Here is a 57,671-nt window from a genome sequence, read left to right as displayed (position 1 = left end):
CGGCCATAAGGTGTGTAAGCCAGAACAACGTGAACAATTACGGCCACGACAGCAAAGATCAGGATTGGTACTGGCAAGCCAAACACCTGCCCGCGCCCAAAGACCGCAAACCAGGTTGTATCCTGATGTGAAATATCAACATTCTGACCACCGGTATAAATAAGCGTCAGCCCCTGAATCGCCGATAACATCCCCAGGGTGACAATCAGCGAATTTAACCGCAAATAGCCGATGAGAAAGCCGTTCAGAGCCCCCAGAACCAGCGTTGCGACCAGCATTACGGCTATTGCCTCACCCGGCCCGATCTTGTCATGGAGATCGACAACAAGGACAGTTGAAAATGACAGCATGGACCCGACGGAAAGATCAAGATTCCCGCCAATAACAACGACAGTCACCCCGATTGCCATAACCCCGACAATTGCCGCCTGACGAATGACAGTCATGACGTTGCCGCTGGTCAGAAATTTTTCAGAAAACAGGGCAAAGCCAATCATAAAAACAATGAACGCAATCAGGATACCCTGTTTTGCCAGGGTTCCGCCCAATCCTTTCAGGCGGTTAGATGTTAATGTGGCCTCGGCCATTTACGAAGTCCTCCCGGTGGGGTCGGCTGGGATGTTTTCTTTTCCGATGCCGGTTTGTGGCACGCCGGATGTCCAGCTCGATCAGGAAAATATATGCAAGATGCGTGACATAAATGCCTGCGCGTCATTCTGATAGGTTACGACACAATAGCCAAGGCGGTTGTGCCACCTGTCAATCCCTTCGCTGTCTTGCCGCAGATCCAGGCAACAGGAAGAGGACGCGCCCCGGCATAAAAGCCAAGGCGCGCAAGGGAGAAAATCAGAATACGGGCTTGCTGAACTGGTCCATGTTCTTTTGCGTGATTTTCGGGGTATCGAAATAGTTCATTTTGGGAACATCCTTACCCTTGATCACGTCAATCGCCGTTTGCAGAGCATTTTTGGCGTCGTCTACAGGTGATTGATAGATCGACCCGTAATATTCGCCGCGCGCCATGGCTTCATACCCGACAGAGAAGTTGGTTGCCCCGATGAAGATAATATCCTTGCGGCCTGCTGCCTTGGCCGCATTGAGCGCGCCAACGCCCATATTGTCATCGCCGGCATAAACGCCATCGATGTCATCATATTTGGTTAAAAACGCTTCCATCACACGTTGCGATTTTTCGCGGTTCCAGTCGCCCGGCTGGCTTTCGATGATTTTTACATCCGGGCATACTTCTGCGAGGCGATCCTCAAAGCCTTTTTGACGTTCAATTGCCGTGGTGTAACCAGGCTGGCCGGTGATCTGAACGATCTGCCCTTTATTATCAAGGGCATCGCACATCATTTCGGCGGAATATGCGCCCTGGGTGATGTTGTTGGGACCGGAAAACGATGCGATAAATTCCTGCCCTTCCTTTGCGATATTCGAATTGGTAACAATAACGGGAATATGCGCCTGATTGGCCTTGCGCACGGCGGGCACAACGGCCTTGCCGTTGGTTGGCCAGATAATGATGGCGTCAACCTGCTGCTGGATCAGATCCTGCATCTGGGCAATCTGGCGGGCAACGTCGCCGCCCGCATCAAGGACAATCGTTTTGACATCAGGATTTTTTGATGCCGCCTCGATGAAGGCTTTTTCATAAGTGGTCTGATAGCTGTCAACGCCGACGTTATTTTGCGTGATGCCAATTGTCATGGTTTCGGCCTGTGCGCCACCTGCAAGGGCAAGTCCCGAGGCAACAACACCTGCGGCAACAGATTTCTGGATCATCTTGGTCATTTGAATTCCTCCCGACTGAATTGAAGCAGTTTTTGATTGTGATTTTGTTCCGGCCCACCTTGCGTCTGCAAAATGCGATCCGGGCAACGCCCCGCTTCACGTAACGTCAGCCGCATAATTACATTATTCAAAATCAGAAACCGGTCAAATTTATCCGTAATGGATATTTTAATATCCATTACGGACATTTTTTCCCTGTAGTCTGCTTGCCATTCTGGACATTTTCAATGGAGGCGCGGCATGCGCAAGTCGGAACGCACTATCAACTGGGCGGCAATCACACAGGGCAATATTGCATTAACCATGACCAGCGCCAACCAGAGCCACCCAACCACAGCTCGGCAGGATTTACCAACGGAACCCGTGATCCGTTCCGAGATGCTGGGCTATATCGAATTTTTTGAAGACTACGCTACCGAAATTGAAGCTGCCTTTGAACTTTCAACACCGGACCCGCATTTGAAAATGGCCATGCACCTTATTCGTCAACATCTGGAAGCCAAGCCGGTTACGGCAACGTCGCTTGTTGCTGCGGCGGGTGTTCCCTATGCGACCGCCAAACGGCGGCTGGACGAGATGATGGCATCAGGCCTGGTTGAAAGACGCCCCCGGACCGCGACCGGGAAAAGTTTTTCCCTGCATCCCGCCGCCCGGCTGATTGAAAACTGGGCCAGCTATTGCAGCCGGTTACGCAGGCTTGTTGAGCGAACATTCGGTGCGGGGGTCCAGACAACAGAAGATCGGGACTATTATTTTGGTGGATCGTACATCAATAGCCACATCATTCAGCCGCCACAGGTTCTCGCAGAACCCCTTAAACTTGCGGGCGGATTGCGTATTCTGGTTCATGCGGATCCGACATTTATGGTTATGGGGTCGTTAAAACGGCAGTTTGAGCAGGTCATTGGGGGTGATATTCACCAACGTGCCTTTTCCATTGACCGCCTGCATGCCGAAACATTGCGCAATGCCGAACGCCGTGTCAGCCGCTATGACATGATCGCGGTTGACCTGCCGTGGATTGGCGAATTTGCCCAGAAAAACGTTTTGCTGCCGCTTGACGAGGTTGTTGACATCAACAGCTTTGACCCCAGTGATTTTCATACCGCAGGCTGGCGCGCGGCCCATTATGGTGGCCGACCCTATGGCATTCCCAGTCAAACGACACCGGAACTGTTTTTTTATCGCCGCGACCTGTTTGCCGAAGCCGGACTGGAAGCCCCGCAGACAACCGACGAGGTTTTACACGCCGCCAAACAGATGCACGACCCGCAACACGGCCGGTATGGTATTGCGTGGAATGCAGCACGGGGAACCGCCCTTGGTCATACCTTTATTATGACCTGCGGAGATTTTGGACAGCCGATATTCAATCTGAACAAAATTGCCGGTGGTTTTGATGCCGACAACCTTGACGGTGAAGCCCTGCGCCCCACCATTGATACCGATGCCGGGCGCGATGTCGCAGAATATTTGCTGGCCTTAATGCAGTTTTCCCCGCCCGACATTTTATCCATGTCGTGGTACGAGCGCATTCGCCCCTATGCCAGCGGCAGCGTTGCCATGGCCTATGGTTATACATTGCTGGCACCTTATTTTGAGCTGGACCCGGCATCGCCTGCCAATGGCAATACCGGTTATCTCCCTCACCCGGCAGGCCCGGGCGCGGCACCAATTGCGCCGGTTGGCGGATATGTTCTGGGCATTCCGGCCAACCTGCCCCCAGAAAGGCGCGCGGCAGCCGCCAAGGCCCTTGCCGTATTTACATCGGCAGAGGCGCAGAAACTTTACGTCCAGAACGGCAGCCGGACCGTGCCGCGCTATTCCGTCGGGGCGGACCCGGAAGTCCGGCGTTTGTCACCCCTGTTTGAAGCCGTGGACAAAATGTCGTGGCGCGACGAACTGCAATTCTGGCCACGCCCGCCGGTTCCACAAATCTCAACCGTTATTCAAATCTGCGGCGAGGAGTTCCACGATATGTTGCGTGGCCTCATCCCGCCAAAACAAGCCCTGGCCCAGGCACAAAATCGTGTCGACAAAATTATGAAACAGGCCGGGACACTCACCTAGGAGGAAACATCATGGATAAAACCCGTCTTAAAGGAAAAACCGTTTTAATCACCGGCGGCGCCCAAGGCATGGGAGCCGCAATCGGCGAATATTATGCCGCCCAGGGTGCGAGGGTATGCCTTGGCGATATCAACCTGGCGGGGTGTCAGGACGTTGCCAAACGCATCAATGATGCTGGCGGCGAAGCCATTGCCGTGACCCTTGATGTGACAAAACGCGACCAGATGGCAGCCGCCGTTGCCGCAACGGTCGCGGCATTCGGGTCCATCAATGTCATGCTGAACAATGCCGGTATCAACAAACCGATGATGTTTTTAGACATTACCGAAGAAAATTTTCAGCAGATCATCAATGTCAATGCACTGGGTGTGTTGATTGGCATGCAGGAAGCCGCCAAGCAGATGATCAAACAGGGCAAGGAAAACGGCCCCTATAAAATCATCAATGTCGGATCAATCCTGTCGCGGCAGGCATTTGACGATGTGGTGCCTTATGCCTGTTCCAAGCATGCCGTCCTTGCCATGATCAATGGCGGCGCAAAGGCCCTGAGCGCACACAACATCACCGTTAACGGATATGGCCCGGGCGTTGTGCGTACCGAACTGTGGGAGCAGTTGGACAAGGATCTGGTCGCGATTGGCAAGTTTGAAAAAGAAGGCCAGTCGATGGATGAACTGGCTCAAAACATGATCCTGATGAAGCGGTATTCCTACCCCGAAGATGTCATTGGGTCGGCGGCATTCCTTGCCAGCCATGAATCCGATTACATGACCGGCCAGCTGTTTATGGTTGATGGCGGCATGGTCATGCAATGACCGGCTGACCGGCCCTTCCAAACCCTTTCTCCTTTTGTGAACCAAACTGCCACGACGCCCGTTCCCCGGGCGGCGAACAGGAGACTATTATGAACACCTCAGCATTAAACCCGCGCATTTTGCAACCCGGCGACATTGATCCGAACTGGCGGTGGGATCGGCATATTCCGGCGATGGGGCACACCGCCGTTGATTTTGAACGCCGCGTTGACCACGACCGTTTGCGCCGCTACCGCCTGAGCCGCACCAAGGGCGCCTTGAAACAGTCGGGCTGCGGCGCACTTTTGACCTTTGATGTCAATAACATCCGTTACATTACCGGCACCAAAATCGGCGAATGGGAACGCGATAAAATGTGTCGGTTTGCCCTGTTGGCGGGCGATGAAGAACCCTATGTCTGGGATTTCGGCTCGGCTGCCGTGCATCACCGTGAATATTGTGACTGGCTGGACCCGGACCGCTGCCGGGCCGGTGTGGTTGGCATGCGCGGCACCATCCCGCCATCCTTCGGGCTGATGAAACGGTATGCCGAGGAAATATATGGCCTGCTGAAAAAGGCTGGCGTTGCCAATATGCCGGTTGGCGTCGATTACGCCGAAACAGCCATGTTTTTTGCCTTGCAGGAAGCGGGGCTCAAGGTTGTTGACGGCCAGCAGATCATGCTGAGCGCCCGTGAAATCAAGAATGTTGACGAAATCCAGCTTCTGAACCAGGCAGCAGCGATGGTGGATGGCGTTTACCATATGATCTGGGAAGAATTGAAACCCGGTGTGCGCGAAGCCGACATCGTCGCGATGTCAAACAAGATGCTTTACGAAATGGGGTCGGATGACGTTGAAGCGATCAATGCCATTTCGGGTGAACGTTGCAACCCGCACCCGCATAATTTCACCGACCGGCTGTTTCGCCCCGGCGATCAGGCTTTCTTTGATATTTTGCAAAGTTATCAGGGGTATCGCACCTGTTACTACCGCACCTTCAATATTGGCCGCTCAACGCCCTGTCAGGTCGATGCATATGTCAAATGTCGCGACTGGCTGGACCATGCCATTTCCCTGATCAAGCCCGGCGTTACCACCGATATAGTGGCCAGCGCCTTTCCCAAATGTGAGGAATTTGGCTTCCCCGACGAATTGTCGGCCTTTGGTTTGCAGTTCGGGCATGGCCTGGGACTTGCCCTGCATGAACGCCCGATCATTTCGCGCGCCGTTAGCCTGGATAACCCGATGGTGATCGAAACGGGAATGGTTTTCGCACTTGAGACCTATTGCCCGGCAACCGACGGATATTCAGCGGCACGTATCGAGGAAGAGGTCGTCGTAACCGACAAGGGTTGCGAAGTGATCAGCCTGTTCCCGGCAGAAGAACTGCCGATTGCCAACCGTTACTAAGGCCAGCTTAGCGGGGCATCGGCGCGTAATTTCGCCGATGCCCGTTATCTGCGACATCATCAGGGAGGTCACGGCCATGAGCCCGGCCAAAAAGAAAAATAGCGACGCCTATTTGCGAATGTATCGCCAGATGGCCCGCATTCGCGCCTTCGAGGACAATGCCAATCAGCTTTATCTGTCGGCAAAAATGCCGGGACTGACCCACATGTATTCGGGGCAGGAAGCCGTGGCCGTTGGCATTTGTGAAGCATTGCAAACCACTGATCATATTACATCCACCCATCGCGGGCACGGGCACTGTGTCGCAAAAGGTGCTGAATTTAAACCGATGTTCTGCGAATTGCTGGGCAAGGAAGAAGGATATTGCCGTGGCAAAGGTGGTTCGATGCATATTGCCGACCAGACAAACGGCAACCTTGGCGCCAACGCCATTGTTGGCGGCAGCGCCGGTATTGCCACGGGTGCCGCCCTGTCGGCACGACAACTGGGCACAGACGCCGTTACGGTGTGCTTTTTTGGCGATGGTGCATTGGGACAGGGCGTACTTTACGAAGTCATGAATATGGCGGCCCTTTGGAAACTGCCTATCATTTATGCCTGTGAAAACAATTTATACGGGGAATACACCAAGGTCGAGGAAATGGCTGCCGGGGCACTTTGCGCACGCGCGCAAGCCTTTGGCATCGATGCCTTTGAAGTCGACGGGCAGGACGTATTGGCCGTGAACAAGCTGACACAGGACCTGGTGGCGAAATGTCGCGCCGGACAGGGGCCGTTTTTTGTGCAGCTAAATACCTATCGGTATCACGGGCATCATGTGGGCGATATTAACCGTACCTATTACCGCAGCAAGGAAGAAGAAGCAGACTGGCGCGATAACCGTGATCCCATCACGAATTTTGGCGCGTGGCTCACGCAGGAAAAACTGGTCAGCCCCGACGAGCTTGACGCGATCCGTGATGAAATCGCCAAAGATGCCAAAGCCGCCGTCGATTATGCGCTGGCAGCACCCTATCCCGCAATATCCGAAGTGGACATGCATGTCTACGCCCACAGTGCGTGAGGAGGAACTGATGCGAAAAATTACACTATCGCAGGCAGTGAACGAAGCCATCGCCGAAGAAATGCGGCGCGATGAAACCGTTTTTCTGATGGGCGAGGACGTCGCCGAAGCCGGAACACCTTTCAAAGTATTATCCGGCCTTGTTGAGGAATTTGGTACAGGCCGCATCATTGATACGCCAATTTCAGAACCCGGGTTTGTCGGCATGGCCGTTGGGGCTGCCATGACAGGATCGCGCCCGATTGTTGATCTGATGTTTGGTGATTTTCTGTTCCTGGTGATGGACCAGTTATGTAATCAGGCTGCCAAAACCCATTACATGTCGGGGGGGAAACTGAATGTGCCGATGGTATTACGTACCAATCTGGGGGCAACACGCCGGTCAGCGGCACAGCATTCACAATCGCTTCATGCGCTGGTTGCCCATATTCCCGGTTTAAAAGTGGCGTTACCGTCATCGGCATATGAAGCCAAGGGCCTGATGAAAACGGCTATTCGTGACAATAACCCGGTCGTCATTTTTGAAGACAAACTGATGTACCAGGACAAAGCCGAAGTGCCGGAAGATGAATATCTGATTGAATTTGGCAAAGCGAACATCCTGCGCCAGGGCAGTGATGTGACCCTTGTCGCAACATCGTCAATGGTCCAGGTGGCCGTTAAGGCTGCTGAAATTCTGGCTGATGAGGGCATATCTGCCGAAGTGATTGATCCGCGCACCATTGTTCCCCTGGACGAAGAAACCATTCTGGCATCCGTTCGCAAGACCAGCCGCGCCATCGTGATTGATGAGGGACACCAAAGTTATGGTATCACCGCAGAGATTGCCAGTCGCATTGCCGAAAAGGCGTTTTATTACCTGGATGCGCCGGTGCTGCGTATGGGCGCAATGGATGTGCCCGTCCCGTTTTCACCTGCGCTGGAAGATCTGACCGTACCAACGGCTAAAGGGGTAGCAGACCGGGCGCGCGCCATTGTCAGAGGGGATAAGGCCAATGCCGCATGACATCATCATGCCCGCATTGGGTATGGCGCAAGATACCGGCCTGATTGTTGCGTGGCACAAAAAAACCGGTGATGCGGTTAAGGCGACCGACATCCTGATGGAAGTCGAAACAGACAAGGCAACGATGGAGGTCGAAGCCGGGCATGACGGCTTTGTCGCCGCCATCCATGCCAGCCAAGGAGATGACGTGCCGGTGGGAACCGTTATTGCCATCATCACCGAAACGAATGACGGGGTCCAAGCCACAACACCCGCCCCGGCCCCGACCGCGATACCAGAACTGAAAAAAGACGCCAGTGGGCGGTCATCCGCGGTTACGGGTCAAACCGACAATGAAGTGGAAAAGTCGGCAATGACAGCGACGCCAAACACTTCTTCACGCTCGCAACCAGCCTGTATGGACCAGCAGGAACAACCGGACCGTATTCTGGCATCGCCAAAGGCGAAACGTTTGGCCCGTGAACGCGGCATTGATCTGCGGTCCGCGATCAAACAAGGTTTAAAGCAACCTTTCCATGTTGCCGACCTTGACCGGATTTTACCGCAAGTCGCAGAATCGGTACATGCCCAACAGGTAACCATCGCGGCAGAGGTTCCCATTGGAGCATTTGACGAGTTTGTTGATTGGGCCTCGGGTGAAATCGAAAATTTTATCGCAACATCCCTTTGGTTGGCCTTTGCCGCCGGGAGCTTGCGCCAGGTACAGGGGCTGGGCCACACGGCACCTGTAACGATCGCCCAAAATGGCAATTGTTATGTCAATCCTGATCAAATGGCGCTATCGGCCATCCAGGCGGAAAACAATACGGCGACGCCCGATCTGACCTTGCAGAATTTGATGGGCACACGCCTGCGCGGCGTGCGCATCAGCAATGGCGCACCCCCGGACGAAAACGCCTGCTTGACAATCAGCAAGTCGCTAAACGGCAACGCCTTGCAGCTTAGTCTTGATTTTGACCCCTCGGTTTTTGCCCCCGAAACAGCCATTGACTTTCTTGATGAGCTGGCCGCACGGGCCGAAAATCCATTGCGGCACCTGTTGTGATCGCGAAAGGACCAAGACCATGAAATATACTGACCTTTACATCAACGGCCACTGGCAAGCCGGATCAAACGATGAGCGGTTTGACGTTATCAACCCGGCAGATGAAAGTGTTCTGGCCAGTGTGGCATCGGGAACTGTTGAAGATGCCATTGCCTGCATCGACGCCGCTGATGCGGCCTTTGCCGACTGGGCCGGACGCACACCGCGCGAACGCAGCGAAATTTTGCGTCGTGCGTTTGAATTGATGACAGCGCGCCGTGACGAATTTGCCCGATTGATTACAAAGGAAAATGGCAAGGCCCGCGCGGACGCCGTAGGCGAGGCCACTTATGCCGCCGAATTTTTCCGCTGGTTTGCAGAGGAAGCCGTTCGTGCCGATGGCATGATAACGCGTGCTCCATCATCGGGCGCGCGTATTTTGGTGCATCATAAACCGGCAGGCATCGCCGTTCTGGTAACACCGTGGAACTACCCGGCAGCAATGGGAACCCGCAAAATCGCGCCGGCCCTTGCCGCCGGGTGCCCGGTGATTGTCAAACCTGCATCGGAAACCCCGTTGACGATGCTGGCTTTGATGCCGCTTTTGGAAGAAGCCGGTGTTCCACCCGGCGTAGTCAATGTTTTGCCATCGCGGTCATCGGGCGCGGTTGTCGATGCGATGTTACATGATCGACGGGTACGGGTTGTATCCTTTACCGGCTCAACCGGTGTGGGGCGCAAGCTGTTACACAGTGCCGCCGATCAGGTCTTAAAACCAGCGATGGAGCTTGGCGGGAATGCGCCATTTATCGTGTTTGACGATGCCGATATCGACCTTGCCGTTGAAGGTGCGATGCTGGCAAAAATGCGCAATCTTGGCGAAGCCTGCACAGCGGCAAACCGCATTTACGTGCATGAAAAAATCGCCGGTATCTTTACCGAAAAATTCAGCTCCGCCATGAAACAGCTAAAAGTCGGTAACGGCCTGGATGACGGAATTGACGTTGGCCCGCTGGTTAATGCCGATACCCGCAACAAGGTTGTTAACCTGGTGAATGATGCCATCGCACGAGGGGCGAAACTGCACCTCGGCGGAAAAGTACCCAGTGGAAAAGGTTATTTTTACCCGCCAACCGTGCTGACTGACGTCTCTGATGATGCCCTGTGCCTGCACGATGAAATATTTGGCCCGGTTGCTGCCCTTCAAACATTTTCTGATGGTGACGACATTGTGGCGCGCGCCAATGACACCGAATACGGGCTGGTGGCCTATGTTTTTACGGAAAATATGAAACGCGGGCTTCAGGTTTGTGAAAAACTGGAATTTGGCATGGTCGGTTTAAACCGTGGCCTTGTTTCGGACCCGGCAGCCCCGTTTGGTGGTGTTAAACAGTCAGGTCTGGGCCGTGAGGGCGGGCATGAAGGCATGCTGGAATTCATGGAAACCCAGTATATTTCGGCAACCTGGTAAGCAAGGGATTTGTTATGACCTATCAGATTTCCAGTCCTGCGGTACGCCAGTTTGCCCGCGAAAACAATGTCGATATTGATCATCTTGCCCGCGAACTTGGGCGCAGCCAGTTAGTGCGCGCCGACATCGAAAATCACCTGATGCATGAAAGCGGTCCCCGGACAAACCCGCCCCCAAAAGCCAGCCGAACGGCATGGGACATTGATCACAGCATGTTTGGGCCGGTGCAAGGGAACGCAACATCGCGGTTTGCCCAGGTTACGGCAGAAAACCTTGGCGCGGCGCAAACCGTTATTCCGGCGGTCACCCACCATGACTGCGCCGATATCGGTGCGATCGAGAATTTCAGGAAATCGTTGCGGGGCGATGCGATAAAACGGGGTGTCAAACTGACGTCCCTTGCCTTTCATGTTGTCACCCTGGCCCGGTTATTAGCGGCGTTTCCACGGTTTAATGCGTCCCTGTCAACCGATGGTAAAACGCTGTGGTTCAAGAACTATGTCCATATCGGCATTGCCGTTGATACACCGTATGGCCTGATGGTGCCGGTTATTCGCGATGCCGACAAAAAGGGACTTTGGCATCTTGCCCGTGAAATTTCCGATCTGGCAACCCGTGCGCAGGCCCGCAAGATACGGCCCGACGAAATGGGTGGGGCATCGATTTCGATCAGCAACCTTGGTGGTATTGGCGGGCGTGCCTTTACACCAATGGTCAACCCGCCAGAAGTTGCCATTGTCGGACTGACACGGGCACGAATGGAACCCATCTGGAATGGCACGGAATTTATCCCGACAATGATGTGCCCGATCGACCTTAGCTATGATCACAGGGTTATAAATGGTGCTGATGCTGCCCGGTTTGTCACGCGTTACGCCGCCTTGCTGGCTGACCCACGCCGCCTGATTTTATAAAAGGGACGCGAAATAATGGCAAAAACACAACAGGCTGATTTCGTTGTTCTGGGGGCGGGCCCGGGCGGCTATGCCTGCGCATTTCGTGCGGCCGATTTGGGGCGCGACGTCTTGCTGATTGACCCGCGACCGCAATTGGGGGGCGTGTGCCTGAATGAAGGTTGTATCCCGTCAAAAGCATTATTGCATGTGGCACAAATCATTCGTGAAAGCAGAGCGATGGCAGATTGGGGCGTTGCGTTTACACCGCCCCGGCTGGACCTTGCAAAGTTGCGGGACCGAAAAGACAGTGTGGTCAGGCAGTTGACCGGGGGCCTTGGCCAGCTTGCCCGCAAACGCCACGTAAAAACAGTACAAGGCACCGCACAGTTTACCGGCCCCAATCAGGTGCGTGTGACCAGTAGAGACGGCGACAGGGAAATCGACATTCATTTCAAGGATGCCGTGATCGCCGTCGGGTCCCGCCCGGTAAAATTACCCGGTTGGCCCGAGGACAACCGTATCATGGATTCAACCAAAGCACTGGCATTACCCACCATTCCGAACCGATTGGCGATTGTCGGTGGCGGGATCATCGGTCTGGAAATGGCGACGGTATATTCGGCACTGGGCAGTGATGTCACCATCATTGAACTGGGAGAACAGATTATTCCCGGGGCTGACCGGGATGCTGTCAGGATATTGCATAAAGCCTTGCAAGAGCACGGATGCACCGTCCAAACCACTACCCGTGTTTGCGAGGTTAATGTCGAAAAATCACATATTTCGCTGGTTTGTACCGGCGGGTTTGACGGCACGATAACAGCCGATGCCGTTATTCAGGCCGTTGGCCGGATTGCCAATGGCGACAAAATTGCATGCGAAGCGGTCGGGATTAGGGTTAGTGACCGGGGTGAAATTGATGTTGATGCACAGTGTCGCACGGGACAGGCTGGTATTTATGCCATTGGCGATGTCACCGGCGCACCGATGCTGGCACATCGTGCAACGCATCAGGGCAAGGTTGCTGCGGAAACCGCCTGCCAACACGCGGCAGCGATGGCGGAAAATCTGGTCCCTTCTGTGGTCTATACCGACCCGGAACTTGCATGGGTCGGTATAGGCCAGCAACAGGCAAAAGATCAGGATATTGCGCATAAAACAACGAGTTTTCCGTGGGCAGCAAGTGGACGCAATCTGGCATCTAACGGCAATGATGGCCTCACAAAACTGGTTTATTGTCCGCAAACCAACCGGGTTCTTGGGGCCTGTATTGTGGGCGCCAATGCGGGCGAGCTAATCGGAGAACTGGTTCTGGCGATTGAAATGGGGGCGACACTCGAGGATATCGCATTGACCATTCATGCCCACCCGACCCTGTCTGAAACCATTGCCTTTGCCGCCGAGCGCGCCCTTGGCACCCTGACGGACCTTTGAAAATGAGCAAAACGGAAATGGTATCGTTTGATTTATCGGGCAAAACAGCACTGGTGACAGGGTGTAATCGCGGTATCGGCGCGGCGATTGCCGTGGGGCTGGCACATGCCGGTGCCGACATTATTGGTGTTTCAAGCAATCTGGAACCTGACGGAGGAAAAACAGGCGATCTGGTCCGTCAGGCCGGGCGCAAATTTGATGCTTACCAGTGCGATCTTGGTGTGCGAAAATCGATCCATGCCTTTGTTAAAACCGTTGCCGAAACAAAGCGACCCGTTGATATTCTGGTTAATAATGCAGGCATCATCCGACGAAACCCGGCAATAGCGCATTCCGATCAGGACTGGGATGACGTTATGGCGGTTAACCTTGATGCACCCTTTATCCTGAGCCGTGATTTTGGCCGGGAAATGGTCCGGCGCGGCGCGGGCAAGATTATATTTGTTGCCTCGGTATTGTCCTTTCAGGGGGGAATCAATGTGCCAGGCTATGCTGCCAGCAAAGGGGCAATTACCCAGATGGTGCGGTCGCTGGCCAATGAATGGGCGGCATACGGGGTCAATGTTAACGCAATTGCGCCGGGATATATTGAAACCGACAATACCCGCGCCCTGCGTGAAGACGAACAACGCACCCGCGAGCTTATGGCCCGTGTCCCCGCACAGCGATGGGGGGCTGCCGATGACCTGGCCGGTCCCGTCGTGTTTCTGGCCAGCGATGCGGCCCGATTTGTACACGGGGCAATTTTACCCGTCGATGGAGGATGGCTCGCGCGTTGAGAACCAACAACCTTCATGAACGGCCCCAAATGCCAGTGATGAGCCATGCAGTACCAGCCGCGACAAGGCATTCCCCGACCCGCAAAAGGTCGGGGCTTTATGCGCGTGATTATTCAAAATTCCCGCGCAAGCAGAACTAGACGATTCCGCCACCACTGCCTTTTACCGCCGGGCGTTGTTTCCCAACCTGTTCGCGGTAGCCTATCGCGCGGTACGTGGCAACGGGGTCAATCGGGCCGCCTGCACGATGCCGCGCCATTGCCAGAATGGGCGATACATCGGTGATATAGGCGGATTTCAGGGTGCGGTTTGCCATCATTACATCGTTAGCGTCCTGATAGTCGGCCAGTTTGGCGCGGTCCACCAGCAATGCCTGAATATAGGCACGTTGGACTTCAACCGCACTGGAGATAAGGCTTTCGATCGGGTCGGTGACGTTGTGGGATTGGTCGAGCATATAGGCGGGGTTAAAGCCGGACGGATTTGAAAGTTCGGCGTCGACCAGTTCGTTAAACACCAAGAACAGCTGATACGGGTTGATAGAGCCTGGATCAAGGTCGTCATCGCCATATTTACTGTCGTTAAAATGAAAACCACCCAGTTTGCCAAACTGAAACAGGCGCGCGACGATCATTTCAATATTTACGCCGGGCGCATGATGGCCCAGATCCACCAGGCATTGGGCCTTGTCGCCCAGTTCCTTTGCCGCCAGGTAATTGCTGCCCCAATCCTGAATAACGGTGGAATAAAAGGCCGGTTCGTAAATTTTATATTCAATGAAAACCCGCCAGTCATCAGGCAAGGCCGCGTAGACCTTTTTCATCGCATCAAGGTAACGTTCAAAACTGCGGGTGAAACTTTGCTGCCCGGGGAAATTGGTGCCATCCCCGATCCAGACCGTCAGCGCCTTTGATCCCAGCTTTTGGCCGATTTCAATGCAGTCGATATTATGGGCAATCGCCTGTTCACGCACCGCTTCATCGGCGTGCGAGAGACTGCCATATTTGAACGATAACGGCATATCGTCGTGGTCCTGAAAGGTATTGGAGTTCATGGCGTCAATACCAAGGCCCCACGATGCCGCCGTTTCGCGAAGCTCCGCCGGGTCATCGGGCTTATCCCACGGGATATGTAACGATACGGTTGGGGTTGCCTGAGACAATTGGGCAATGACCGCGCAGTCGGCGAGTTTTTCGTAAATATTGCGGGGTTCGCCAAGGCCGGGAAAACGGGCAAAGCGCGTGCCGCCGGTGCCCACACCCCATGACGGGATAGCAACGCCGAAATCAACCGCCTTTTGGGTAAGCTGTTCAATATCAACATTCTGGCGGGCGAGTTTTGCCCCCAATGCATCGTAATCCGCCTGCATATCGGCAAGGGCGTTTTGATTATGATCGGCGATTAATGCCGGATCGATCTGTTTGTCGGCCATTTCTGGTTTCCTCCCCGGCCCGTTATTATCTTTTTTGGGCCATTATATGGGTTAGCGCGCAAAGGACGGGGCGTGCCCGGCATCGACATTGAGGATATTACCGGTTGATTTTGCCGCCATGTCAGATGCCAGAAAATAGATAGCTTCGGCAATATCTTCGGGCAGAACGTTAAGCTTTAACATGCTGCGCTTGCGATAATGTTCTTCAAGTTGATCGGGTTCCATATCATAGGCTTTGGCACGCTGTTCGCGCCATTCGCCCGTCCAGATTTTGGACCCGCGCAAAACGGCATCAGGGTTAACAACGTTAACACGAATACCATAAGGCGCACCTTCCAGCGCCAAACAGCGGGCCAGATGAATTTCCGATGCCTTTGCCGTACAATAGGCCGATGCACCGGGCGACGCCACCAAACCGTTTTTGCTGGCAACAAACACCATGCTGGCAGCGCGGTCCTGTAATTTCATGATTTTGAAGGCTTCGCGCGATACCAGAAAATACCCGGTCGACAGAATATCCATATTGCGCTGCCACACCGCGAGCGATGTTTCATCAATCGGGGCGGCCGATGAAATACCGGCATTGGAAACCAGTATATCAATACCGCCAAATTCCGCGCAGCTATCGTGCATCAGCTTAATCACCGATTGTTCGTCGGTTACATTTACCGGAAGGCCACGCACCACATCTTTGCCAAAGGCCGCTTGCAGGTCGGAAACCGCCGTTTCAAGGCCTTCGGCATCAATATCGCAGGCCACAACACAGGCCCCTTCGCGTAATAACCGTGCACAGGTGGCCCGGCCAATACCGCCTGCCCCGCCAGTAACCACGGCAACCTGCCCGGCCAGGCTTTTGGGTTTGGGCATGCGTTGCAATTTGGCTTCTTCTAACAACCAGTATTCAATGTCGAAGGCTTCCTGTTCGTCCAGCCCCATATAGGTGCTGACGGTATCGGCACCGCGCATGACATTAATGGCGTTGATATAAAATTCACCGGCAATGCGCGCCGTTGCCTTATCCCTGGCAAAGGACAGCATACCCACACCGGGGATCAGATAAATAACCGGGTTGGGGTCGCGCATCGCCGGGCTGTTGGGGCGTTTGCAGCGGTCATAATAGCCTTTGTAATCTTCGCGATAGGCAGCAAAGGCATCGGACAGACCGGCGATAATGCCGTCCACATCGGGCTGGGCCGGGTCCAGATCAATGATGATCGGACGAATTTTGGTGCGCAGGAAGTGGTCCGGGCAGGATGTGCCAAGGGCGGCCAGGTCTTTGAGTTTTTGCGAATTAACGAATTCCAGCACCGCCGGATCATCATTGAAATGGCCGATTTTACGTTCATCACGATCAATGAAGCTGCGAATACGAGGCATCAAGGTTGAGGCAATGGCGCGGCGCTGTGAGGCGTCCAGACTTTGATGTTTTGCCCCGCCAAACACCGTTACCCCGTCAGTTTTGGTCGCAAACCAGGCAATGGCCTTGTTAATGATGTTGATGGTGGTGGTATAGCATTCCTCCGCACTGTCACCCCAGGTAAACAGGCCGTGCGATTCAAGAACAACACCCTTGGTATCGGGGTTATCGGTAAAGAATTTTTCCAGCATCAGGCCCAGTTCATAACCGGGGCGCTTCCACGGTAACCAGCCAATATCGCTGCCAAAAACTTCTTGCGTTATGGCCTTGCTGTCCTTGGATGCGGCTATGGCAATAACCGCATCGGGGTGCATATGGTCCACATGGGGTTTATTGATATAGGCATGAAGCGGGGTATCAATGCTTGCAGCACGGGGGTTCAGGTTAAACATGCAATAAGGCAGATAGCCGACCATTTCGTCTTCATAGTCCGGTCCGCGATAAATACCCTTTAACGCACGCAGTTTTTCCATATACAGGGTCGAAAAACCGTCCAGTTTCATGCTGCCAACATCGCCGCCTGAACCTTTGACCCATAATACTTCGACCTCGGCCCCGGTAAGCGGGTCTTTTTGAAAGACCTTTGCCGATGTATTTCCGCCGCCAAAGTTGGTAATTCTCAAATCAGAACCCAATAGATTGGAACGGTATAAAAGCCGTTCGGGTTCGCTTAGTTTCGCCGCGTGGGCGGCATCCCATTTATTCGGAAGAAGCACATCAGACGAAACAGAAGCCATGACCTGATAACCTGTTGTTTGGACGTTACACCATGAGGGCCAACGTTAAATGCCAGCCGATTTTTTAAAATGCCTAACGCCGTTTCCGATCACAGTCAATCAATAACAATCATAAACTTTCAATATTGCACCGCAATATGACGGATTGTGACAATTTTACGATTGACAATGACAGATTTTGCACGGATATCTGGCAAATGGAGAGACAGAATGCACGAACGTGAACGACACAGATTGATTTTGCGCGCAGTTGGCGAGCGCCCGGTAGTTACCGTGACGCAGCTTGTCGATATGCTTGATGTGTCCGAGGCAACCATCCGCCGGGATATCAATGCGCTTGATCAGGATGGCAAGCTGCGCCGTATTCGCGGGGGGGCGGAAGCCTTGCATCCGGTATCGAACCAGTCGCTTCTGGGACGTCCGTTTTTTGTCAGCAAAACCATGAAGGTGATGCAAAAATCGGCCATTGCCGCCAAAGCGGTTGAGATGTGCAGTGCTGGTGATTCCATTGTGATCCACGGTGGATCAACGACCTATCAAATGGCGCCTTTGTTAAAATCGCGCAAAATGCAGATTTTGACCAATTCGTTTTTGCTGGCCGAATTTTTGATCAAGCATAGCGAAAACAATGTTGTGCTGCCCGGCGGCACCATTTACCGCGAGCAGAATATTATTTTAAGCCCGTTTGAAAGCGATGTGATCCACAATTTTTATGCGTCCAAGGCCTTTGTCGGCGCACAGGGGATCAACGCGATGGGGCTTATGGAAAGTGACCCGTTAATCATTCAGTCCGAGCAACGCCTGATCGAGCAGGCCGAAAAGCTGGTGGTGATGATTGACAGTTCGAAATTCAGCCAGCGCAGCAACATGTTTTTGTGCCGGCTGGACCGCATTGACACCCTGATTACCGATGATGGCATTCGCGACGAAGATCGCACAATGCTGGATAAGGCGGGTGTGAATGTTGTGATTGCGGAGTGTGAAGAAGACGCCACGGAAGAAACGGCAAGCGCATAACATAAGGGCCGCCAGAGCCTGTGCGTGACGCCGGATAATGAAAACAAACATCATATCATGGAGGAAACGCTATGAAATTCAGGAAGTCCCTTTTGGCGGCTGCTGCCCTTGTTTTTGGCCTGGCAACCGTATCGGCCCAGGCGGCAGATAACATTCGTGTTGGCCTGGTGGTGAAATCGCTGGGAAACGGTTTTTTTGAAGCCGCGCGCGATGGCGCAATGGAAGCCGCCAAGGAAGTTGGCAATGCCGAGGTTATTTATACCGGCCCGACATCGACCACGGCAGAAGGCCAGATTGAAAGCATCAATGCCCTGATGGCCCAGCATGTGGATGCCATTGCCGTATCAGCCAATGACCCCAACGCACTGGCCCCGATTTTGAAGCGCGCCATGCAACGTGGCATCAAGGTTATTTCGTGGGATAGTGGCGTGGCCCAGGATGCCCGCATTGTGCATCTTAACCCGTCCAATAATGAACTTATCGGTAAAACCTGCGTTAAACTGGCCGCCGATGTTGTAGGTGATGGCGGCGGTGACATCGCCATTCTGAGCGCAACACCAACATCAACCAACCAGAATATCTGGATTGGCGAGATGAAAAAGGCCCTGCCCGATTATAGCGGTTTAAAGCTGGTTGATACCGTTTACGGCGATGATTTGGCCGATAAAAGCTATCGCGAAACCGTCGCCCTTTTGAAAAAATACCCGGACCTTAAAGCAATTGTTGCCCCGACATCGGTGGGTATTGTCGCCGCCGCGCAAGCGGTTGAAGACCAGAACATGGTGGGCAAAGTATTTGTCACCGGCCTTGGGTTGCCATCTGAACTGGCGGGTCATGTTGAAAAAGGATCGGTGAAAAGTTTTGCCATCTGGAACCCGATTGATTTGGGTTACAGCGCCATGATGATTTCCTACAAACTGGCAACCGGTGCCCAAGGTGGCCCGAATTCGAAGATTGAAGCGGGTCGTATGGGGACTATTTCGTTTGACGAAAATGGTGATGGCGCCATGTCGGAACCGTTTGTTTACGACGCCAGCAATGTTGAAAAATTCGCCAAAATTTTCTGATCCCGCAAGGGTTGATGGAAACCGGTTTTTGCCTCCCTGTGCCGGTTTCCATTTTTTCCTGCAACGGTTTTTGGTGGCGTAAACATATATCGCGCAGACACAGCCAACGGCACAACTGCGCCACACGCACCATTTCCACATTTTTCGATAGTGACAGCGACAAGGGTCCGTTTCATGGACACGCCTGTTTTAGAACTTAAAAACGTTTCCAAGACCTTTCCCGGGGTTAAGGCACTGGACGGTGTTGGCCTGCAACTGTTTCCCGGCCAGGTCACAGCGCTGATTGGGGAAAACGGTGCTGGAAAATCCACGCTGGTTAAGGTTTTAACCGGTATTTACACCCCGGACGGCGGCGAAATACGGGTGGGTGACACTGTGGTTGAATTTCATGCCGCCACCGATGCCGTAAAATCGGGCATTTCCGCCATTCATCAGGAAGCGGTGATGTTCGATGAGCTTAGCGTCACTGAAAACATTTTTATCAACAATCAGGACCGCAACTGGCTGGGGATGCTGGATTGGCCCTTGATGCGCAAACGCGCCCGGCAATTGCTGGAATATCTTGATGTGCCGGTTGACCCGCAAACACCCCTTAAAAACCTGAGTGTTGCACACAAGCATATGGTGTCGTTTGCATCGGCCCTTTCGCACAATTCCAATATCGTGATCATGGATGAACCAACAGCATCGCTGTCGCATCAGGAAATCAACGATCTATACAAACTGGTGCGCCGCCTGAAAGAAGAAGGCAAGGCGATCCTGTTTATCAGCCATAAGTTTGATGAAATTTTTGAAATTTGCGACCGCTATACCGTGTTTCGCGACGGGCAACTTGTGGGATCGGGCATGATCAGCGACGTAACCCAGAATGACCTGGTTGCCATGATGGTTGGCCGCACAGTTGAGCAGGTTTACCCCAAAACCGACGCCGAGATTGGCCCGGTTGTAATGACAGTGCAGGGCCTGTCACACCCGACCGAATTTAACGATATTTCGTTTGATTTGCGCAAAGGCGAAATTTTGGGCTTTTACGGACTGGTGGGGGCCGGGCGCAGCGAAGTGATGCAGGCCCTGTTTGGGCTGACAAAAACCAATGCCGGTAGCATGACACTGCAGAACAAACCCTATACCCCGGCCAATACGAGCCAGGCCATTTCAAGCGGGCTGGTATATGTGCCCGAAGATCGCCAGCATCAAGGCGCGATCCTGAGCCTGCCCATTTTTCAAAACATTACCCTGCCCCGGTTAGGCGGGCTGTCGTGCCACGGGTTTATTGACATGGCACGCGAATATGACGTTGCCCGCCATTATGCACAAAGCCTGAATCTAAAGGCCGCCAGCCTAAGCGAGAATGTTGAAAACCTGTCGGGCGGGAACCAGCAAAAGGTGGTGATTGGCAAATGGCTGGCGACCAACCCCAATGTCATTGTCGTTGATGAACCGACCAAGGGTATTGATATCGGGTCGAAGTCCGCCGTTCACCAGTTTATGGGTGATCTGGTGGCACAGGGATTGTCGGTGATTATGGTGTCATCTGAATTGCCCGAAATTATGGGCATGTCCGACCGGATTATAGTGATGCATGAAGGCCGCATTGCTGCCCGATTTGACCGCGACACGGCCAGCGCCGAAGCAATAGTAACCGCTGCAACGGGGGCTGCATAAATGACAAACACCCCAACACCCCTTGCCAGAATTCTGGCCCATCGCGAATGGATCCTCGCGGCGATTATTGTCTTAATGACCGTCGGAATTGGCACACAGGAAGCATTTTTTATAAGCCCCGATAACCTGTCTGAACTGTTAGATGACACGGCCATTCTGATCATGCTGGCAATGGTCCAGATGCTGGTGATTGTAACGCGTTGCATTGATTTATCGGTTGCGTCCAATCTGGCATTAACCGGGATGATTGTTGCGCTGATCAATGTGGCGCACCCCGAAACCCCTGCCCTTGTCACCCTTGTGATGTCAGTTGGTATTGGTGCGGTTTTGGGCGCCTTCAATGGCATATTGGTATGGCTGGTCGGCATTCCATCCATCGTTGTAACCCTTGGCACCATGAGCATTTATCGCGGCATGGTCTTTTTGCTAAGCGGTGGTGAATGGGTGAATGCCCATGAAATGACACCGCAATTTTTGGCGTTTCCCCGTGAAGTGACATTGGGCCTGACAACACTGTCGTGGTTGGCAATCATCATGATTGTGCTGGTTGCGCTGTTTTGCCGCTATAGCGCCACTGGCCGCGCCATTTTTGCCATTGGCGGCAACCCCAAGGCCGCCGTGTATGCCGGACTGAATGTGGGTAAATACCAGTTCATTACATTTTGCATTTCTGGCGCGATGGCGGGTTTGTGCGGGTATTTGTGGGTATCACGGTTTGCAGTTGCCTATACCGAGGTGGCCCTGGCGTTTGAATTGCAGGTGGTCGCCGCCTGTGTAATTGGCGGTATTTCCATTGCCGGGGGTATTGGTTCTGTGTGGGGGGCAGCATTGGGCGCGATTTTTTTGGGCCTGATCAAAAACGCCCTGCCGGTTTTAGGTATTTCACCGTTCTGGCAAATGGCAATTTCCGGTGGCGTGATTGTGCTGGCCGTTATTATTAATTCGCGCAGTGAAAAACAGGTAGGACGCCGCATTTTGCGAGAGGTGCATCAATGAACCGTCAAACCCTGCAACAAACCGCACCGCACACGACACAACACCAAACCGGAAACCAGCGATTTTTACCCGACAATCTGAACGGGGCCTGGCGCAACCGTTTGCTGCGCTGGGAAACATTATTGCTGGTATTTGTGGCGCTGGCATTTTTCGCCAACACGCAATTATCACCCTATTTCCTTGACCCGTGGAGCCTGTCGGATGCGACATTTAACTTCACGGAAAAAGCAATCATCGCCTTGCCAATGGCATTGCTGATTATTGCCCGTGACATTGATTTATCGGTGGCATCGACCATTGCCTTGTCATCCGTTGCAATGGGGGCGGCCAACAGCGCCGGTATCGACCCTGCGGGAATGGTAGCAATTGGCGCAGGCGTGGGATTACTCGCCGGGCTTTTTAATGGCTATATCATCACCCGCTTTGACATTCCTGCCATTGTTGTGACCATCGGCACCATGAGCCTGTATCGCGGCATCGCCTATATCGTGCTGGGCGACGGGGTGTATCGCGATTATCCGCAAGGTTTTGCCTTTTTCGGCCAGGGTTATGTTTACGGGGTGATTTCGTTTGAATTTACCCTGTTTCTGTTGCTCGCGGTGATTTTCGCCGTGATTCTGCATAAGACAATCTTTGGGCGCCGCGTTTTTGCCATTGGCAACAACCCGACAGCGGCGTTGTTTTCGGGCATCAATGTAAAACGGCATCGCATGGTACTGTTTACACTGGTAGGGCTTTTGTCCGGGATTGCCGCCATCTTGCTAACATCACGCATTGGTTCCACCCGGCCGTCCATCGCCATGGGCTGGGAACTGGAAGTAATCACGATGGTGGTTTTGGGCGGTGTCAGCATCATGGGCGGGGCGGGCAGCATTGCCGGCGTATTTATTGCTGTATTTTTGATGGGACTGGTGACATTTGGCATGGGACTTTTGAATGTGCCAGGTATCGTTATGTCCATTTTTACCGGCATTTTGCTGATCGCAGTCATTGGCACACCCATTATATGGCGACGGGTTGTGCAAGCTCAAAAAATGCGTTCAAAAATGCGAGGCGGATAAATGGAACAGATTGCCTTTAAGATGCAGTTGAACCCCGGCCAGGCAACCGAATATAAACGCCGCCACGACGATATCTGGCCCGAACTTGTTACGGTTTTAAAAGACGCCGGAATTTGCGATTACAGCATTTTCATTGACGAAGAAACATATGTTCTGTTTGCTGTTTTAAGGCGCAAGGCGGATCATGGCATGGATACCCTGCCCGATACTGCCATCATGCAAAAATGGTGGGCCTATATGGGGGACATTATGGCAACTAATGCCGATGACAGCCCTGTCAGCCGCTCGCTTTTACCCGTATTTCATATGCCGTAATCGCCATGAAACATACAAGACCCGATGCCATTGCCGTTTTTGATATTGGCAAAACCAACGCCAAAATCAGCATCCATGATGCGCGAAATGCGCAGCTGTTTGGGGAAGAAAAGCAGGCCAACACACCCCTGCCCGGCCCGCCCTATCGCCATCATGACATTGATGGATTATGGCAGTTTTGCCTGGCACAATTACAAAAAGCAGCAAACGAATTTAACATTACCCGCATTGTTGTAACCACACATGGGGCAACGGTTGTTGTTTTGCACGACGATACAGTTGTTATGCCGGTAGTTGATTATGAAAATGAAATACCGGCCCCCATTAACGCCCGTTACGCCGCCCTGCGAGACCCGTTTGCGCAAAGCCTAAGCCCCGATTTGCCCGCCGGGCTTAATATCGGGCGGCAAATTTATGCGTTAAGCCAAACGCAAGGTGATGTGTTTGATACCGCCAGCGATTTTTTGCTATATCCGCAATATTGGGCGTGGCGGTTATGCGGGGTAAAAGCCAGCGAGTGCACGTCATTGGGGTGTCATAGCGATTTGTGGCACCCGGAAACGGGGGAATGGTCCAACCTGGCAAAAAAACAGGGCTGGCACAGAAAATTTCCCGACGTCAAACGGGCAGATGCCGTGATAGGCACCCTTTTGCCCGAAATTGCGGCACAAACCGGCATATCACCCCAATGCGAAATTTTATGCGGTATCCACGACAGCAACGCATCGCTTGTGCCCTATATTCAAACAATGCCCAAACCCTTTACGCTGGTATCAAGTGGCACCTGGGTAATCTGTTTTGGCGTGGGGAGTACCGCTACCCGCAATTTGCGCGAAGATCGCGATACATTATGCAATGTTGACCTGGACGGGCATACCGTGCCCAGTGCGCGATTTATGGGCGGGCGCGAATATGAAACCCTGTGCGCGGATGCAAGAACCGACTTTAACATCGATGATATCGACCATGTGATTGATCAATGTGTTTTTGCCATTCCATCCTTTGCAACGGCAGGCGGGCCTTTTGCCGGGCATCATGGCAAAATTGAAAATCACGAACTCCTTACAACACCGGCCCTCCATGCGGCACTTGCAACGCTTTATAGTGCATTAATGATCGATTATTGCCTGGGCATGATCGGGGCGGGTGGCCCGCTGATACTGGATGGTCCCTTTGCCCAAAATGCCCTGTTATGCCAAATTCTGGCGTTATTTCGGGCCGAACAACCGGTACATATAGCATCGGGTAGTGGCGGGACCAGCCATGGGGCGGCCCTGTTGGCATTAGCGGAAAATGATACACTTGCCCCCGACGAACTGCTGCACGAAATTGACAGGGAACTGACCGGTGCGCGATATACAAACTATCGACATCAATGGTTTTTAAGATTGCCTGCAAGGTAACATCAAACCGGCATGTTCCCCGCCAGGCCCTGAAATGTTTTCACGTTTCGCTGATGAATTCTCATTCGCCAAAACAAAAATGTACTGGCAATCTGCTGTTCCAGATCAGATAAATTTTTAAAATACGATCCGCATTGCCGGGTCATTCTGCAAGGAACAACATGGACATTGCCACCATTTTTTCCCTGGCACTATATGCTTTCGTGATGTCCATAACGCCGGGGCCAAACAATGTCATGTTGACATCATCGGGCCTGTTATTTGGTATTCGGCGCACGGTTCCGCATATTTTGGGTATTCCATTTGGCGTTACCCTGCAACTTTGTCTGACAGGCGCAGGACTTGGCGCTGTCTTTGCCGTTGAACCACGATTGCAGCTGGTTTTAAAAATTTGCGGCACCCTGTATTTATTGTGGCTGGCCGTTAAACTTTGGCGCGCGGGCGAGTTAAAAGAACCCGGAGCCGCCCGACCGATTTCGTTTTTACAGGCGGCTGCATTTCAATTTATCAATCCCAAAGCATGGCTGATCGCGATTACAGTTATTGCCACATTTATTTCACCAGGGGATCATTACTGGCTGCAAATTGCGTTAGGATGCCTGGTTTTTACAATAACCGGCGTTCCCAGCATGGCGGTTTGGGCTATATTTGGATCCGCATTGAAAAGCATTTTACATGACCGCAAAAAACTGCGTCTGATTAACCGGACAATGGCCGGAATTGCAGCGCTGACGGCAGCGCTTTTCTGGGCATAAAAGTGGCGCAAGACAATGTAACTGACCGACAGGAATAAAATGAAAATAGCTGTAATTGCCGATATTCATGGAAATGCCCTGGCGCTGGAAACTGTCATTGCGGACATAAAGCACCGGGGCGGCGCCGACATTGTGGTGAACCTGGGTGATTGTGTATCTGGCCCGTTATGGCCGCGTGAAACCATGGAAATTTTACACCGGCTTGGCGCCATTACCGTGCGCGGCAACCATGACCGGCAGGTTGCCACCCTGCCCCTGGAAACAATGATCGCATCTGACAGCTATGCCGTGCAGGAAATAACAACGGCGGACAAAAACTGGCTGGGTGCATTGCCACAAACCGTAATGCCCGTGCCCGGCATTTTTGCCTGCCATGCCACACCGAACAATGATGCCACCTATTTGCTGGAACGCATTGAAAATGGCGGATTGGTACGTGATCACGAACCGGCAGTGTCGCAACGCCTGGGGCCGGTTAACGGTGCCAATATTGTGCTAACCGGTCACAGTCATCGCCCGGACCTATTGCGGACCAAAGGCGATATAACGATTATTAATCCCGGCTCTGTCGGGTGCCCGGCCTATCACGATGACGCCCCGGCCCATGTATCAGAAAGCTGCAGCCCCCACGCACGTTATGCCATTATCGCCTTGTCGGAAAAGGCCTCTATGCCAAACGTAGACTTTATTGCGGTGCCTTATGACCATGAAGAGGCGGCCCGGCGAGCAGCCGATAACGGACGAGAGGATTGGGCCCATGCCATTCGCACCGGTTATGCCACCCCGGCATGACCTAATTTTGATCCAGCCATAAAAGAATTTCATCGGCATGGTTTTCGGGCACCGTAACCGGATAAAATACATGGCGAATAATGCCATCCCTGATCGCCAGCGTTAAACGGCGCAGCAACGTCATGCCATCTACCTGGAAAACCGGCAATCGCAGTGCGGTGGCCAGTTCAAGGTTTTCGTCACTTAAAACCACAAACGGTAAATGCAGACGATTTACCATTTCAACCTGGTAGCCGGTAGATTGTGTGCTAAGGCCAACAACATCGGCCCCCTTTTGCTGTAATTCGCGGTAATGATCGCGAAAGGCGCAGCTCTGCGGCGTACAACCGCGCGCGCCGGGGATAACATCCCAGTCCGTCGGGGCAGGTGTGTCGGGTGAACTGGTGCGCGGATAACAATAAACAATCAACCAGCCGGGGCGGGCCACAGCAAGATCAAACCCGGTACCGTCAGTGGATGGCAGGGATATACCGGGCATCGCCATGCCAATCAAATGGCGGCATTCATCATCGCCGGGTGTATCGGCGTGATCAGATTTCAGGTTATTGGCAATAGTCATTTATCAGCCTTTATCTTCATAGCGATCACGATCAAACCGCGACAAAGTATAACCCGGCATTTGTTGCAACATATAATGGTTTAGGGTCAAATAGCGCAAAATAGCCGTCGGCAAAGCCTGCTGCCCAAAACATATAAATATCAGGAGGGAATAATGACCAGCAACGCGTTTGGTTTTACCACTGTGGCCGACATTTTTGTGGAATGGGGCGGATCAAAACAACTGGGTGCGTTGCTTGCAAGCCGTTTTGACGCGCGCCGGGCCTTGCTGATAACGGATCGTGGCCTGATTGACGCGGGCCTGATTGCACCGGTAGAAAAATCGCTCGTCGCGGCAGGATTTAACGTTACCCTTTTTGATCAAGTGGTGGCCGACCCGCCCGAATCAGTCGTGCTGGGCTGTGCCGATATGGCGAAAACAAAACAGATCAATATTGTGATTGGCCTGGGCGGCGGATCGTCGCTTGATATTGCCAAGCTGGTCGCGGTTCTAATTGCCAATGACCAACCGCTGACTGAAATGTATGGCATTGGCAATGTTAAGGGAAACCGATTACCGCTGGCTTTAGTACCGACCACTGCGGGTACCGGGTCAGAGGTAACAAATATTTCCATTATCACCACCGGAGAAACGACCAAGATGGGTGTTGTTTCCCGTCAGCTTTACGGTGATTTTGTTTTGCTAGATGCAGAATTGACCGTGGGTTTGCCGCAAATTCACACCGCGGCCACCGGCATTGATGCCATGGTGCATGCCATTGAAGCCTATACATCCAAATTCAAAAAGAACCCGTTATCCGACGCGCTGGCCCGCGAAGCCCTTCGATTGTTAAGCGACAATCTGATCGCGGCTTGCAAGGACGGCACAAACCGTGTCGCGCGCGAAAAAATGTTGCTGGGTGCGATGCTGGCGGGGCAGGCATTTGCCAATTCGCCCGTGGCGGCGGTCCATGCACTGGCCTATCCGCTGGGCGGGCATTACCATTTGCCCCACGGGCTGACCAATGCGCTGATGCTGGGACCGGTATTACGCTATAACGCCAAAGTCGCCGCCCCGCTTTACGCCGAACTGGCCGATGTGATGGCAGTACCCGGAACGGGCAATGTTACAGCGCGATCAGATGCGTTTGTCGCCCATATGCTGACATTAATGGATGAAAGTGGCGCACCGCGACGATTACGCGATGTCAATGTGACAGACAACAGCCTGTCGATGCTGGCAAAAGATGCAATGAAACAATCGCGCCTGCTGGTTAACAACCCTGTTGAGATTACCGAAGAAGATGCGCTGGCGCTGTACCGCGAAGCATTCTAGGCAACATTTACCCCACAAACAAAACCCCGGCAATTTGGTACCCTGCCGGGGTTTTGTTTTATTTCGGTAAGGCACGCATGGTTTCGACCAGATTACGGGCGGTAAAATTGTCCTTAAGCTTGACACCGGAAATGCTGTTTTTGCGCGCCTCGTTCATCAGGTAAACCAGCTTGTGCGCCGCATCGCCAACCGGAAAGCCGGCAGGACGGATGTTTGAAATACAATTACGCTGCGCGTTGCTGCACCCCGGTTTGGGCGCAAAGGTAAGATATGCACCCAAACTATCCGCACTGGAAAGACCGGGACGTTCGCCGATTAAAACCACACTGATTTTAGCCTTCAACCGGGTGGCAATTTCGTCGCCTAGTGCCACGCGGGCCTGATGGGCCAGAACGAGTGGGCCGATGGACCAGTCATCCCCCAAACACGCAATTGTCTGGCGTAGCATATCGGCACCATTTTCATGAACGGCACGGGCAGACAGGCCATCAGCAAGGATAAAGACAACATCGAATGAAGGATTGGCATCTGCACTATTTGCCGCATTCACAAGATCAGCTTCGCTTTGCGGGGCCAGTTTCCGACCATAATCGGGACGTTGCAAAAATTCGGACCGGTTGGCGGCAGCGGACTGAACCGTGATAACCGGCAACTTCAACGACATCAGACTAGTCGCAACTGCGGGTGCATCAAACGGCATATGAACGGAATCGCGTGCGCGTGCGTGGGCCATTTGAAATTCCAGCAACTGGCTGGTGGGCAAGCCATCACCCACCCGGCCAAGGCCGATCCGCGCACTGGTATGCACGCGAAGACGCGACCACGGGTCTAGCCGGGGAACGTTGGGATTATCAGATAAACTCATTACGCAGCCCCCGACCATGCCAGTAAATCCTGCGTCAAACTGCTATCAAGTTTGGGGCGGGTACGTCCGCTTTGATCAAAGATTTCCATTTTACGCAGCCACTGGGCAAATTCCGGTGCAGGCTGCAAATTAAGGGCAGATCGCAGATACATGGCATCGTGAAAACTGGTGCTTTGATAATTCAGCATGATGTCATCTGCGCCAGGCACGCCAATAACAAAGTTAGTACCCGCCACACCGAGAAGGGTTAACAGATTATCCATATCATCCTGATCGGCTTCGGCGTGATTGGTGTAACAAACATCAACCCCCATCGGCACGCCTAACAGCTTGGCACAAAAATGGTCTTCCAGACCGGCACGGGTAATTTGTTTGCCATCAAACAGATATTCCGGGCCAATAAAACCAACCACGGTGTTAACCAAAAGCGGTGAAAACGCGCGGGCAACGGCATAAGCCCTTGTTTCAACGGTTTGCTGATCCAGCCCTTCATGCGCATCGGCCGATAATGCGGCCCCCTGCCCGGTTTCAAAATACATTACGTCTGTGCCCACCGTACCCCGGTTAAGAGACAGCGCCGCCTGTTGGGCTTCGGCCAATATGGCCAGATTAATACCAAAGCTGTCATTGGCGGCCTGGGTCCCCGCGATGGACTGAAACACCAGATCAACCGGGGCATTGCGGTTCATTGCCTCGATCGCGGTGGTAACATGGGATAAAACACACGACTGGGTGGGGATTTGCAGCCGGTCGCGCACATCATCGATCAGTTTTAAAAGTTCAATCATGGCATCGGGGCTGTCGGTTGCCGGGTTAATGCCAATAACGGCATCCCCTGCCCCGTGCATCAAACCATCAAGAATAGAGGCCGCAACCCCGGCAGGATCGTCCGTCGGGTGATTGGGCTGCAGGCGCACGCCCAAATGCCCTTCAAGGCCAATGGTATTGCGAAACGAGGTAACAACCCGGCATTTGCGGGCAACGGCGATCAAATCCTGATTGCGCATCAGTTTGCTAACAGCGGCGACCATTTCCGGGGTCAGCCCAGGTGCCAGCGCCTTTAGCGCGGCGGGGGTTGCATCATCCGATAATAACCAGTTGCGAAAATCGCCCACCGTTAGCGACGATACAGCCATGAACGCAGTATAATCATGGCTATCCATGATCAGGCGGGTCACTTCGTCACGCTCATAGGGCACCAGCGCTTCGGACAGGAAGCGTTTTAACGGGATATCGGCCAGAGCGTAGCGCGCCGCAACCCGTTCTTCGTCTGTTTCGGCGGCCAGCCCCGCCAGCAAATCGCCCGAACGCAGTGGGCTTGCCTTGGCCAGCACTGTTTTCAAATCAGGAAATGTAAACCGGTTAAAACCGGCGCCGGATGCAGAATGCAAAATACAGCCCCCTGATGCTATCAGACGTTTTGCGGCACAGTCAGGAAGGCCGCGGACATAAAGATTTCAATTTTATCAAACGATGATGCCGACATTTGCCCCATGCCGGAATGGGCGATCTGGTGCAAACACTTGTGTTAAAATTTCAGCAGTTTGAAACAACAAGAAATAAATGACTATAAAATAGGCATGCCTTTTAAAAGGCAGTCCCGGCAATGTCAAATACCGCCAAGCCGGGACCAGCACCGTTTTATTCTGCGGCGAATTTGGTGAGAATTTCGTCAGCCCGTGAACCGGTTTTTGCTTTCCAGTCTTCAATTACAGGCTGGGCGGCTTCCGACAAGGCCTTGGCAAATTCAGGATCAACCTTTTCAACCACGGTCATGCCGTGCGAACGTAATTCGTCATATTTAGCAGCCTGATTTTGGCGGATCTGCTCGGCGCGCCATTCGGTGGCCTCTTCCCCGGCCTGCATCACTGCTTTTTGCAATTCCGGTGGCAGGGAATTATAGGCATCCATGTTCATGTGAACAAAGGTCAGCGGCATGGCATAATTGATCTGGGTGAAAACGCTGGTGTAATCCCAGAAATTGGCAGCCGCCCCACCATCAACCCCGGTCAACACAGCCGAGATAGAACCGGTTGCGAGCTGCGGCACCACGTCCGACCACGAAATTTGCAGCGGCGATGCCCCCAAAGCATCCAGTACCCGGGTGCCGGTGGCATCGTACGTGCGGATGCGCAGGTTTTTCAAATCGGCCTGTGATTTGATTTCGTTTTCCGCCCAGATGCCTGACGGATCGATCCAGCCGGCGTGGATCAGTTTCTGGTCGTATTTTTCGAATACTTTTTCGTAATACGGCCGTGCGATATCCCACAATTTACGAACATCGTCAAAATCCTTGGCGACGAACGGAAGCGAGCTTAGCAAAAAGATCGGATCAACACCGGCAAGCGTACCGCTAACCGTGGTGGCAATCGGCAAAGCACCATCGGCGACAGCAAAAAGATGATCTTTTTCACGAAAGCCGAGCGCCGCGCCCGAATGGATGGTGATGGCGATTTTACCATCCGACAGTTCTTTAAGCCGGTCGGCAAAAAAAACGTCGGTTTTGGTGTTGATCGAATTGGGGCCATATTCGGTGGACTGGTCCCAGTTATATTCGGCGGCCTGTGCCTGCCCCAGACATAACGGGACAAACGCAACAGCAGCGAACAACATTGATTTGATCATTTTTGAAGCCTCCATTTTTTTAGTTGAACAGTGTATTTGGCAAATACATGACGATTTCAGGGATGAAGTAGAAAATCGCCACGCATAGGCACATCAGAAAACAGAACGGCAAGGCATAAAGCGCCATGCGCGAAATAGGCACACCGGAAATTGAGTGGATAATCATAAGGTTGAAGCCAACTGGCGGGGTGATTTGCCCGACCTCGACCATGATCACGAGATAAATCCCGAACCAGATCGGATCGATGCCCAGGCCCTGCACAATGGAAAACAGGATCGGCAAGGTCATCACAATAATGGAAACACCATCCAGGATCATGCCAAGGAACAGGAAAAACACCGAAGTCAGCAAGATGAACTGGCCGGGCGACATGTCTGATCCGACAATGTAATTGGCAAGTTCAATCGGGATATGCAGATAACCAAGAGCAGTTGAGATCAGCGACGCCGCAATCACCACGGTAAAAATCATAATGCTGGTGTGAAGGGTGCTCATCAGGGACGACTGAAACACTTCCCATGTCAATGCACGGGTGGCAGCGGTTAACACCAGCACACAGATCATACCAATCCCTGCGGCCTCGGACGGGGTGGCCACACCGGTATAGATTGACCCAAGAACCAGACCGACAATCAGCATGATCGGCGCCAGGTCCTGAACGCTGTTCCAGAGTGTGTAACGCTCGGCAGGGTCCTCGACCGAGGCAACTTCGCGATATTGCGCTGAACCGGGTGCGTTCTGATCCCCCGAAATCAAACACCGAATACCGACATAAGCCGAAAATACCAGCGCAATGAAAATACCGGGCAGGATACCGGCCGCAAACAGCCGGTCAATCGGCACCTCGGCCAGAACACCATAAACAATCATGACAATGGATGGCGGAATAAGCAGACCCAGGCTGCCCGATCCGGCCAAAGATCCCAGCACCAGACTTTCACGGTAGTTTTTATTGCCCAGCTCGGTAATGGTGATTTTACCGACCGTCGCCGTGGTGGCAGCACTGGACCCGCAAATGGCGGAAAACAGGGTACAGCCAAAAACATTGGAATGGATTAATCCGCCTGGCAACCGCCTGACAATGGGGGCCAGACCGCGAAAAATGCGCATCGAAATATCGGTTTTCAGGATCAGTTCACCAATCCAGATGAACAATGGAATGGCGGAAAGCTCCCACGACCCGGCGCTGCGCAAAATGATCGAGCCAAAAATATTCATGACCCGGTCAAGCGGCATGTGGCCCAGAAACATCAATGAACCGGCCGCGACCAAAATAAGGCCGACATAAATCCAGATGCCCGATGCAAGAACCAGTAGAATGGCGGCCAGAACAACCGCAGCAGATGTTAACGGGTCCAATTTAACCTCACCTGAAGCATTGGCTTTTTTAAGCCTTTAGTGATTTTTCGGCATGCCGCAGCACATTGACCGCCAGACGCAGGATATAAAACCCCAGGCCAAGAATGATCAGCGATTGCGGTATCCACAACGGCGTTTCGGAAAAGCTGGAACTGGTAATTCCAAAGCGCAAATTGCGCGTGAAAATGTTGTAAAGCGCGCCAAATAACAAAAGACACGCCGCCAATGCCGCCAGATTGGCAAAGGCATCGGCAATTTCACGTCCGCGTGGACCCAGAATGTTTTTTAACAGGTTCACGCGGATCAACCGGTCTTCTGTGTGGCTTGCGGCAAGGGCGAGAAAAATCATCGCCCCTAACGCATAACCCACAAATTCCTCCAAAACGAAGGTCGATGTATCAAAGAAGGCCCGCAGCACAATTTCCAACGTTATATGGCACAGCATATAAACAATCAGCGCCGCCGAAACCCACGATAACCAGCGCCCCAACCGGGTCATACCCCCATCCAGGCGCGCAATGAAAGACGTGCTTTGTTCCGTCATTTTCCCGATATCTCGTTCATGTCGTTCACGGCTGTTTTCAGCCCCTGAAATATCGCGCCATGCTCCATTATCAAAACGGAATATGCAGCCCCGTTCTTATGGGCAAATGCTTTTTCTTCGGGGCTCCATGCCGGTAACGCCCAGACTTTTCCACTGGCTTTGGCCGCGGCAGCAACCCGGGCGAGATCATCGAAATCGCCTTGCTTGCGTGAATAGGCTCCGCGTTCGCGACGCAATGATAAATCCGACGGGCCGACAAAAACGCCATCAACAGTTGGCAAAGACAAAATGCCTTCGATTTCTTCAATTGCGCCGTGATCTTCGATCATAGGGTAACAACGGGTTTTGGTATCCTGAGTGGCAACCCATTCGTCGTTAAACCCGGCATAAGAAGATGTGCGCCCCCCTGCAAAGCTTCTGTCGCCCAACGGCGGAAATTTGGCAAAGGCACAAATCTCTTCGGCATGGGCCTTGCTAAGAATATGCGGGATGACAACGGCGTCAGCGCCAAAATCAAGGGCCTGCTGGATCGGCCCCCGTTCGGGGCCAAGCACCTTTGCCAGCACTTCAAACCCGAGAGCTTTTAAAAACGGAATGAGACGTTCAAGGTCCTGCAAGTCGAACGAGCCATGTTCGATATCAAGAATAATAAACTCGTACCCGGCAAGCCGCGCCATTTCGGCGGCAGCAAAACTGGGCGATGACATCCAGAAACCGTATTTGGAAGCGTTCATTGCAGGGACCTTTTTATATATTCAAGTGGTGACGTGAGGGTGTTTGAAATACGTAGCGGTGCGCCCGTACCGGACGCACCGGTGGGGTGTTTACGCTGTTTTCAAATCGTAAATATCAGCCCGGCGATTGCCCAGTGACGGCAATTCTTCGCGGGTTTTGGTTTGCATGGAAAAATCCAGATCGGCGATGGCGTAACCCACCTTATCGGCCATGCGGGTCAAAACATTGCCCCATGGGTCGATGATGATGCTGCGGCCATTGCACGCCCCGGCGGGCGGATACGGGCCAAACTGCCCCGGCGCAATCACAAAACACTGGTTTTCAATGGCGCGGGCCCGCAACAGAACATCCCAATGATCGCGCCCGGTATAAAGGGCAAAGGCCGCCGGAACGAACAGAATTTTTGCACCCTGAAGGGCCTGTAAACGGAACAGCTCCGGGAAACGAACGTCATAACAAATCGACAGGCCCGCCTTGTGACCATCGACCTCGCCCATCACAATATCCTGGCCTGGCATAACGGTATCTGATTCGCGGTATGTGATACGGCCCGGCAGATCGACATCATAAAGATGCAGCTTGTTATATTGCGCAACAACTTTGCCATCGCGGCCGAACAGGAAACTGCGGTTGTTACAGCGTGCGGCGTCATCTGTTTGAATGCGGATCGAACCCAGCAAGATATTCACACCCAATTCAACCGACAGGGCCGAAAACCGCTGGGTGGTGGGGCCATTTTCGGGCTCGGCGGATGCCAGCGCACCTTCTTTTGGTCCCTGGTAGTCGGTGTATTCGGGCAAAGCAACCAAGTCGACCTTATCAGCCGCCGCCTCGCGCACCAGCTTTTCAGCGGTGGCAAGGTTTAGTTCCTTATCGTCCTGAGAGTTCAGCTGGCAGATTGCAACGCGCATTTCCTGTCCTTTTCGACAAACGTTATTCACCGTGTATACATGACATGTACAAAAAAAATATTTCGTTGTCTACCCCGTCTGTGTGGTGTAATTCTGCTTTGGGACAAAAACGAACCCGAACGAGGAAACATGACGCAGACAGCCCGCAAGACAAAAACCACGGACGACGGCCCCAAAAGACCGGCCAAGGACCTTGTCTATGACTATGTTCGGGGGAAAATTTTAAATGGCGAATGGCGTGGCGGTGATTTCATCGAAGAAAAAATCGTTTCCGACGCGGTTGGTGTATCGCGAACACCGGTGCGCGAAGCTCTGCACCGTTTGCAAAGCGACCATTATATAAGCCTTACACCACGTCGTGGCGCGGTTGTGCGGCAAATTACGGCACAGGAACTGATTGAAGTTTATGAAAGTCGCCGTCTGATTGAGAGCCATGCAATGCAACGGATTTGTCAGGAACGGCTGCCAATCCCGGCGATATTGCGCGACCTGTACGAAAAAATGTGCATTACCAGCAAAAGCCAGGATTTTGTCCAGCGTGCGGAATATGATCAGGCTTTTCACCGCAATATTGTAGCGACCATCAACAATGCCGTTCTGGTGGAACTTTATGGTTCATTGCAAGTGCGTCAGCAACGGGTGGCAATTGCCGCAATGCGCGTGCAACCGGCGCGGGCTGAAACAATTGACCAGGAACATCACGATCTGCTTGTTGCGCTGGAAAATTTTGATGAAGAAGCCGCACTGGGCATTATTTCACGCCATTTGCGCCCGGTTCTTGATGTCGTTTCACGATTGCCAGTATGAAGACCAAAACGCCCGGCAACCCTTATGCCTGTTGCCGGGAATTTGAAAATTGAACATCAATTATAACGAAATACTAATTCCGCCATCTACAAACAATGTATGACCATTTACAAAACTTGAAGCATCGCCACTTAAAAATACGGCAGCGCCAACAAGTTCATCTACATTGCCCCAACGCCCGGCCGGGGTCCGCTTTTCAAGCCAGGTTGTAAATTCGGCATCATTCACAAGGGCTTCGTTTAACGGTGTTTTAAAATAGCCCGGCGCAATGGCATTAACCCGCAAGCCATATTTGGCCCAGTCAGTTGCCATACCACTGGTCAAATTGCGAACGGCGCCCTTGGTGGCGGTATAGGGTGCAATCCCGGGGCGCGCCAAAGCACTTTGCACCGATGCCATATTGATAATACGCCCGGCACCCCGTGGAATCATTTTTCTGGCGACCGCCTGTCCAACATAAAACAGGCTGGAAATATTGGTTTGCATCAGCTTTTCCCACTGATCAAGCGGGAAGTCCTCCAACGGGGTTCGGAACTGCATACCGGCATTATTAATCAGGATGTCTATTGGCCCCTGATCGGTTTCAATTTGGTCAATGGCATCAGAAACGGCATCGGAACTGGTTACATCAAAAACGGAAACCCCAATATCAGCCCCTTCCGCCCGCAGTTCATCGGCTGCGGCATTGGTTCGTTCTTCGTTGCGTCCATTAATAACAACGCTGGCCCCATGCTGTGCCAACCCCCGCGCCAGCGCATAACCAATCCCCTGCCCCGATCCGGTAATAAGGGCGCGGCGTCCGGTCAGATCAAACAGGGGAAATGACATTGTGGCTCCTTGAAATTCATATCAAACATGCCAAACACCACATCATTATTTACCCGCAACTTCAAGGCAGGAATGGTCAGAAAATCTGTTGATTTGTAATAACGCCTGTCGCCCTGTTTTTGCCCGACCAGGCGACATTCCGCCTGATCGGGCGAAATGTCGCCTGAAAAATGAAGCTTTAATATTCAAATAAATCTTTAAAAACATTGAAAAACAATTGCTTGGTAAAATTCATGCTGTCTTTATTTTGTCTTAAAACAAATATTATTCTGCTCAACAGTTCTGACAGACTGAAAATGACTTTTTGAATTAAACAAATTTCACTCCGACCTGCTAAAAAGGGGACGCGTGTGACATTACAGTCAGATCAAAAAGAATTTCAGTCATGGTTGGGCACATGCCGTTTTTCAAAACCGGCCGACAATGGTGAAACCGTGTTCGGTTCACAAGCAGTCCCGACAGAATGTAAAGCCGTGGTTGCGATCTGGGCGGATAGTGAAGAACAATATTTAAACATGCTATCGCTTCGCATGGAGCGTTACGGATACGGCATTATTCAGGTCGACGACATTATGCCCGCACCGGCATGGATGGTTTTAAAAGCCCGCGACCGTACCGGCCCTGTTTTGGCGCGACAGGTTTCTGCAGAATTCCCCTTCGCCCTGGATCTGATTGAGAACAATCCGATCTCACAGGATGACAACGTGGGGGACCACAAAACCCTGAAGGTTATTGTAACAAACACATTGCATCGTGTTGAGCCGCTAGATGCACAGTTTGGCGTATTTCCCCGCAAAACCCTGCCAGAGGCCTTAACCGAATGGTTCTTTGGCCCAGCCACCCCCAACATTTTTGCCAACCGGGCTGACACGGGCAACACAGATGACAACCCATCCCGTCTCTATACAGTACTTGATGCAGGCAAAATCGCCAACCTTGGCGAATTATTGTCATCATCCGGGTTGGAATATCAATGCCTTTTCAACGGAAAAACGGCCAATGAGCTTGCGGAGGTTGCGCCCTATCTGGTTAAACTAGAAGATAATAACAGCTTTACCCGACAGCTTTTTAGCCGTGGCAAAGAACCATGGTTTTTGTGGGATCGCGCCGGAGGAATATTTATCCGCACAGCGGCAACCTTAACCGAATTACGCAAACATTTACGCAAGTTTACCCGTATTAACCGTGGCAAAAACGACTGGGTATATTTCCGTTTTTGGGATGGTCCGGTTTTAAACGCTCTTTTACGCGGCATGGAAAGCAAACCCAGCCATGTGGCAACATTTACCCAATGCCCGAAAACCCTTACTTTCATAACTATTGACCCACTGACCGACACAGCAAACAGATTTATCATCGATCAAAAACGACTTGCCGGAGCAAAAAAACAACCGGTCACACCAGCCGCGCTGATTGACACTGTGCAACTACAAACAGAAACACAGGTTTCAACCGAAAAACGCCTGATAATTGAAGCACACCGTGAAGCATTGTTCACTGCCCCGGGGCCAGATGATGCCAGTATGGAGTTGCTGGAAAATGAAATCCCGTTTCTAAAAACCTGCGGCATTTCAAAAACACAATATCTTCATGATGTTCTTGTCTTCTTGATCCGTAACGAACTTACCGGGGGGAAGTTATCCCCGGAGCAGCGCGACATTCTGATGCACAAGCGAAACAACGCGCCCACCAAAATCCGCCAACTTGAAAAGACCGTTAGCGCATGATGACAGTCAAAAAAATCGTTTTATCCGTTTTCATCGTTACCGGGTTGATCGTTGTTACACTCTTCATGGATGCCCGGTTCCACAAGGCGAGGACAGAAATGGCAGAAAATTCAAACAATGTTTCCGTCAAAACCTATTGTATTGGGCGATATTTAATCGACATACCCAATGACTTCACCATGAAGGGCAGAGATGACATCATAAACGGTGTCGAGATCAGATTACTTGACCCTGCCGGCGACACTAATCTTGAAACGATAGCCCGTCAAAATCAGATACCGGCCAAAACAGGCCTGACACCACTGGAAAATCGGGAAAAAGAGAACCGGAACGTCATCATTTCCGGTCAAAAATATAATACGATTGGCGATATTACGTTGTGGGAGATGCGCGCATTTAGCCGTATCGATGACCATGTTTTTCAATTTGATTACAGCGCCATCAATATCAACTTTGATGAAGCCAGCCATCATCTTCAAAACATCATTACCAAAACACAATACCGCGCAGAAGGGTCCATTCCCGATATGGACGGTTCGTGCCTTGCGGATGCATTTGTTGCCATGCCACCAATGGCAGGGTCCGATTTTACCGCAGGTTTTAATCTGCCCGATCAGGACATCCCTTACGGCATCAGCCTGCAATTTTCCTATACCGAACAAGCACCTGAAATGGCACTGGACCCACAACACGCCAAGGAACGCCCGTTCCTAGGCATGAAAGCACAAGAATCGCTGGAAGAAGTGACAAACGACCACGCCCGCGACAGCGGAACCTTTTTCTGGTTGGAAACGATCAAAGCTCCGTCGGCAAATGAGCCTGCCCTTCATGTGAATCTGCAGCTTTTCAAGCAAAATGACTTTCCAAATTCGGAACCCTACACGCTGGAACGCAACCTGGCATTCTGGAACACCATTGTTGAAAGTGTCCGCCCTATTACGGAGCAATAACATGGCCCCGACCAATCCCCGGCAATGCCCACGTTCCTGCGTGTTACCGATCGTTTTTGTACCCGGTATCATGGGGTCGCGCCTGAAAGTTACATCAAGTAACAAAATTGTATGGGATCCACCGTCAACATCACCGAACAAAGCCGAACGGTCCCGGGCCAGTGACCCGAAACTAGATGACGAAGACATAAGGCGTTTTGGTTATACCGGCGGCCCTGGCCCGCATACCGAAAGTGCAGCACGGCACAGGTTGGCCCGAATAGAAGATATTCGGTCGGTTAAGCATATCGCATCGACCGCCTGGAACTGGGGTTTTTCCAATGCAGCAGAGCGCCGAAATCGCATGATCGGCCCCCCTGGCAAACAATTTTCGTCCCGTTTTCTTTCGGTGCATTTTGGTACCCGTGATGACCTTGAGGATCGCGTCGCCGAGCATTTGGTGGACGAAAAACTGAATCGGGGCTGGGGTGGTGTTGCCTGGGGGTCATATGGAGGGTTCTTGCGCTGGCTGGAATATAACCTGCCGGGCATAATTCCCTTGCCTGCGGAATGCAGCGACCTAACAACCGAGGTTTGGGCGCATCCTTATAACTGGAGCGACGACAATAAAAATGCCGCCCAAAAACTGGCAAAAACGGTAACACAGGCCAAAACAAGCACCCGGCAGGCATGGGCCAATAGCGATAAAAAAATCCTCGACCCTATAATCATCACACACTCAATGGGGGGCCTTGTCGGTCGATCCTATGCTTTATCATTTGGTGGGGATGCCAACTGCCACGCCATTATTCACGGTGCAATGCCAACATACGGTGCTGCAGCGGCCTATAAACGGTTGAAAGGAGGTTTTGAAGGCGTTTCATCCTTTATCCTTGGCCGGAATGCACCACAAGTGACAGCCCTTTTAGCGAACATGCCTGGCGGACTTGAACTACTTCCGAACCAGTTTTACGGCGCCAACTGGTTAAAAATCACCGATGAAAATGGCGGCACATTAAAACAGCTGCCATCTGCCAACCCGTTTGACGAAATTTACCGCGACATCGGAAACTGGTGGCGGCTGGTAAAGCCGGAACTAATCAACCCCGAAGGCGACAAGAATGCGGCGTTAAATGCTTATGGATCGCATCTTGCTGTTGCGCAAAGTTTCGCCGGGGAATTGGGACAGTCCGGCTTTCATTCTCAGACAAAGATGTTTTACGGAGATTCCGAGCAGCATAAAAGCTGGCACGATGTAAACTGGAAAGTCCGCGATCCACGGTTCACCCTGCCTGGCAATGGCGATGCCCCCCCACAGGAGGTCTTGCGAACCGGGGTGACGTATCAAGACAATTACCGGGGAAAAATCGTTTTTAAAAACGGTGCCCGGTCAAGCCATGTCGCAGAAATACAGCCTGCCAAAGCCAACGGTGACGGAACGGTTCCTGCGTCTGCAGGGCATATCAATAATGCAAATGTTGAAAGTGAAGGCGGATATTCGTTTGACCACGAACTGGCCTTTAACAACGAAGCTGCACGTCGCCAAATTACCCGCTGGCTATCGGAAATGGTCGAAAACATGCTGACGGGTTAACAAAATTAAAAAACGGGCCCTGCCATGCAGAACCCGCTTTTAATATTTAAACGTGACGATTAAAGAGCATCACAGAATTTTGAAAATTCATCGACAGTCGCATAAGACTTTTGCGTACCCGGGCGGGTGATGCTGTCGGCAGCATAACGCACAGCCATGTTAAGGGCAGCCTTGATATCGTGGCTTTCGACATAATAGCGCGCAAAACTACCGATAAAGGCATCGCCTGCACCGGTTGTATCAACCGGTTTGACTGATACCGGATCAACATGAACGGCTTCGTTATTACCATCAATCAAAAGCGCGCCATCACCGCCCAAAGTCACAATCACGGTTTTAACACCGCGTGCGATCAGGCTGCGTGCTGCGGCTTCGGCATCAGCCAGCGAATTGACCTCCATGCCCGAAATCGTTGCAAGTTCCGTCTGGTTCGGCACCAGAAACGTTGCCTGTTCGATTTTGGTACTATCAAGATCGGCGGGGGCCGGAGCCGGGTTGACCAGTGTTTTAATGCCGTGTTTCGCGCCGAAAGCGATGGTGTAATAAATCGTTTCCAGCGGCACTTCGAGTTGCATCAGAATAAGGTCGCATTCCTTCAATGCATCGGCAGCGCGATCCACATCAGCGGGGGACAATTCGGCATTAGCCCCCTTAACAATCAGGATGCAATTTTCGCCCGACGGATCGACAAAAATAGGGGCAACACCGCTGGAAGTGCCGGGAACGCGGTCTACAAACCGGGTATCGATGCCAGACGTTTCAAAGTTACGGATGGTGTTATCGGCAAAAATATCATCGCCAACCTTGGTCACCATCATCACATCGGCACCAAGGCGGGCCGCTGCAATGGCCTGATTGGCCCCTTTTCCGCCGCAGCCCATTTCAAAACGCGGGGCTTCGATGGTTTCGCCTGGCAACGGCATCCGATCGGTATAGGTGATCAGATCGACCATATTGCTGCCGACAATGGCAATTTTGCCTGCCATGATAGTTCTCCTGATTTACAGCGAACGGATCGCCTGTTCGGCCGCGTCGCTATCGGCACGGGTAAGATAGCCAAGACGTACGGAATAATGCCTGCTTTCGCCACCTGGCAGCGAAATCACATTGCCCTTGCCCTGCTCGGCGGTAAAACCTTCGGGTTCACAGGTTGACGGCAGGGCAAACGCGCATACCTTCTGGTCCTGATTGGCCATAACCCAACGCACAGTTTTGGGGAAGTCATTGGAATTATAGGTAATATGGAAGGCATCCCCTTCGGTTCGACGCATCATATAGGATGTGTCGCCGTTGGCAGCGGCCTTGCCATTGCGAATGTAAAACACCTGTTCCGGATCGTAACGGTGCGGTTCGCTCATGGTTTCCATTGCAGCCGGGTTTTCGGCCAGCGTTTGCAAGAAGGCATCATAATCGGGGTTCCGCGGCACATGGGCCGGAACCTCGGTACGGACGATGGTTTCATCGGGCGTGAATTTTGCCGGTTGAATGATACGGCCACCTTCGCAGAACGCGAAATTGACGTGACACATATACATCAGGTCCATGGCCGCACCCGACAGATTTTCAACATTCATCTGAATATCAAAAAGGGTGGCATCCGGCCGCAAAACCACACGAGGACGGGCGACGTAATGAGCACCGAAGCCCATGACATATTCCCGCGTGCCGGTGATGGCCATATAGGCCCCTTCGTCATCAGACCCAAATTCGATAGCCGCATTATCCATCGGGGCGCAGGGCATTTCACCGTGTAACGGATGGGTATCGGTTGGCCCGGGGCACCCATTGGTCAAAAGACCGGAATGAAACGCAAAACAGCCATAGGTGCCAACAATCACCTCAGCCGGGCGTGGCATGCGAAACATGTTTTGCATCGTCAGATCAACGCCATCAAACACAGCATCCCAGATCATTTGCCCCATATAGGGCAAAATCACCAGATGACCGCGCCCGTTTTTCAAACGAACAGCCTCTATCCCGCTTTCATACCGAAACAGGCTTGCCGACATGTTGCCATGGGCCGCAATGACCTGTTCGGCATCACCGAAATAGTCTTTGCGCAGATTGATTTGGGTCGAAACACTCATCTTTTCTGCATCCCTTAACGTGTACGGTTTTTATAGGCGTTAATGGCAATAACCAGCAGCAGGAACAGGCCCCAGATAAAATCGATCAAATGGTTGGAAAACCGTAAAATCTGAAATCCGCTGGATAACAGCATCAAGGCCGCAACCGCAATTGACACACCCAGAACGGTGCCACGGCCACCAGCCGGGTTTGTCCCGCCCAAAACGGCAATCAGCACGGCTTGCAACAGATAGGATGTACCATAATCAGACTTTGCTGCATTGGTCCGCCCCGAAAGGATGATCCCGGCAATAGAGGCCATAACCCCGGTCAGCATATAGCTCATCAGGACCATTTTTTCGCGTTTCAAACCGGCGAACAATGCCGCCTTGGGATTGGTCCCGATCAGCATCAGGTTGATGCCAAAAGTAGTACGACGCAAAATGAAAGCGATCAGGCAGGCGAGAACGATAAACAGTACAAACGGTGTTGCCAGACCCAGAATTTTGCCGTTGCCAATAAAGGCCCAGGCATTGGGAAAGCCCACAATGGCAGGACCACCGGTCATGACAATGGCAAGGCCGGTAAAGATTTGCCCGGTGCCAAGGGTTGCCAGAATTGGGGTAATTTTAAGCCGCGTAATCAAAAGCCCGTTTAATGCCCCGGCAACAAGCCCTGTGCCCAGCGCAATAACCGCCCCCAGAAGCACAATACCAAAACCGGTATCGGCAACACCGGCATCGGTGGCAAACTTTTTAAACATCACCCCGGCAAAAATACCCGACAGATTGGCAATGCCAATGACGGACAAATCGATACCGCCGGTCAACATTGCGATCATCATCGCTATCGACAACAGGCCCAGTTCGGGAAAAATGTAGGTGATGGATTCAAAGTTATAATACCGCAGGAACTTGTCCGGGCTAAGTGCTGTCATGACAACAAAGATCAGGATCGTCATTGCAATCAGCTGAACAATGTTATTGTCCCGGTTGAGCAGGCTGCGAAAATCCATTTGACGTTTCATATCGGCCTCCTCACGCGTTCGCACGGCGGTCACGCCAAGCCGTGATGGCAGTGGCAATAACAATGATGACACCGACAACGACGCGCTGCCAGGTGGTGTCGATTTTCATAATGATCAGGCTGTTTTTAACCATCACCAGCATAAATACGCCCAGCATGGTGCCCAGAACCGAACCACGCCCGCCAAAGATGGAAGCCCCGCCCAGAACGACAGCCGCAATCACGTCAAGTTCCAGCCCGACAAAATCGCGGGGATTGGCAAGCCAGATCATGCCGCTGTGAAGCAGGCCAGCAAAACCTGCCAATGCCCCGGCAACGCAATAAATGAAAAACGTGATTTTACGAATGTTAAAACCAACCCGGCTTGCTGCTTCCGGATCGCCGCCAAGGGCATAAACCCCACGGCCAATCGTGGTATGGCGCAGCACCAGATGCAGGGCGACGGCCAGACCAAAATAAACCAGGATCATCGCGGTCAAGCCATAAGTGGTTCCGTCGGCTTTGACCATATTAACGATGTCGGATTTACCAAAATCGATCAGGGCATCGGGCATTTTGTTAATGTTGATCATGCTGGTACCAACAATGCCCAACAGAAAACCACGGACCATACTGCCCGTACCCAATGTTACGATCAGCGGAATCATGCGAAATTTGTACACAAAAAACGCATTCAAACATCCAAACAGCGCACCCATTGTCGCAGCCGCAACAAAAGGCAGAACCACGCCGTCATAGTTGAAATAGATCATGCCTTTGACGGTCAGATACATTGCCGCAACGGCAAAGGCGGGGAAAGAAACGTCGATCCCGCCCGATATCATCACCAGCAAAACCCCCAACGCCATAATGCCGATAATGACATTGCTGCGCAGAAGGCTGAACATATTGTCCAGGCTCCAGAAGGCGGGGTTGACCAGCCCGATAATGACCATGGCAAGCACAAGAATGCCCGCGATGACCACCTCTGATTTTTGAAACCAGGCCATCGAGTTTTTCCTCACGTTAAGTTCTTGAGCTTGTCACTGATCTGGTCTTCGGAGGTATCGACAGATGCCATTTCCTCGACAAAGGCCCCACGGTGCATCAGGACAATACGGTTACAGTTATGGACCAGTTCCGGCACGTCATCGGAAATCATCAACACGGCGAGCCCTTCTTTTTGGGCCAGTTCACGAATGATACGATGGATTTCCGCCTTTGACCCCACGTCAACGCCAACAGTAGGACCATTAAGGATCAGGAATTTGGCATGGGTTAAAAGCCAGCGGGCAATGACCACGCGCTGCTGATTCCCGCCGGAAAGTTCCTTGACCAGTTTTTTGCCGGTGGGCGTTGCGATCTGCATATCGCGGATCATGGTATCAACCCAGTCTTCGGCCTTTTTACGGTCAATCAGCAAGCCTGGCGCCAGCTTTTCATAGCTGGTCGACAGCATGTTGCGGTCAATCCCCTGGGTCAGAAACAAACCTTCGCTTAACCGGTCTTCAGGCACATAGGCAACACCTGCCTTGATCGCATCCTGTGGTGTATCAAGCGATGTTTCCTGCCCGTTCAGCATGATCGAACCGCGATAACCCGGCATCATACCAAACAATGACAACGCCAATTCTGTACGACCCGACCCAAGCAAGCCGGAAAGACCAACAATTTCACCGGGTTTGATCGCCAGGTTAATGTCGTCAAGATCCGTCCCGAATGACAGATTTCTGGTTTCAACACGTGCCGGCATCAGCCCGTATTTTTCACGATCCCAAATATAGGGTTCGGAAACAATGTCCAGGCCGGTCATATGGCGCGTAATCAGGGCTTCGTCAAAATCGCGCGTCGGGCCATCGGCCACTTTTTCGCCATTGCGAATAACCGTGATATGATCACTTATTTCCAGCATTTCGCGCATTTTGTGGCTAACAAACAAAATGGCAATACCGCGCGACTGGATATCCTTGACGATACGAAAAAGCGTTTCAATTTCCTTGCCGGTCAGGGCCGTTGTCGGCTCGTCCATAATAATCAGACGGGCATCGGACATCAGCGCACGGGCAATTGCGACCAGCTGTTTTCCGGCAGTGGAAAGTTTTTCAACGTCAGTATCAAGGTCCAGCTCAACACCAAGACGGCTTACCGCTTCCCTGGCGATTTCGCGCATTCTCCGCCAGTTCAAGATATGGCGCTGTTCGCGTAATTGCACGTTCATCGCCAGATTTTCAGCAACTGTCAAATTGCCGAACAGCGAAAAATCCTGGTAAATAACCTGAACGCCATGCTCGATCGAGGCCATTGGCGACAACTGGCTGACTGCTTTTCCATCTATGGAAATTTCGCCGGAATCAGGCTGATATACACCCGACATCACCTTGATCAAGGTGGATTTCCCCGACCCGTTTTCGCCCGCCAGACAATGAATTTCGCCTTTGCGTATCGTCAGCGAAAGATCGTTAAGTGCAACAACGCCAGCAAATTCCTTACGGACGTTTCGCAATTCAATAAAATTTTCAGACATGACAAGCCCGTCAACGTGAAACAAAGGGCCCGATTTCAAAAATAAAATGAAGGCGCCCAAAAGGACGCCTTCATCATCTGATGAAATCAGAAGTTATACTTGTCCATGTTTTCCTTGGTCACGCCAACCCAGCCCTGACCATAAACAAGGTTGGCATTGCCACCTTCAGGAGTGCTGAGTTTGGTGTAACCCGGCAGGCCAAGATCCAGACCAGCCTTGATCTGATCACCTTTGCCATCAAGCGCCATAACAGCCAGCATGTTCATGGCATAACCGGCAACGGCCGGATCCCAGAACTGGATGTACTGAATGTCACCATTTGCCAGATATTCACCGGCAACCGAAACAAGGCCCGTACCGGCAAAGTGCAGTTTACCCTGCAAACCGCGTTCAGCAATCAGACGGCCCGCACCGGCAGAAGTCGGCATCGGCCCACCAACAATACCGGCAAGATCCGGGTAAGTGGTCAGGGTTTCTTTAAGTTTGGTATAATCGGTGTTGGCGTCGTCATAGGTTTCCAGACGCTTGGTCACCAGTTCCATATCCGGGAAATGTTCTTTCTGGTACTCAACGGCACCATCAATCCATTCGTTCTGGGATTTGGAGGTCAGGCTGCCAACGGTCGCAGCATATTTGCCCTTGCCACCCATGGATTTGCCCAGAACTTCCATCAACTTGGCGCCATAGGCCTTGTTGTCGAATGCTTCAAGGATGTAATCAGCATTTTTCAGGTTCGATGCTTCGTGTGCAATAACGACGATGCCACGATCACGGGCTTTTTTCAAAACCGGCTCAACAGCTTCGACAGAAAACGGCACGATGTTAATCGCATCAACGCCCTGGGCGATCAGATTTTCGATCAACTGAACCTGTGCGGCTGCGTCAGCCTGGCTTGGTCCGACCATCCAGGTGTCGTGGCCGGTATCTGCGCCAAACTGTTTAACGCCTTCGCGCATACGGTCAAACCAGGCGATACCATCAACCTTGACCACGGTGGCAATGGAATATTCCTTGCCAGTGGCTTCCGATGTGAATTTCTGGATGATGTCCGGCGTTTTTACCGCTTCATCGGCGTGTGCAGCCCCCGTAAACAGGGCCCCCGCGACGAGAAGCGACGAAAGAAACTTGTTCATTGTTACCTCCAAATTAAATCAGTTTTTTGTCTGGCAGTTTTCTGCATCTTATTGGCACAGACCGCAAGGATGCGATTTATGCAATCCGTTAAAAAGACAGGTAAATAACCCGGCAGGTTGAACGGAACCCCTGCCTGTTAACCTATTTACTGACCGATGATTTTGATACTGGCACTGGCACCGATGCGCGATGCACCTGCGGCGATCATTTTAAAGGCATCTTCCGTGGTACGAACGCCACCCGATGCCTTAACCCCAATATCCGGGCCAACGGTTTTACGCATTAAAGCAATATCTTCCGCCGTGGCACCGCCACCGGCAAAACCGGTTGATGTTTTAACAAAATCGGCACCGGCCTGTTTGGAAAGCTCGCATGCCAGCACCTTTTGCTCATCAGTCAAAAGGGCCGTTTCAATGATAACCTTTAGAACAGCATCACCACAGGCTTCCTTAACTGCCGCAATGTCGGCACGTACGGCATCGGTATCGCCACTTTTAAGCAGGCCAAGGGCAATAACCATGTCCACTTCGCCAGCGCCCTGTTCAACAACCCAGCGGGTTTCAGCAACTTTGGCCGACACCGGGTCTGCGCCAAAGGGGAAACAAACAACCGAACAGGCCAAAACACTGGTTTCTGCCAGTTCACGCACAACCAGCGGCACGTAAATCGGATTAACGCACACAGCCTTAAACGAATGAGTGCGCGCATCGGCACATAAGGAAATTATTTGCTCAGGCGTCGCATCTGCGGCCAGAAGAGTGTGATCAATATAAGCTGCAAGGTCACGTGCAGCGAGTGGATTCTGACCATTTGACATTTCGACGGTTCCCTTGGTTTTGAACAATGTTCACAACCATTTTGTTAATTTTATAACATTTGTTGAAATGATCCTGTCATCCGACTAACATCAGGTCAAGCCAAAAACATACTTTGGTAGAACCTAACCATTTAATTTCCTGCCAGGTCGCGCCGCTTTGTTGGCAGAACACACCCCTGGCACAAATTGTTTTGTGCCAATCTGATTTTATGCGTGCCTGCAAGGTGCCAATAAGATCATATGAACCATTGCCTGGTACTGCCATGAACGGAGACTGAATGTCGACCAAATCGCTGGATCGAATAGAAACACTGACCCGCAGCCTTGAGGTCAGCAATGTTATCCGGTTAAAGGATGCCGCCGATCTGCTTGGCGTGTCGGAAATGACCGTGCGCCGTGATGTTGCCGCGTGCGACAATACCTTTACCTATCTCGGCGGTTACATAACCCTTAAGTCGCCAGCAGCGGGCGGCCTTGGTTATATTATGGACCGGGAACGGGGGGAACATACCGACCTTAAGCGGGCAGCGTGCCAGATCGCAGCACGTCATGTTAAGCCCGGCGACACCCTTTTTCTCGACTGTGGCACGACGATCCCCTATCTGGCCAATGCCCTGCCGGAAAATCGCGATATTACAGTGGTTTGTTATTCAATTAATGTGGCCGAAATACTGTGCAAAAAAACCGGATTACGGGTGATCATGCTGGGCGGCATGTACCATGCTTCGTCTGCATCCTTCGCCGATAGCAACAGTGTGAATGCCATTTTAAACCTGAATATCAATACAGCGTTTATGTCGGCGGGCGGGGTCAATATCACACGCGGGGTGAGTTGTTCCAACCCGCATGAGGTTGATATCAAACAGGCTGTTTTAGAAACGGCGGCGAACAAGATACTTGTTGTTGATTCGACCAAGTTTAACGTCATCAAACCCATGCTTTTCGCCAAACTGGACCAGTTTGACATGATTTGCACCGACCAGCAATGCGCCCCGGAACTGGCAAGTAAAATTGATTGTCCGTTAGAAATGGCATAGGTCACGCATCTTACCCGGCACCAACACAATCGGCACAAGCATTTCAGAACAAATACTTTGCATCCATGTCACGCCTGTACCGTAACGATGCCGGGTATGACACCCTAAAATGTTCACGATTTGTCTTGCATTGCAGATGGCCCGACTCTAGGATTCAGCTAGGTTTTCAAGGTGAGAACATGCAAAATCCTTATCTCGACCGGCTTCAGGCCGCAGCACAACAAAGTACCCGCCCCCGCTTTGCCAGCGCCCTTATTCTAGTATTACTGGCCCATGCTCGTGAAAACGGCCAGATCGATGCCAGCCGGGCCGAACTGGCCGCGGCGGTAGACCGAAGCCATGCTTACCCCGCCCGCAATCAGGCGCGGGCAGAACGCCTTGTAAACCGGCAAAAAGAGCTTGACGAATATCTGTTGCAGCTTGAAACGAGCCATAGCAAAGGTCGCTTGACCTATGGTGAAATGAAACAGGCCCGCGAACGTGCCATAGACAGTTTTTTAAAAGAGGTCCGGTCCCCGACCCTTGCCAATGTATCGCGGGTAATTAACGAATTTATCCGGGCCGGTATGTTGTCGGCACGATATGTTGATGCCCAGGGTGAATATTACGGCACCCCTGCCAAGGGACGGATCGCAGAATATAAACTTACCCCGCCGACATCATCGCAGCTTTCAAAGATGCCTGCTGCAGCATCGCAAAACCATAACAACATCACACAAACTTTTGCGAACCGCTTTGCAACATCAAGCCAGACGGGAACGTTTAGCAAGGGGCTTCCAGCCAGGCAGCTTGACCTTTTATAATAAATTCACATCGATGTGCACCATTCAGGATGAGATCAGAGAAAACAAGTACCTGATTTTATGTCTTTTCCAAGGGTGTCATGAATGACATGGTAATTTTTCACACCGGATAATCAGGCCCTGCTACTTACCGGGGACCGCACAAGGCACTATTCATAAAAACAGCAACGCAAGGGCTGCCCCACCCTTTCCATTCGGAAACCGCCCCTGATGCTGAAATGCTGAAGCGGAAATTTCGCATGTCGTTGTGCAAAAAATGAAGTCACAATTTAATCCCGATACACCTTAAGGAAATCGGGACCAAGCAAAACAATAACGCCAATTTTCCGTTTCGCTCCAATGGTCTCGCCCACTTGGCAAAAGCAAGGCGGCCTTGTGATTTAACCAACATGTTTCCTGCGCAACAGACGCACACAACCCAATCGTTATTAAAAATAAAAACCCCCGAAGGTTGATATCCAACTTTCGGGGGTGAGTTTCGTCGCACACGCGTTTTAATGCCGGACAGTTAATTGCCGTGTTTATCAACTACCGCAGGCATTGCGTGACAACCAGCCGACAAAAACGCCGTCTTTTTCGAGCTTTTTATGTTGATAACAATCATCCGCCGGATACGCGCCCGATGCTGGTGTAAACAGAACATCGCGTTCGCCAGGTAAAATGTTGGTTGGCCCCTCGACGGCTTCAACATGGATGTCCCCCAACCCTGTCGAGGGAGCAAGACAGTCATAGCGCCCGCCATTAATATTAACTGTTCGCACCCCGATAGTGCCGTGGCTCATCGGCCATGCCTTTAACACAGATGGCAAATCGCCCACCGGGCGTTGCAGGCATGCCTTGATCGCGGGCATCATATCATCGAAATAACGGGTCCATTCCGTATTGTCCGCCTGCATCAAGGAAGCAACGTTGACAACGGGGAAATCACCGGGCGCCAGGATCAATCCTGCAATTTCAGCCGAGACACTGCACCCGGTTTTGCTTTCATTTGCCAACGAAGACCATGTGGCATTTTGGCCTTTGCCCTGCAATGTATAATCGTCATTGCCGTACAGAAAGCCCGATGCCGTGCGCTTTTGCGGCAAATACAGGGGATCTCGCCCTAAAAACTCGATCCGGACCTGATGTTTTTCCTGGTCAAAGGTCGCATAAAACCGCGATTGATTGTCGCAAACAAAGGTTTGCCGTCCATCAGGTTCCGACATTTCAGTGGCGGCCAGTTCTGCTTTTAGCCGGGTTTGCACCAGTTTTGCCTGGGTTTGCGCACCGCTGATTTCGTGTTTATCCGGTGCCGTGATCTGCCCGTTAATACGCTTTTCACCGGTCTGATATTTGCCTTTGGCAAAATCAAGCTGCAATTCATATTCAAGTCCGTCGGCACTGGCACCGGCATTTGCGACGGTACTTCCAAAATTGGCCCGTGTCGCGCGCTCGTCAAAGCGCAACAAAGCCCCCTTGCGGAAATAAAACGCAACATCGGATTTTCCGTAATCCCCCAGATCGCGGGTTTGGCGGATCAGAACCGGTGTTCCGTTTTCCGTGACATACGCTTCAAAACTGCCTTCACCATCGTTCCCCGCGTGTTGCCCGACAAGTTTGCGATATTTCGACAGGCTTTTGTCGATCTGCGTTGTCAGTTTATCTGTCGCTGATTTTTTTTCGTCATGCGATTTGTCTACACCGGGCTGTTGACGCAGCAACATAACATCAATGTTTACCGCATCGGGGTTTCCCCCCGTCAAAACCGGATAGGATGTTTCATTCCGAAACAGGTTATTACCCGCCCCGTCTGTTACAATCGCCTCAACCGCATAGCGATGTGCCGGGTCAATGTCTGCTGTCTGATATGGTAGCGCAAAAGACATCGGCGGGTTTGTTGCCGGTTGCGACCGGGATGCAACCACCCGCGCGGGAGCATCCGCCCGTGAAACATCAAGCAACCTTACCGTCAGGATATTTGACGGGGTCATCGCAATACGTTCGCGATAGGAAACCGTCCCGGCAATTGTATCTGTTCGTGGCACTGAAAAACCGCAAGCTGCAATCATTAAAACCGCAACCAGCGCCATAACAGCGCGCACCTTGTCCCATCGGAAAGGTGAGATCTTCATTTTTGTCCTCGGATTTGCTCGTTCTTTTAGACCCGCCTCTAATGGTGATCGCAAAAGACAAGAAAACCAAGACCAAAAAACAGTAAAATCGCTTCTTTTCTAAAACATTACAAAACTGCCACGTGAAAAATAGTACTTCCCGTCAACATTTCTTAACCTGCTGTTAATAATGATCGTATCTGGCCCCTAGCCGGCAAAAGCATGGCACGGCATACCAACAATACCGGTTTCAATTGCCAGCAACGCCCCTTCAAGGGGCCGTTCAGCCGATGTACCAGCTGCGGCCGACGTAATATACAATATGGTCATATCCGGTCCGCCAAAAACACAACTTGTAGGATTGGTCACTGGTAAATCGATAATACGATCAACTTCCCCCGCCGGATTAAACCGGATCAGGCAGGACGCACCGTATCGGGCATTCCAGATATACCCTTCGCTATCCATCGCAGAGCCATCCATACCGCCATATCCCTCGACCGAACAAAACAGGCGCGGGTTGGTAGCGTCACCGGTTGCCATGTCAAAATCATAGACATCCATACGATTTGCCAATGTATCGCCAAAAAACATTTTTGTACCGTCGGCAGACCACAACAATGTATTGGAGATACCGATATTTTCGGCAAACCGGGTTACCGTGCCATCGACGTCAACGCGGTTTAATGTACCGGTATGCTCGGTTATGGCCACGTCTTCACCATTCGGCCCAATATTGTTTTGCATCGTTGCATGCCAAAACCGGCCCATCGGATCTACCCGGGCCTCGTTGGAACGGTTCTGACGGTGATCGCCATCCGGAGCGACAAAAGGCGTTACTGTTTCGTCTGCCGGATTGAAAAAAGCCAGCTTGTCACGCAAGGCAACCAGAAATCCACCTTGTTGGCGCGGCACAATTGCCGAAATAACGCTGTCAAAGTGCCAGCTTTGCAGATCATTACTGGCCGGTTGCCAGCCAAAGGCCGTTTTGCCAATAATATCCACCCAATATAAAGTCGCATTTTGCTGGTTCCAAAACGGACCTTCGCCCAGTTGGCAACGAATATCCTGTAACGGGGTATGGATTTGCGTCATCGCGTTTCCCTGATTTTTTGGTTTTTTGGTTTTAAACAACATGCCCGCTACCATGAGGTGCGCCCGCACGTTACGGCACATCACCATACCGTCAATCCATTGCTAGCGCGGCCTTCGGATTTATAAAAGACATAAAATAAGATAAAGGGCGGATTGCCACCTTCTCACTGCTGCAATCGCAACTCGGTTGCAATTAACTTGCGTTATTGATAAGCATTCTCACAAATACAGCTGATAGCGCCCATGCGCCGGTTTCCCGCGATACCGCCATGCCCAACCGAGTTTAATATGCGATGTTTGATCTGAAAGATGTTGGCTTCCGCACCGAAGGCAAAGCCGCAAAAACCTTGCTGTCGGATATTTCTGTGTCGTTTCCAACGCAGGCATTTTCGGCCATTGTCGGGCATAATGGATCGGGGAAAAGCACCCTTCTTAAAATTCTCGCCCGGAAATACCGCCAGTTTAGCGGCGATATTCATATGGGCGAAAAGGCACTGACAGATCATTCCATTCGCGATTTCGCCCGCAAAGTTGCCTATTTGCCGCAAAACCCGACGGTCCCGCCACATCTTAGCGTTCGGGAACTTGTGGGGTTTGGCCGCTATCCATGGCGCGGTGCCTTTGGCCGTTACCGCCCGGTCGATTTCGAAAAGATCGACCGGGCGATGACCCTGACGCATATTGAAAACTTCGCCGACCGGCTGGTCGCAAGTTTGTCGGGCGGGGAACGCCAACGGGTATGGTTGGCTATGTTGTTGGCGCAGGATGCGCCGATCCTGCTACTTGATGAACCGACAAGCGCACTTGATGTGGGTCATCAACGCGACATTTTACATCTGGTGTCAGACCTGAAAAACACCATTGGATTAACGGTTATTGCCGTTTTGCACGATATCGACATGGTGGGGCGCTTTGCCGACCATATTCTGGCATTGCGTCACGGCCAAACCTGTTGGCAAGGCGATGCCCGAAATTTCATGCAAGCAGGCACCTTGCAAAAAATTTATGACGCGGATATCGGCGTTATCGCCGTCCCGCAATCCAATATTTCCATAAGCTATATCGCATAGAGGGCCACAATGCGCCGTTCGTTTCTAATTGCCATTTTTGCCATATGCGCTGTGGCGTTCCATCCTTTGTCCGCCCTGGCACAAGCCACAACCTACACGCATGAAATGGGCAGCGTTACATTTGAAACACCCCCGACCCGGATCGCTGTTACCAACTGGTCCCTGACTGAAACTGTCATCGCACTGGGCATAAACCCGGTCGCAATTGCCGACCCTGACGATTACCGCCAGTGGGTAGTCAAACCGGATCTGCCCGCCAATTTTGTGAATATCGGCCAACGACAGTCTCCAAACATGGAAGCCCTGCGGGACGCAAAACCCGACCTGATTCTCATCAGTGGCGAACTTGCGGCAGCCTATGAGGCGTTATCGGAAATTGCCCCGACCATTGTAATTTCGACCTATAACAACAACCAGCCCGCCCTTGACAGTATCCGCAAGGCAACGCGCACAATTGCCGCCGTAACCGGCCGTGAACAGCGCGCCGAAGAAATTCTGAAACAGGTGGATGCCACGTTGGCCCTTGATGGCGCGCGCATCCGCGCTGTTCTTGGCCCTGACCAGCGGATCGCCGTTATCCGCATCAATTCCGACGCGCAAATCAATGTTTTTGGCCCCCCGTCTCTTCCCAATACGGTCATGGCGGCCATGAACATTCCCACCGCATATAATGGCGAAACCACAGGCTGGGGTTTCGCCCGCGGCGGACTGGAGCTTTTGGCACCTTTTGCCAAAGACACCATTGCCTTTATCGAACCAACACCGGCCCCAGTACGCCAACGCATTCTGACATCGCCACTGTGGAAGATGCAGGGTTTTGCCCGCAATAACAGGGTTTATCAAATACCGCCTGTCTGGACATACGGGGGCCTTTATTCGGCCATGCGCTTTGCCGATTTGCTGGCAACACAAATTGAAAATGGCCCCTATAGATGATCATGCGCCCGGCCCATGTCACAATTGTGGTTTCTGCCCTGTTTATTCTATTGGCAGTGGCCAGCATCTTCGCCGATCTGCTGCCTTTTTTACAAAACAGCACCGCATGGCAAGCCCTGTTTAAACCCGACGAAACCCGATTTGATCAAATATTTTTCCATTTCAGCACCCTGCCCCGCACCGTTATGGCCTTTATGTGCGGGGCAGGCCTGGCTGTGGCCGGCGGCGCAATCCAGACCATTTTCCGCAATCCTCTGGCATCACCAACGACATTGGGCGTGGGTGCCGGGGTTGAACTGGCTTTAACCATTTTTCTGGTGATGGCCCCGGCAAGCCTTGCCCCGTATCAGGATATATTCACCCTTACCGGTGGCATGGTGGCGCTCGGCGTGGTCTATCTCATTGCATCAGGGCGCAGCAATGCCACCCTGTGGCTGATCCTGGCGGGTATGATTGTCAATTTACTGCTGCATTCGGCAACGCAAATTTTCATGCTGTTTCACCAGCAATATCTGGATTCAATTTTTATGTGGGGGGCGGGCGACCTGGCCCAAAACGGTTGGGATTCAACCTTTTATCTGGCTCCGCGGCTGGTGTTGGGCATCATCGCCATTTTCGCGCTTGTACGGCCGCTTGATATTCTGGCCCTGGGGGATGATACCGCCAATTCGTTAGGCGCGCCGGTAAAATGGCTTCGGTTGGCGATTTTAACCCTGGCAGTGTTTGTTACCACCAGCATCATTTCGGCCGTCGGCATGATTGGTTTTATCGGCCTTGCTGTTCCCGCCACCTTGCGTTTTCTGGGTTTTAACCGGTCAAAATCATTACTGGCAATGTCGCTGCTGATTGGTGGATGCAGCCTGTTGCTGATTGATTATGTTCTGCGCCAGTTTTCCGGCACTGGTGGCGATATTTTTCCAACCGGGGCTGCCACCGCCCTGATCGGCGCGCCATTTGTGATTGTTATCCTGCGCAAAGCCCGCATCATGCCCGATGGCAATGCCAACAGACAGGATCACCCGGCAGATTATAGTCTGGCCCCCAAACACATGTTAATGGCCGTTCTGTTTGCGGTGCTGCTAATGGGGCTGGCGCTGTCGTTGATGGTTTCACTAAACGAGCAAAGCCAGGTTATCTTCACCCCGATTTCGGATTTGTTCACTTTAAACAGCACCCTTGGCGACCGCGCCCAGCGCACCCTGGCGGCCATTGTCTGCGGGGCCGCACTTGCTGTATCAGGTACGCTTATTCAACGGGTGGGGCATAATCCCATGGCCAGCCCCGAAATAACCGGTGTCAGTTCAGCAACGGCATTGGCGATGATTATCGCGATGGTTTACTTCGGGTTTGAAGGGCGAACCGATTTAATGATGATCGGCGCCATTGGCGGAATTATTGCCCTGCTTGTATTATTAGGTCTTTGCCGCAATTTTACCCATGCACCCCATTATCTGTTGCTTAATGGCCTGGCGATTACCGCCATTCTGGGTTCAGTCGTACGCATTGCCTTAACCCATAGTGGCACAAAGGCCACCATGCTGATTTCCTGGCTGGCTGGCACAACCTATTTTACGCGAATGGACGAAGTAATCGCTGTTGCCTTTATTACCGCAGTCCTTACGCTGTTAACCTTACTGGCGCGCCGCCCGCTGGAACTGGCATCGATGGGGGCTGACCAGGCGGTGTCGCTAGGGCTTGGAATATCGTTATTCCGTCTGGCCATGATGATGGCGGCGGCCATATTGGCAGCAGTATCAACCTTGCTGGTCGGGCCGCTAAGCTTTGTCGGGTTAATGGCACCACATTTGGCCCGTATTGCCGGTTTCAGGCTGGCGGGCGCACATTTGATTGGTGCTATCCTGATCGGGGCTAATGTCATGATGGTGGCTGAATGG

52 protein-coding genes (2 of these 52 cut by a window edge) are annotated in these 57,671 nt (G+C 52.2%); 29 read left to right on the top strand and 23 right to left on the bottom strand.

The genetic code is table 11. The features are described 5' to 3' along the window. The 3 genes from THS27_RS12105 to THS27_RS12095 form a co-directional block, all read right to left on the bottom strand. Positions 1–587, bottom strand: the 5' portion of a protein-coding gene (locus THS27_RS12105; RefSeq protein ID WP_085591177.1) for an ABC transporter permease. It extends 403 nt beyond the left edge of the window; 587 of the gene's 990 nt are visible here — the first part of the coding sequence; the start codon lies at positions 585–587; its stop codon lies beyond the left edge, outside the window. A 259-nt stretch (positions 588–846) separates the two neighbouring features. Continuing rightward, on the bottom strand, positions 847–1,794 hold the full coding sequence (locus THS27_RS12100) for a sugar ABC transporter substrate-binding protein (RefSeq protein ID WP_210402891.1): 948 nt from the start codon (positions 1,792–1,794) through the stop codon (positions 847–849). Further along, complete coding sequence (locus tag THS27_RS12095; RefSeq protein ID WP_085591175.1) at positions 1,791–1,973, bottom strand: hypothetical protein; 183 nt, start codon at positions 1,971–1,973, stop codon at positions 1,791–1,793. Before THS27_RS12095 ends, THS27_RS12100 begins: the two co-directional genes overlap by 4 nt. A gap of 61 nt (positions 1,974–2,034) precedes the next feature. On the opposite strand from THS27_RS12095, the gene THS27_RS12090 reads away from it, so the two are divergent. The 10 genes from THS27_RS12090 (at position 2,035) to THS27_RS12045 (ending at position 13,743) form a co-directional block, all read left to right on the top strand. After that, on the top strand, positions 2,035–3,864 hold the full coding sequence (locus tag THS27_RS12090) for an extracellular solute-binding protein (protein WP_085591173.1): 1,830 nt from the start codon (positions 2,035–2,037) through the stop codon (positions 3,862–3,864). A gap of 11 nt (positions 3,865–3,875) precedes the next feature. Beyond that, positions 3,876–4,679 (top strand): SDR family NAD(P)-dependent oxidoreductase, encoded by an 804-nt coding sequence (locus THS27_RS12085; RefSeq protein ID WP_085591171.1) that lies wholly within the window; start codon positions 3,876–3,878, stop codon positions 4,677–4,679. Positions 4,680–4,768: 89 nt separating this feature from the next. After that, on the top strand, positions 4,769–6,070 hold the full coding sequence (locus THS27_RS12080) for a Xaa-Pro peptidase family protein (RefSeq protein WP_085591169.1): 1,302 nt from the start codon (positions 4,769–4,771) through the stop codon (positions 6,068–6,070). Positions 6,071–6,146: 76 nt separating this feature from the next. After that, positions 6,147–7,133: a thiamine pyrophosphate-dependent dehydrogenase E1 component subunit alpha gene (locus THS27_RS12075; protein WP_085591167.1), complete on the top strand. Its 987-nt coding sequence runs from the start codon at positions 6,147–6,149 to the stop codon at positions 7,131–7,133. A gap of 10 nt (positions 7,134–7,143) precedes the next feature. Next, a complete protein-coding gene (locus THS27_RS12070; protein ID WP_085591166.1) occupies positions 7,144–8,139 on the top strand; it encodes an alpha-ketoacid dehydrogenase subunit beta in 996 nt (331 codons plus the stop codon). Continuing rightward, complete coding sequence (locus THS27_RS12065; RefSeq protein WP_085591164.1) at positions 8,129–9,184, top strand: biotin/lipoyl-containing protein; 1,056 nt, start codon at positions 8,129–8,131, stop codon at positions 9,182–9,184. Before THS27_RS12070 ends, THS27_RS12065 begins: the two co-directional genes overlap by 11 nt. Positions 9,185–9,203: 19 nt before the next feature. Further along, entirely contained in the window at positions 9,204–10,634 is a 1,431-nt protein-coding gene (locus tag THS27_RS12060) for an NAD-dependent succinate-semialdehyde dehydrogenase (RefSeq protein ID WP_085591162.1), read from the top strand. Positions 10,635–10,648: 14 nt separating this feature from the next. Further along, positions 10,649–11,548, top strand: a complete 900-nt coding sequence (locus THS27_RS12055) for a 2-oxo acid dehydrogenase subunit E2 (RefSeq protein ID WP_085591160.1) — start codon at positions 10,649–10,651, stop codon at positions 11,546–11,548. 15 nt (positions 11,549–11,563) lie between these two features. Further along, a complete protein-coding gene (gene lpdA / locus THS27_RS12050; RefSeq protein ID WP_085591158.1) occupies positions 11,564–12,964 on the top strand; it encodes a dihydrolipoyl dehydrogenase in 1,401 nt (466 codons plus the stop codon). Positions 12,965–12,966: 2 nt separating this feature from the next. Further along, entirely contained in the window at positions 12,967–13,743 is a 777-nt protein-coding gene (locus tag THS27_RS12045; protein ID WP_085591156.1) for an SDR family oxidoreductase, read from the top strand. A gap of 136 nt (positions 13,744–13,879) precedes the next feature. On the opposite strand, the gene rhaI is transcribed toward THS27_RS12045, so the two are convergent. Next, positions 13,880–15,175 carry an L-rhamnose catabolism isomerase gene (gene rhaI / locus THS27_RS12040; protein WP_085591154.1) on the bottom strand — a complete coding sequence of 432 codons (1,296 nt, stop codon included), beginning with the start codon at positions 15,173–15,175 and terminating at the stop codon, positions 13,880–13,882. A 51-nt stretch (positions 15,176–15,226) separates the two neighbouring features. Next, the gene (locus THS27_RS12035) at positions 15,227–17,329 is read right to left on the bottom strand and encodes a bifunctional rhamnulose-1-phosphate aldolase/short-chain dehydrogenase (RefSeq protein ID WP_085591152.1); all 2,103 of its coding nucleotides are present in this window, start codon (positions 17,327–17,329) and stop codon (positions 15,227–15,229) included. 210 nt (positions 17,330–17,539) lie between these two features. Between THS27_RS12035 and THS27_RS12030 the strand changes: the two genes are divergently transcribed. The 9 genes from THS27_RS12030 (at position 17,540) to THS27_RS11990 (ending at position 26,400) form a co-directional block, all read left to right on the top strand. After that, complete coding sequence (locus THS27_RS12030; protein WP_085591150.1) at positions 17,540–18,346, top strand: DeoR/GlpR family DNA-binding transcription regulator; 807 nt, start codon at positions 17,540–17,542, stop codon at positions 18,344–18,346. A gap of 71 nt (positions 18,347–18,417) precedes the next feature. Beyond that, positions 18,418–19,413 (top strand): rhamnose ABC transporter substrate-binding protein, encoded by a 996-nt coding sequence (gene rhaS, locus THS27_RS12025; RefSeq protein WP_085591149.1) that lies wholly within the window; start codon positions 18,418–18,420, stop codon positions 19,411–19,413. A 174-nt stretch (positions 19,414–19,587) separates the two neighbouring features. Beyond that, positions 19,588–21,078 (top strand): sugar ABC transporter ATP-binding protein, encoded by a 1,491-nt coding sequence (locus THS27_RS12020; RefSeq protein WP_085591147.1) that lies wholly within the window; start codon positions 19,588–19,590, stop codon positions 21,076–21,078. Continuing rightward, the gene (locus THS27_RS12015) at positions 21,079–22,074 is read left to right on the top strand and encodes an ABC transporter permease (RefSeq protein ID WP_085591145.1); all 996 of its coding nucleotides are present in this window, start codon (positions 21,079–21,081) and stop codon (positions 22,072–22,074) included. Beyond that, positions 22,071–23,135, top strand: a complete 1,065-nt coding sequence (locus THS27_RS12010; protein WP_085591143.1) for an ABC transporter permease — start codon at positions 22,071–22,073, stop codon at positions 23,133–23,135. The genes THS27_RS12015 and THS27_RS12010 overlap by 4 nt, the downstream gene beginning before the upstream one ends. Then, the gene (rhaM, locus tag THS27_RS12005) at positions 23,136–23,450 is read left to right on the top strand and encodes an L-rhamnose mutarotase (protein WP_085591141.1); all 315 of its coding nucleotides are present in this window, start codon (positions 23,136–23,138) and stop codon (positions 23,448–23,450) included. It begins immediately after the preceding gene. Positions 23,451–23,455: 5 nt separating this feature from the next. Next, positions 23,456–24,853: an FGGY-family carbohydrate kinase gene (locus THS27_RS12000; RefSeq protein ID WP_085591139.1), complete on the top strand. Its 1,398-nt coding sequence runs from the start codon at positions 23,456–23,458 to the stop codon at positions 24,851–24,853. 161 nt (positions 24,854–25,014) lie between these two features. Next, positions 25,015–25,608: a LysE family translocator gene (locus THS27_RS11995; protein ID WP_085591137.1), complete on the top strand. Its 594-nt coding sequence runs from the start codon at positions 25,015–25,017 to the stop codon at positions 25,606–25,608. Between the two features lie 39 nt (positions 25,609–25,647). Next, the gene (locus THS27_RS11990; RefSeq protein ID WP_085591135.1) at positions 25,648–26,400 is read left to right on the top strand and encodes a metallophosphoesterase; all 753 of its coding nucleotides are present in this window, start codon (positions 25,648–25,650) and stop codon (positions 26,398–26,400) included. A gap of 1 nt (position 26,401) precedes the next feature. On the opposite strand, the gene THS27_RS11985 is transcribed toward THS27_RS11990, so the two are convergent. Continuing rightward, complete coding sequence (locus THS27_RS11985) at positions 26,402–26,959, bottom strand: peroxiredoxin (RefSeq protein ID WP_085591133.1); 558 nt, start codon at positions 26,957–26,959, stop codon at positions 26,402–26,404. Positions 26,960–27,112: 153 nt separating this feature from the next. Between THS27_RS11985 and THS27_RS11980 the strand changes: the two genes are divergently transcribed. Beyond that, on the top strand, positions 27,113–28,273 hold the full coding sequence (locus tag THS27_RS11980; RefSeq protein ID WP_085591130.1) for an iron-containing alcohol dehydrogenase: 1,161 nt from the start codon (positions 27,113–27,115) through the stop codon (positions 28,271–28,273). Positions 28,274–28,331: 58 nt separating this feature from the next. Here the strand turns inward: THS27_RS11980 and eutC are convergent, their stop codons facing one another. From eutC to THS27_RS11945, 7 genes are all read right to left on the bottom strand, one after another. Further along, positions 28,332–29,138 carry an ethanolamine ammonia-lyase subunit EutC gene (gene eutC / locus THS27_RS11975; RefSeq protein WP_085591128.1) on the bottom strand — a complete coding sequence of 269 codons (807 nt, stop codon included), beginning with the start codon at positions 29,136–29,138 and terminating at the stop codon, positions 28,332–28,334. Beyond that, the gene (locus THS27_RS11970) at positions 29,138–30,532 is read right to left on the bottom strand and encodes an ethanolamine ammonia-lyase subunit EutB (protein ID WP_371455538.1); all 1,395 of its coding nucleotides are present in this window, start codon (positions 30,530–30,532) and stop codon (positions 29,138–29,140) included. The genes eutC and THS27_RS11970 overlap by 1 nt, the downstream gene beginning before the upstream one ends. A gap of 247 nt (positions 30,533–30,779) precedes the next feature. Beyond that, complete coding sequence (locus tag THS27_RS11965; RefSeq protein ID WP_168184879.1) at positions 30,780–31,763, bottom strand: TRAP transporter substrate-binding protein; 984 nt, start codon at positions 31,761–31,763, stop codon at positions 30,780–30,782. A gap of 19 nt (positions 31,764–31,782) precedes the next feature. Continuing rightward, positions 31,783–33,123 (bottom strand): TRAP transporter large permease, encoded by a 1,341-nt coding sequence (locus tag THS27_RS11960; RefSeq protein ID WP_085591122.1) that lies wholly within the window; start codon positions 33,121–33,123, stop codon positions 31,783–31,785. 28 nt (positions 33,124–33,151) lie between these two features. After that, positions 33,152–33,667: a TRAP transporter small permease subunit gene (locus tag THS27_RS11955; RefSeq protein ID WP_085591121.1), complete on the bottom strand. Its 516-nt coding sequence runs from the start codon at positions 33,665–33,667 to the stop codon at positions 33,152–33,154. Next, positions 33,664–34,401 (bottom strand): HpcH/HpaI aldolase/citrate lyase family protein, encoded by a 738-nt coding sequence (locus THS27_RS11950; protein ID WP_085591119.1) that lies wholly within the window; start codon positions 34,399–34,401, stop codon positions 33,664–33,666. Before THS27_RS11950 ends, THS27_RS11955 begins: the two co-directional genes overlap by 4 nt. A gap of 90 nt (positions 34,402–34,491) precedes the next feature. Further along, positions 34,492–35,313, bottom strand: coding sequence for a carbon-nitrogen hydrolase family protein (locus THS27_RS11945; protein WP_085591117.1), 822 nt, complete (start codon positions 35,311–35,313; stop codon positions 34,492–34,494). A gap of 129 nt (positions 35,314–35,442) precedes the next feature. On the opposite strand from THS27_RS11945, the gene THS27_RS11940 reads away from it, so the two are divergent. After that, a complete protein-coding gene (locus THS27_RS11940) occupies positions 35,443–36,120 on the top strand; it encodes a GntR family transcriptional regulator (protein WP_168184878.1) in 678 nt (225 codons plus the stop codon). A gap of 60 nt (positions 36,121–36,180) precedes the next feature. Here THS27_RS11940 and THS27_RS11935 read toward each other — a convergent pair whose 3' ends face one another. Further along, the gene (locus tag THS27_RS11935; RefSeq protein WP_085591113.1) at positions 36,181–36,948 is read right to left on the bottom strand and encodes an SDR family oxidoreductase; all 768 of its coding nucleotides are present in this window, start codon (positions 36,946–36,948) and stop codon (positions 36,181–36,183) included. A 350-nt stretch (positions 36,949–37,298) separates the two neighbouring features. Here THS27_RS11935 and THS27_RS11930 point away from each other — a divergent pair, with 350 nt between their 5' ends. From THS27_RS11930 to THS27_RS11920, 3 genes are read left to right on the top strand one after another with little or no spacing between them, the layout of a single operon-like run. After that, a complete protein-coding gene (locus THS27_RS11930; protein ID WP_085591112.1) occupies positions 37,299–38,675 on the top strand; it encodes a DUF4123 domain-containing protein in 1,377 nt (458 codons plus the stop codon). Continuing rightward, the gene (locus tag THS27_RS11925) at positions 38,672–39,625 is read left to right on the top strand and encodes a T6SS immunity protein Tli4 family protein (protein ID WP_085591110.1); all 954 of its coding nucleotides are present in this window, start codon (positions 38,672–38,674) and stop codon (positions 39,623–39,625) included. Before THS27_RS11930 ends, THS27_RS11925 begins: the two co-directional genes overlap by 4 nt. 1 nt (position 39,626) lies before the next feature. Beyond that, positions 39,627–41,198: a triacylglycerol lipase gene (locus tag THS27_RS11920; RefSeq protein WP_085591109.1), complete on the top strand. Its 1,572-nt coding sequence runs from the start codon at positions 39,627–39,629 to the stop codon at positions 41,196–41,198. 59 nt (positions 41,199–41,257) lie between these two features. Here the strand turns inward: THS27_RS11920 and rbsK are convergent, their stop codons facing one another. From rbsK to deoC, 7 genes are all read right to left on the bottom strand, one after another. Next, positions 41,258–42,184, bottom strand: coding sequence for a ribokinase (gene rbsK, locus THS27_RS11915; RefSeq protein WP_085591107.1), 927 nt, complete (start codon positions 42,182–42,184; stop codon positions 41,258–41,260). A gap of 15 nt (positions 42,185–42,199) precedes the next feature. After that, on the bottom strand, positions 42,200–43,285 hold the full coding sequence (locus THS27_RS11910) for an aldose 1-epimerase family protein (protein ID WP_085591105.1): 1,086 nt from the start codon (positions 43,283–43,285) through the stop codon (positions 42,200–42,202). Between the two features lie 14 nt (positions 43,286–43,299). Further along, the gene (locus THS27_RS11905; protein ID WP_085591103.1) at positions 43,300–44,292 is read right to left on the bottom strand and encodes an ABC transporter permease; all 993 of its coding nucleotides are present in this window, start codon (positions 44,290–44,292) and stop codon (positions 43,300–43,302) included. Positions 44,293–44,302: 10 nt separating this feature from the next. Then, positions 44,303–45,280: an ABC transporter permease gene (locus tag THS27_RS11900; protein ID WP_085591101.1), complete on the bottom strand. Its 978-nt coding sequence runs from the start codon at positions 45,278–45,280 to the stop codon at positions 44,303–44,305. Positions 45,281–45,291: 11 nt separating this feature from the next. After that, the gene (locus tag THS27_RS11895; protein ID WP_085591243.1) at positions 45,292–46,794 is read right to left on the bottom strand and encodes a sugar ABC transporter ATP-binding protein; all 1,503 of its coding nucleotides are present in this window, start codon (positions 46,792–46,794) and stop codon (positions 45,292–45,294) included. An 86-nt stretch (positions 46,795–46,880) separates the two neighbouring features. Next, positions 46,881–47,927, bottom strand: coding sequence for an autoinducer 2 ABC transporter substrate-binding protein (locus THS27_RS11890; protein WP_085591099.1), 1,047 nt, complete (start codon positions 47,925–47,927; stop codon positions 46,881–46,883). Between the two features lie 146 nt (positions 47,928–48,073). Beyond that, the gene (gene deoC, locus THS27_RS11885) at positions 48,074–48,745 is read right to left on the bottom strand and encodes a deoxyribose-phosphate aldolase (RefSeq protein WP_085591097.1); all 672 of its coding nucleotides are present in this window, start codon (positions 48,743–48,745) and stop codon (positions 48,074–48,076) included. 278 nt (positions 48,746–49,023) lie between these two features. Between deoC and THS27_RS11880 the strand changes: the two genes are divergently transcribed. Both THS27_RS11880 and THS27_RS11875 read left to right on the top strand, forming a co-directional pair. After that, positions 49,024–49,782, top strand: coding sequence for a DeoR/GlpR family DNA-binding transcription regulator (locus tag THS27_RS11880; protein WP_085591095.1), 759 nt, complete (start codon positions 49,024–49,026; stop codon positions 49,780–49,782). Between the two features lie 179 nt (positions 49,783–49,961). Then, positions 49,962–50,585, top strand: coding sequence for a hypothetical protein (locus THS27_RS11875; protein ID WP_085591094.1), 624 nt, complete (start codon positions 49,962–49,964; stop codon positions 50,583–50,585). Positions 50,586–51,109: 524 nt separating this feature from the next. On the opposite strand, the gene THS27_RS11870 is transcribed toward THS27_RS11875, so the two are convergent. Next, the gene (locus tag THS27_RS11870; RefSeq protein ID WP_139835560.1) at positions 51,110–52,696 is read right to left on the bottom strand and encodes a YbaY family lipoprotein; all 1,587 of its coding nucleotides are present in this window, start codon (positions 52,694–52,696) and stop codon (positions 51,110–51,112) included. A gap of 186 nt (positions 52,697–52,882) precedes the next feature. Next, entirely contained in the window at positions 52,883–53,770 is an 888-nt protein-coding gene (locus THS27_RS11865; RefSeq protein ID WP_085591241.1) for an SMP-30/gluconolactonase/LRE family protein, read from the bottom strand. 293 nt (positions 53,771–54,063) lie between these two features. On the opposite strand from THS27_RS11865, the gene THS27_RS11860 reads away from it, so the two are divergent. The 3 genes in view from THS27_RS11860 to fhuB are tightly spaced (at most 9 nt apart) and all read left to right on the top strand, a layout consistent with a single transcriptional unit that may run on beyond the window. After that, on the top strand, positions 54,064–54,840 hold the full coding sequence (locus THS27_RS11860) for an ABC transporter ATP-binding protein (RefSeq protein ID WP_085591090.1): 777 nt from the start codon (positions 54,064–54,066) through the stop codon (positions 54,838–54,840). A gap of 9 nt (positions 54,841–54,849) precedes the next feature. Beyond that, positions 54,850–55,776, top strand: coding sequence for an iron-siderophore ABC transporter substrate-binding protein (locus THS27_RS11855; RefSeq protein WP_085591088.1), 927 nt, complete (start codon positions 54,850–54,852; stop codon positions 55,774–55,776). After that, positions 55,773–57,671: the 5' portion of a Fe(3+)-hydroxamate ABC transporter permease FhuB gene (gene fhuB, locus THS27_RS11850; RefSeq protein ID WP_085591086.1), read on the top strand. 102 nt of this gene lie beyond the right edge of the window; the window shows 1,899 of its 2,001 coding nt (coding positions 1–1,899); it begins with the start codon at positions 55,773–55,775; its stop codon lies beyond the right edge, outside the window. The genes THS27_RS11855 and fhuB overlap by 4 nt, the downstream gene beginning before the upstream one ends.

The organism is Thalassospira sp. MCCC 1A01428, from assembly GCF_002115825.1.
Taxonomy (GTDB): Bacteria; Pseudomonadota; Alphaproteobacteria; order Rhodospirillales; family Thalassospiraceae; genus Thalassospira.
The sequence above is the reverse complement of the archived record's forward strand: the minus strand, read 5'-3'. Positions and strand labels throughout refer to the sequence as shown.

Coding starts and splice junctions, on each gene's coding strand:
- THS27_RS12100 (WP_210402891.1), bottom strand. CDS start 1,794: ATGACCAAGATGATCCAGAAATCTGTTGCCGCAGGTGTTGTTGCCTCG.
- THS27_RS12095 (WP_085591175.1), bottom strand. CDS start 1,973: ATGGATATTAAAATATCCATTACGGATAAATTTGACCGGTTTCTGATT.
- THS27_RS12090 (WP_085591173.1), top strand. CDS start 2,035: ATGCGCAAGTCGGAACGCACTATCAACTGGGCGGCAATCACACAGGGC.
- THS27_RS12085 (WP_085591171.1), top strand. CDS start 3,876: ATGGATAAAACCCGTCTTAAAGGAAAAACCGTTTTAATCACCGGCGGC.
- THS27_RS12080 (WP_085591169.1), top strand. CDS start 4,769: ATGAACACCTCAGCATTAAACCCGCGCATTTTGCAACCCGGCGACATT.
- THS27_RS12075 (WP_085591167.1), top strand. CDS start 6,147: ATGAGCCCGGCCAAAAAGAAAAATAGCGACGCCTATTTGCGAATGTAT.
- THS27_RS12070 (WP_085591166.1), top strand. CDS start 7,144: ATGCGAAAAATTACACTATCGCAGGCAGTGAACGAAGCCATCGCCGAA.
- THS27_RS12065 (WP_085591164.1), top strand. CDS start 8,129: ATGCCGCATGACATCATCATGCCCGCATTGGGTATGGCGCAAGATACC.
- THS27_RS12060 (WP_085591162.1), top strand. CDS start 9,204: ATGAAATATACTGACCTTTACATCAACGGCCACTGGCAAGCCGGATCA.
- THS27_RS12055 (WP_085591160.1), top strand. CDS start 10,649: ATGACCTATCAGATTTCCAGTCCTGCGGTACGCCAGTTTGCCCGCGAA.
- lpdA (WP_085591158.1), top strand. CDS start 11,564: ATGGCAAAAACACAACAGGCTGATTTCGTTGTTCTGGGGGCGGGCCCG.
- THS27_RS12045 (WP_085591156.1), top strand. CDS start 12,967: ATGAGCAAAACGGAAATGGTATCGTTTGATTTATCGGGCAAAACAGCA.
- rhaI (WP_085591154.1), bottom strand. CDS start 15,175: ATGGCCGACAAACAGATCGATCCGGCATTAATCGCCGATCATAATCAA.
- THS27_RS12035 (WP_085591152.1), bottom strand. CDS start 17,329: ATGGCTTCTGTTTCGTCTGATGTGCTTCTTCCGAATAAATGGGATGCC.
- THS27_RS12030 (WP_085591150.1), top strand. CDS start 17,540: ATGCACGAACGTGAACGACACAGATTGATTTTGCGCGCAGTTGGCGAG.
- rhaS (WP_085591149.1), top strand. CDS start 18,418: ATGAAATTCAGGAAGTCCCTTTTGGCGGCTGCTGCCCTTGTTTTTGGC.
- THS27_RS12020 (WP_085591147.1), top strand. CDS start 19,588: ATGGACACGCCTGTTTTAGAACTTAAAAACGTTTCCAAGACCTTTCCC.
- THS27_RS12015 (WP_085591145.1), top strand. CDS start 21,079: ATGACAAACACCCCAACACCCCTTGCCAGAATTCTGGCCCATCGCGAA.
- THS27_RS12010 (WP_085591143.1), top strand. CDS start 22,071: ATGAACCGTCAAACCCTGCAACAAACCGCACCGCACACGACACAACAC.
- rhaM (WP_085591141.1), top strand. CDS start 23,136: ATGGAACAGATTGCCTTTAAGATGCAGTTGAACCCCGGCCAGGCAACC.
- THS27_RS12000 (WP_085591139.1), top strand. CDS start 23,456: ATGAAACATACAAGACCCGATGCCATTGCCGTTTTTGATATTGGCAAA.
- THS27_RS11995 (WP_085591137.1), top strand. CDS start 25,015: ATGGACATTGCCACCATTTTTTCCCTGGCACTATATGCTTTCGTGATG.
- THS27_RS11990 (WP_085591135.1), top strand. CDS start 25,648: ATGAAAATAGCTGTAATTGCCGATATTCATGGAAATGCCCTGGCGCTG.
- THS27_RS11985 (WP_085591133.1), bottom strand. CDS start 26,959: ATGACTATTGCCAATAACCTGAAATCTGATCACGCCGATACACCCGGC.
- THS27_RS11980 (WP_085591130.1), top strand. CDS start 27,113: ATGACCAGCAACGCGTTTGGTTTTACCACTGTGGCCGACATTTTTGTG.
- eutC (WP_085591128.1), bottom strand. CDS start 29,138: ATGAGTTTATCTGATAATCCCAACGTTCCCCGGCTAGACCCGTGGTCG.
- THS27_RS11965 (WP_168184879.1), bottom strand. CDS start 31,763: ATGATCAAATCAATGTTGTTCGCTGCTGTTGCGTTTGTCCCGTTATGT.
- THS27_RS11955 (WP_085591121.1), bottom strand. CDS start 33,667: ATGACGGAACAAAGCACGTCTTTCATTGCGCGCCTGGATGGGGGTATG.
- THS27_RS11950 (WP_085591119.1), bottom strand. CDS start 34,401: ATGAACGCTTCCAAATACGGTTTCTGGATGTCATCGCCCAGTTTTGCT.
- THS27_RS11945 (WP_085591117.1), bottom strand. CDS start 35,313: ATGCGCGTTGCAATCTGCCAGCTGAACTCTCAGGACGATAAGGAACTA.
- THS27_RS11940 (WP_168184878.1), top strand. CDS start 35,443: ATGACGCAGACAGCCCGCAAGACAAAAACCACGGACGACGGCCCCAAA.
- THS27_RS11935 (WP_085591113.1), bottom strand. CDS start 36,948: ATGTCATTTCCCCTGTTTGATCTGACCGGACGCCGCGCCCTTATTACC.
- THS27_RS11925 (WP_085591110.1), top strand. CDS start 38,672: ATGATGACAGTCAAAAAAATCGTTTTATCCGTTTTCATCGTTACCGGG.
- THS27_RS11920 (WP_085591109.1), top strand. CDS start 39,627: ATGGCCCCGACCAATCCCCGGCAATGCCCACGTTCCTGCGTGTTACCG.
- rbsK (WP_085591107.1), bottom strand. CDS start 42,184: ATGGCAGGCAAAATTGCCATTGTCGGCAGCAATATGGTCGATCTGATC.
- THS27_RS11910 (WP_085591105.1), bottom strand. CDS start 43,285: ATGAGTGTTTCGACCCAAATCAATCTGCGCAAAGACTATTTCGGTGAT.
- THS27_RS11905 (WP_085591103.1), bottom strand. CDS start 44,292: ATGAAACGTCAAATGGATTTTCGCAGCCTGCTCAACCGGGACAATAAC.
- THS27_RS11900 (WP_085591101.1), bottom strand. CDS start 45,280: ATGGCCTGGTTTCAAAAATCAGAGGTGGTCATCGCGGGCATTCTTGTG.
- THS27_RS11895 (WP_085591243.1), bottom strand. CDS start 46,794: ATGTCTGAAAATTTTATTGAATTGCGAAACGTCCGTAAGGAATTTGCT.
- THS27_RS11890 (WP_085591099.1), bottom strand. CDS start 47,927: ATGAACAAGTTTCTTTCGTCGCTTCTCGTCGCGGGGGCCCTGTTTACG.
- deoC (WP_085591097.1), bottom strand. CDS start 48,745: ATGTCAAATGGTCAGAATCCACTCGCTGCACGTGACCTTGCAGCTTAT.
- THS27_RS11880 (WP_085591095.1), top strand. CDS start 49,024: ATGTCGACCAAATCGCTGGATCGAATAGAAACACTGACCCGCAGCCTT.
- THS27_RS11875 (WP_085591094.1), top strand. CDS start 49,962: ATGCAAAATCCTTATCTCGACCGGCTTCAGGCCGCAGCACAACAAAGT.
- THS27_RS11870 (WP_139835560.1), bottom strand. CDS start 52,696: ATGAAGATCTCACCTTTCCGATGGGACAAGGTGCGCGCTGTTATGGCG.
- THS27_RS11865 (WP_085591241.1), bottom strand. CDS start 53,770: ATGACGCAAATCCATACCCCGTTACAGGATATTCGTTGCCAACTGGGC.
- THS27_RS11860 (WP_085591090.1), top strand. CDS start 54,064: ATGTTTGATCTGAAAGATGTTGGCTTCCGCACCGAAGGCAAAGCCGCA.
- THS27_RS11855 (WP_085591088.1), top strand. CDS start 54,850: ATGCGCCGTTCGTTTCTAATTGCCATTTTTGCCATATGCGCTGTGGCG.